We start from the raw sequence: 57671 nt of genomic DNA on the forward strand, positions 1-57671 counted from the left end.
GGCGCAGATGAAGATGCAGAAGGAGCAGGAGCTGACCCAGCTCATCACGCAGATGATGAAGCAGATGCACGAGATGGCGATGTCCGTCATCCGCAACATCGGCGGCTGATAGAGCGCCAGAGGCGAATAGAGCCCCTGGCAATCGGGTAGTCCGAGCCGGTCTCGCGGTCCTCGATAAGAGGGCTCGCGGGACCGGTTTCGTTTTTTGGGGCCTCGCGTCCGCACTTCCCCCTGGTGGCCGCTGCGCGTCTCCTCCGCGGCTGCCTGCCCCGGAAAATGCTCCGGAAAATCCCCGGGAAATTCCGAAGAGGCGATGGCGCGCACCTGGAGCTCCCTCCTCGGAGGATGAATCACCTGCTCGCGCTCCACCGATGCGCCATCGTCCACGGCCTCGGCGGAAGATGGAGCGCCAGTCAGCCAGGCATCCCGAACGGCCTCGCGGGGCCCCTCTCCAGAGAGGGCCGGGCGGGGCCGGTTTCGTTTGGAGCCTCCTTTTCCCGGGGTGCCGGGCTTGACGGCCTCCCGACCCGTGGTTTCCACTCGCGACCCTGGGGGACGGCAGGGGCTTCCTGGGCGGAAAAATCAATTCCGTAAGTCCACAGGAAACCTTTGGTGGGGTGGCTCGATAATGGAAATAACTGAAGCACAGCGGGCGGCGCTTCGGCGCCACCCCCACAACCCGAAGTTCTGACCTGGTGCGAAGAGCCTTCTGCGCGCCTGAGAAAGAAAGGACGAAACATCATGTCGACCAAGATCGGTGGTTCTCCGAACCCTGTGACCACGGCCCGGACCACGACGGCCGAACTGCAGACCCTGGGTGCCACCAAGGACGCCGGCCAGGTTCAGACCACGGCCGCCACCACGGCCGCCAACGCCGCCAACAACACGGTCGAGACCGATGTGTTCCGCACCGACCGGTCCATCATGGACATCTTCCGCTCGGTCGTCGGCAACGGTGGTCCCGCCACCCCCACCCCTCCGGCTCCCTCGGACTCCTCCCACCCCTCCGGCAGCCTGAAGACGGACTCCAAGGGCGTCATCACCACCCCCGGCGGCTACAAGATCGAGGCCACCAGCCAGTTCGAGTGGAAGATCACCGGTCCGGACGGCAAGAACACCCGCGTCTGGGGCGACCCGCACGTGGACGAGGGTGACGGTGGCAAGTGGGACTTCAAGCGCGACAGCACCTTCGTGCTCGGCGACGGCACCCGCATCAACTGCACCACCGCCCCCTACGGCAACGGCATGACGGTCTCCGCCAAGCTGGAGATCATCTCCGGCAACGACCGCGTGCAGGTCACCGACATCGACAAGGGCAAGGGCAAGACCGGCCCCGTCACCCAGGACGGCTTCGCCAACGTCAACAGCTTCGGTGGCAAGGACGTGTTCGTCATGGGCAAGGAGACCGACGACTGGTCCTTCACCGGCAAGGAGATCATCGGCAGCAACAACGGCGGCGAGTCCTTCAAGCTCGGCAACGACCTGGCCCCCGGCACCACCAAGCCCACCACCAAGCCGGGCGACACCACCAAGCCGGGTGGCTTCCTCGGCAAGCTCGGCGACCTCTTCAAGCAGATGTCCAAGCTGTTCGACACCCTGCGCAAGCTCACCGAGAAGCTCGAGAAGCACAACCCCTTCGAGCGCCCCACCACCAACGGCCCGCGCGGTGGCTGCTGGGTGGATCGCCGCCAGAGCACCCTGAAGAACAGCTTCGAGGACATCGGCCGCATGCTGGACAAGTGGTCGTCCCTGAGCGACCTCACCCGGAGCATCAACCAGAACCGCTTCCGGACGTTCTGAGCTCTGGTCTAGACTCATCGGGCGGGAGGGTCGTGCGCGGCCCTCCCGTCTTTTTTTTTCCCCACAGGTGCTCCCGTGAGCAATACCCCGCAGAAGCCCGCCGGTACCACGCGCGTCATCTCGGAAGAGCTCGGTGAAAAGCTCGTCGTCGGAGAGATCACTCCGGCCGAGTTCCTCGGCCTGTCCCAGGAGATGCTCTACCAGATCGCCACGCGCGGTCACGACCTGCTCAAGACCGGCAAGCTCCAGGACGCCCTGGACATCTTCAAGGGTCTGGTGGCGGCCTCCCCCTACGACAGCGTCTTCCACTGCAACCTGGCGTCGACCTACGCCCACCTGGAGCAGTACGCCGAGGCCAAGGAGGAGTACTCCCGGGCGCTCGAGCTCAACATCGCCAACGTGGACGCCCTGGTGGGCCGCAGCGAGCTGCTGCTGCGCGAGGGCAACGTGGATGGGGCGCTCCAGGACATCCATACCGCGCTGAAGCTGGATCCCGAGGCCAAGCGCGAGAACACCAGGCGCGCCCGCGCCACCCTGACCATGCTGCAGAAGGCGGGGAAGGCGAAGTAACCCCGCCGCACGGCAGGGGCCTACCGGCGCTTGTACACCGCTGCGAGCGCCGAGCCCCAATCCGTCTTCATCACCTTCATCTTCTGGAAGACGAGCTCGGGGGAGGCCAGCGTCTGTCCGGCCATGATGACCCTCGCGCCCGGCTTGAGCTCCTCCAGCTTGTGGGTGAGCTTGCCCATCAGCTCCGGCCCGTAGCAGGTGCCATGCGCGAACAGCACGTCGGCCTCGGAGAGGTCCTCCACCAGGAAGTCCCCATCGATGAAGTCGATGCGCTGCTCCTGGTGCTCCGGCCCCAGGCGGGGGCGGATCTCCGCGTTGTAGTGGCTGAGCACCCTGCGGGCCGCGTCCCCCAGTCCGGGGAGCAGCTCGATGCCCACCACCCGGCGGAACGGGAAGGCGAGCGCCGCCAGCAGGGTCGCCTTGCCCGTCCCCGAGCCCAGGTCGAAGAACACCTCGCCCGCCTGCGGCGCGGCCGCGAGCATCACGTCATGGAAGGCCGTGGGAATCACCTCCCCGTAGGTGGTGGCCGCCTCCTGCTTTCCCAACCGCTCCTTCTCCTGCCGGGCGATGTCGTAGCCGGAGAAGCCCGAGTACAGCTGCTCGAAGATTTCCTGCGCGCGCGCGAGTTCCATGCGCCCCATCTTACGGAAGGTCCGTCCCGGGAGGACGTTCCTGTGAGACCTGTCCTGTAATTCCGGTAGGGAGCTTCCGTCGGTTCGGAGGCTCGTAGTAGCATCCAGGTTGACTTCTTCCGTCCTGTCCCCACCCACCATGGCGAACTCCGATCCCGAAGTCTCCACGCCCGACCTGCTCCAGCACGCGATGCAGGGCTTCCAGATGTACGAGCAGGGGCGCTACGACGAGGCTCGTGTCATCTTCCAGGAGCTCTCGGCGTTGGATCCCACGGAGGGCTACTACCGCACGGCCCTGGGAGCCACCTGTCTGGCGGTGGACGAGCTCGACGAGTCGCTGGGGCACTTCAACGAGGCCATCCGCCTCAATGACTCGGACACCGCGGCGTTGATCAACCGCGGCGAGGTCCACCTGCGCCTGGGCAACATCCTGGAAGCCGTCCATGACTTCACCCGCGTGGTGGACCTGGATCCGGAGAACAAGGATCCCCTGACCGAGCGTGCGCGTGTCCTGGCCGCGGCGGCGCGCCAGAGCGCCGAAGAGGCCCAGCGGGATGACGCCGGGGGCGAGTCCCAGGAGTAGGGGGCGCACCCGGCCGGTGGCGCGGGCCGGCTCGCCTGGCCGCATGCTCGTGGCGGATGGCGAGGGGTGGAGACTTGGGAAAGTAAGCGGGTTTCGCTAGGCTCGCGGACTGAATGTCCGCCCAGAGCAACAGCAACAGCTTCCTGTCCAAGTACTCCGACATCGTCCTGGCGTGCGTGGTGGTGGCCATCATCGGGATGATGATCGTCCCGCTGCCGCCCATGCTGCTGGACGTGCTGCTCACCTTGAACATCAGCATCTCGGTGGTGCTGCTGCTCATCTCCCTGTACGTGCCCCAGGCGCTGCGGCTGTCGGTGTTCCCGACGCTGCTGCTCATCACCACGATGTACCGGCTGGCGCTCACCATCTCCACGACGCGCCTCATCCTGCTCACGGGCGATCCGGGCGAGGTGGTCGAGGCCTTCGGTCACTTCGTGGTGGCCGGCAACATGGTCGTCGGTCTGGTCATCTTCGTCATCCTCGTCATCGTCAACTTCATCGTCATCTCCAAGGGCAGCGAGCGCGTCGCCGAAGTGGCCGCGCGCTTCACCCTGGACGCCATGCCCGGCAAGCAGATGTCCATCGACGCGGACCTGCGCGCCGGCTCCATCGACCAGGAGGAGGGCAAGCGCAAGCGCCGAGACCTGGAGCGCGAGAGCCAGCTGTTCGGCGCCATGGACGGCGCCATGAAGTTCGTGAAGGGCGACGCCATCGCCAGCATCATCATCACCGTCATCAACATCGTCGGTGGCCTCGTCATCGGCGTGATGCAGAAGGGCATGGAGGTGGGCGCCGCCGCGCAGAAGTACACGCTGCTCACCATCGGTGACGGTCTGGTCGGAATGATCCCCGCCATCCTCATCTCCACCTGCGCCGGTATCATCGTGACGCGCGTGGGCGGCGACGAGGAGGGCAACCACCTGGGCAAGGACGTGGGCGCGCAGCTGACCGCCTACCCGAAGGCCATCGCCATCGCCGCGGGCATGCTCCTGGTGCTCGGCCTCATCCCCGGTCTGCCCAAGATTCCCTTCTTCCTGCTGGCCGCCGGTGCCGGCTACGGCTCCTGGAAGATGCTGAAGAAGGAGGAGGCGGTGGCGGCGGGCGAGGCGGCGGGCCTCACCGGCGAGACCCCCGAGGGCGAGGTGCCCGCGGCCACCGAGCCGCAGCCCAAGGAGGCCATCAACCCGGACTCCGAGCTCTTCATCCCCGTCGTCACGCCCATCGTCCTGGAGGTCTCCGACGCCCTGGTGCCCTACGTGGACTCGCGCCAGGACAACGGCAAGTTCCTCTTCGAGCTCATCCCCTTCATGCGCGACGGCCTCTTCGTGGAGATGGGCGTGCGCTTCCCGGGCGTGCGCGCCCGCGGCAACTCGAACCTGCCTCCCGGCGCCTACCAGATTCAAATCAACGAAGTCCCCGTGGTGACGGGCCAGGCCACCCTGGGCCACGTGCTCGTCAACGACACGGTGGAGCGCCTGAAGCTGATGAACATCCAGGGCTTCGAGGCCGTCAACCCCGCCACCCGTCAGGCCGCCGCGTGGGTCCCCGAGCAGCACAAGGACACGCTCGAGGCCGCCGGTCTCACCACCTGGGATGTGCCCGGCTACATCATCCTCCACCTGGCCGCCGTGCTGCGCCGCCAGGCGCGCGAGTTCATCGGCGTCCAGGAGACGCAGTCGATGCTCGACCAGCTGGAGAAGGCCTTCCCCGCCATCGTCAAGGAAGTGGTGCCCAAGGTCGTCACCGTGCTCAAGCTCACGGACATCCTCGGGCGCCTCGTGGAGGAGGAGATCTCCATCCGCGACCTGCGCGGCATCCTCCAGTCCCTGGCCGAGTACGGCCAGGTCGAGGCCGACAACGTCATGCTCACCGAGCACGTGCGCTCCAGCCTGCGGCGCTACGTGTCCCACAAGTTCGCCCGCGGCACGGGCACGCTCGTGGTCTACCTGTTGGATCCGCAGATTGAAGAGGCCATCCGCGGCTCCATCAAGCGCACCTCCGCCGGTACCCACCTGGCCCTCGAGCCGGACATCGCCCAGGAGATCGTCCAGGCCGTGAAGTCCGAGTGCGGCCACCTGCCGCCCAGCGCGCAGCGCCCCGTCATCCTCACCGCCATGGACATCCGGCGCTACGTCCGCAAGCTGCTCGAGTACGAGTTCAACCCGCCCTTCTCCGTCGTCAGCTTCCAGGAGCTGTCCCCCGAGCTGAACATCCAGCCGGTGGCCCGTATCTCCATCCGGTAAGGGGGGAACCCGGGTACTCCCGATACCCTCACCCCGACCCTCTCCCGGTGGGAGAGGGAGTTGGCTCAGACGCCCACGAACAGGGCGATCAGCACGCCCACCGCCATCAGGAAGATCACTCCCAGCGCCACCAGCGGGATGTAGCGCTTCACGTCCAGCCCGGATACCTCGTCCTCCGGCTCCTTGCGGCGTACGGGTGGCGGAGGCGCGGGCCTCACCGGCTCCTCCACGGCAGGCTCAGGCTCCGCGACCGGTTCCGGCTCGGGCTGGGCCGCGGCTTCCTGCCCGGCCGCCGGCTCCTCTGCGGCGGCCTCCTGCTCGGGCTCCGGTGACTCGTCCGCGGGCTTCTCCGTGGACGCCGCGGAACGCTTCCCCGACGGCGTGCGCTCGCGCGTGGCCGGCAGCGGGTGCGTCTTCGCGCTGGGCTCGCCGTCCGGCGTGGCCACCACCGGCGCCGCCAATGCCTCGGCCTGCTCCTCCGGCGCCTCGGACGGGCAGACGTAGACGAAGCGGACTCCTCCCACCTCCAGCTCGTCCCCGTCCTTGAGCGTCTTGCGGTTGATGCGCTTGCGGTTGACCTTGATGCCGTTGCGGCTGCCCAGGTCCTCCACGTGCGTGCCGGACCAGTCGCGCCGCACCTTCACGTGCCGGCGGGAGATCAGATCGTCCCGGAAGATGACGTCCGCCGAGTCGTCCCGGCCGATGGTGAACTCCTGCGCGTCGTTGACCTCCAGCCGCTCGCCCTCGCGCGGGCCGTTCATCACCCGCAGGTAGCGCTCCTCGCCACCCGACAGGCCCCGCATCACGTCCTTCACCATGTTGCGGGCCACGAAGGACGTCTTCTGCGACTCCACGTCGTGTGGCAGATCCGCCACCTTGTCGAAGCGCACGTCGAACTGCGCGATGACGATCACGTCACCGTTGCGCAACAGCCGCTTCTCGCCCTTGGGCAGCGGCTTGCCGTTCACCTGGGTGCCGTACGCACTGCCCAGATCCTCCAGGAAGAAGAGGTTGCCCTCCTGGGTGATGCGCGCATGGCTGCGCGACACGGCCTGCTGCGCCAGCACCACCTGGCAGCCCTTGTCGCGGCCCAGGGTGATGACGGCATCGTCCAGGACGAGCTCGGTGGGTTTGGCACCGGCTTCACTGCTCTGCTTGACCGTTAGCCTGACGCTCATCGCGATGGCGGGGGGCGGGGTTCCGGGCGCACGCTAGTACGACTTCGCGCTGAGGAACTTTTCGCACGTCTCCGACTCCGTGGGGAAATCCTCCACCGAGCCGTACTTGAGGAAGTTCTTGCACGCAACCTCCGCGTGCTGGCGCTTCTGGCCGGTCGAGTAGATCTCGAACAGTCCGTAGTGGCAGGGGGCGTACTTGCCATCGCGCTTGAGGCACTCCTTGTAGGTGCGCTCCTCGTCGGCCAGCAGCCCCTCGTCCTTGTACTTGCGCGCCAGCACGAAGAGGGACTCCGCGCTGTTCTCCGCCTTCTGCGTGTCGCGGAACTGCTTGAGGCCCGAGTCGACCAGGGCCGCCTTCTTCCGGGCGATGGTCAGGTTGTTGAGGCACACCGCGTGATCCGGCTTGATCGCCACACAGCTGGCGAAGGACTCCACGGCCTCCGCGTAGCGGGACAGCTCCATCTGCACCGCGCCCAGGTTGTTCCACCAGTCGGGGTTCAGGTTGGGCGCCAGTTGCACGGACTTCATCATCTCCGCCGCGGCCTCATCCAGGCTGCCCTGGCGGTAGCGGATGATGCCCAGGTCATGGTGGGCCTGCGCGTTGTTGGGATCCACCACCAGCAGCGTGAGGAACTCCTTCTCCGCCCGGTCCAGCTTGTTCAGGTTGATGAAGGTGAGCCCCAGGTTGTAGCGGGCCTCCACGTAGTCCGGGTTGACCTTCAGCGCGCGCTGGAAGCTGTCGTGGGCCTTTCCGTAGGCCTGCTCGTCCAGGTACAGCTTGCCCAGGTTCATGTACGAGGCGGCGTGATCCTGGTTGAAGCGGATGGCCTTGATGAAGTGCTCGCGCGCCAGCTTCTTGTTCCCCGAGTACATGGCGATGAGGCCCTTGTTGGCCCACAGGTCCGCGTACTGGGGAGCGAACTCCAGGCCCAGGTCGCAATACACCTCGGCCTGCTTGAGGTCTCCCCTGGCGATCTCCTGCGTGCACAGCTCGTTGTTCACGAGGGCCCGGTCGGACGGAGGCGGGGTGGTGACGCAGGCGGAGGCCAGCAGCAGGGGGATGGCGAGGGCGGAGCGGAGGGAACGCATGACGGGGTGGGAGTGTAGGAGAGGCCCCCCTCCCGGATCAACGCCCCCCGGCCCGGAGTTTCCGTGCGGTTTCAGTGGTTTAGCCGCCACCCGGGGACGCTAGAGTCCGGGCCCATGCGCTCGTTCCTGCTCGCCCTCGGCCTCTCGGTGGCCCTCTTCGCGGCCGCCCCCGCCCACGCCCAGTTCGCCAACCGCAGCCTCGGCCTGTCGCTGGGCTACATGAACTTCAACAACACGGCCAGCCTCAACAGCACCGCGTTCATCGGCTTCGACGCCACCCTCTACATCGAGAGCGGCTTCGAGGCCGTCTCGCTGACGAAGATCTCCTTCCCGGAGGATCCCATCACCGGCAAGCGGGTGGTGGGCCTGGCCCCGTCGCTCGGCATCCGCTACCTCTTCTTCGAGGAGTCCATCCGGCCCTACGTGGGCGCGGACCTGAGCTACCTGCACGTCTTCAAGGAGCAGGGCGAGTCGAACTTCTTCGGCGTCGGCCCCAACGTGGGTATCGAGTTCTTCGTGTCGGACTCCATCAGCCTGGGCGCCCGGGGGCAGTTCAACGCCTACCTGTCGCTGTCGGAGCGGGTGCAGACGTCGCTCATCCTGTCGGCGAGCGCGTCCGTCTACTTCTAGTCCCAGGCCACCGCACGCACCGTGCCCCTCGGCCGTGCGCCGGGGGAGGGCAGCAGGGCCGTGGCCACCAGCAGCGTCCACTTCTCGTCCGAGAGGTGGGCCGGCTTCTCCAGGGCCAGCAGCTCCTGCAGCTTCGTGGCGAGCGCGGAGAAGAGGCGCAGGCGGGCCTCCATCCGCAGCTCCTCGCGCCGCAGGGCCGCGGAGAGCACCAGCTCCCGCGCCTCGGCGCTCAGCCGCTTCACCCGGGAGACGAAGAGGGGATCCGCCAGCAGCCCCTCGTCCACGGAGGCCTCGAGGGCCGAGGGCGCCTTGAGGCGGCGCTCGCGCACCACGATGGTGCCGGCGAGCATGTCCCCCAGCCGCTGCTGCGAGCCGGACAGCAGCGCCGTCACCCCGCCCACCAGGTAGAAGAAGGGCAGCCTGTCCACCGGCCGCGCCAGGTTGCGCAGCGCGGCATGGTAGAAGCCGATGCGCACGCCGCTCTGCTGGATGACGCGCAGGCCCATCACCCGCTTGCCCACCGTCTGCCCGCTCCAGGCCGTCTCCAGGGCGATGCCGTAGCCCCAGTCCACCAGGAAGTAGAGGACGAACCCCAACGCGCTGGCGAAGCCGGGGAAGGCCAGCATCGTCACGCTCAGCCCGAGGAGGAGGGTCATGGTGAGGCCCGCGACGAGCAGCGCGTCCATCAGCCACGCGAGGAAGCGCGCGTAGAGGCCCGCGAGCGTGAAGCGGAATTCCACGTACTCGGGCGTGAGCACGGTGTGGGTGCCGTCGAGGAGGGTGTCGGGCGTGTCCGTCACGCGCCCCAGTCTAGGCGCGCGGAGCCCTCGTGGGCACGTGCCGCTGAATAATTCCGGCGGCTCGACGTCCTGAGTGCCATCCAAGACAATCCCGCAGCACGAGGTGGGCTCGAGGGCCCACCCGCATCCCCTGGGAGGGGGGTTTCCCCATGCGCTTTGGTTCCCGCAGTCTCGCCGCCGCTCTGGTGCTGTTCGCCTCTGGCTCCGCTTCCGCCGTGGAGCTCAACTATCAGTGGAAGAAGGGGGACGTGCACCGCTTCCAGTACGAGGATGACTCGACCATCGAGATGAAGATGCCCGGCGGCATGGGCGCGATGCCCGGCATGGGCATGCAGATGCCCGGCATGGAGATGGGCAAGGGCGGCATGAACGTGCGCATGAAGGTCCAGTCCGTCTTCAGCCAGAAGGTGCTCTCCGTCCGTCCGGACGGCACCGCCGAGGTGGAGCTCACCCTGGAGAAGATGGAGCTGGTCGGCGCCGACAAGCGCGTCACCACCATCGACAACATTCCCCCCGCCGCCAAGAAGGTGAAGGCGGAGGTGGATCGCAAGGGCCACGCGAAGTTCTTCAAGATGGTGACGGTCTACATCCAGGAAGGCCGCACCGTGGTGGGCGTGCACGACCTGAAGGCCGGGCCCAAGGGCGCCAGCGCCTCGATGACCGCGGGTGACACGCGCGTGGACGTGGTGGCCGCGGTGGATCCGAAGAGCGGCACCGTCTCCCTGGCCATGACGGAGAAGAAGGCGCCGCCTCCCGCGCTCAAGGCCGTGAAGATCAAGGAGGAGGATCCCTCCGTGGACGTCCTGCCGAAGCAGATCTTCGACATGATGGTGCTCCCCGAGGGCGACATGGCGCCGGGCGGCCGCTACGAGGTGACCACCCCCATGGGCGCCATGGCGACGACGCTCGGGGAGATCGAGAACAACATGGCCCAGCTGCGCACCACCGTGGCCCAGAAGACCGAGGTCCCCGCCGAGGCGGCCGGGGAGAGCGAGCTCGGCGGCGCCGACGTGGAGTCCGGTGACGAGGACCAGGGCGGCGCCCAGGCCATGGGTGGCATGAACATGGGCGGCGGCATGAACATGGGCGGCGGCAAGCCGGGCCAGGGCGGCGGCGCGGGCGGGGCCATGGGCATGAACGTGGACGTGGACGTGACCAGCGGCTTCGACGTGGCGGCCGGCCGGCTCGTCCGCATCGAGGGCACCCAGGTCATGGACCAGTCCATGGGCGGCATGGGCGGCATGAAGGTCCGCTCGCGCTTCTCCCTGCAGCGGCTGTAATCGGGCCTCGCGTCAGCGGGTCCGGCGCCACTCCGAGGCGTGGTGCCGCGCGAAGAGCCGGCCCACGCCGTGCTCGTCCACGAGCTCCCAGACTCCCATCCCGCCCTTGCGCTCGAGTCCCTTGAACATCACCCGGCCGGCGAAGCGGAACACCTCCGCCAGCTCGCCAGTCGGGTGGAAGCCCACCGTCAGCTTCAGGGGCTCGGGCGGGAAGAAGTAGCGCTGGTGGAGCTCCGGGTGCAGCGTCCGCGGCTCCACCTCGAGCTGGCGGAAGAAGCGCTGATCCCCCAGCGTCTCCTGGTAGGCCAGCAGCGTCTCCTCGGAGACCGCGACGCCCGCGTTGTAGATGTCTCCCGGCGCGTCCTCTCCCTGCTTCGCGGCGTCCTCCAGCGCGTCCCGGAGCGATTGCTCCAGCGCCCGTCTCGCTGCCTCCATGTCGCCGGCCTTCAGCGCCGCGCGGGCCTCGGCCTCGGCGGAGTAGGGCACGTGCACGGACAACGGCGCGCCCACGAACACCAGCCACGGGTGGGCCAGCGCGGGATTGCCCCGCCGCTGCCGCTCCTGCGCGAGCAGCGCGTCCGCCTTCGCCCTCGCCGCCCCCGAGCGCGCCGTGCCCCGGGCGCTCTCGTTGATGCGATCCGCGATGGCCACCTTGGAGAGGCCGAACACGTCGTCCTCCAGGGTGATGACCAGCGGCGCCGGGCCGTACGAGACGAATACGCCCGCCTCCAGGCCCTCGCCCCGGCCTCGTGCCAGCGCCCCCTCCTTCTCCCGCTGGATGATGGCGCGCACGCCCGGACGGGCCGCTTGCAGCTTGCGCTCGTACTCCTCCTCGATGGCCTTCAGCCCCGCCTCCACCTGCTCGCGGGAGATGGCCTGGGCCAGGCGCTTCTCGTAGGACACCAGCTGGCGGCGGATTCCCACCGCGAGCGTCACCAACCGGTCCACCGTCCCGCTCAGCGAGAGCGCGTCTCCGAGCAGGTTGTTGACCGAGACGCCGCCCCGGTCGGACAGCTGGGACATGCCCCCGTAGAGCGCCTTCGCGTCCGCGAGGATGGGCAGGTAGAACTCCCGCCGCAGGAAGTCCGCCATCGCCGCGCCGCCGAGCAGCTGCGTGCGCCGGGTGAAGTCCTTCACGTCCACGAACAGGTGCGCCACCGGGGCGCTCACCGCCGAGCGCAGCAGGGGCCCCTGTCTCGTGGACAGCAGGTAGAGCCGCCCGGCCTGGTACTCCGCCTCCAGCCCGCCCTCCACCTCCTCGCCGGTGCGTGCCTCCATCATGCGCCGCAGCGGGAACAGGGAGCGCTCCAGCCAGAGGTCGCAGACGAACGCCGTGGCGGCCCTCGCGTAGCAGGCGTGGGCCCTGGCGCGCGCGAGCCCCGCGGCCGCCGCGGGCTCCTTGGGCGAGTACTCCTTGAGCCGGGCCGCCAGGTCGTTCAGCGCCTCGGCCGGCGGGCCCTTCAGCGTCTCCGCGTAGGTGCGCAGCTCCTTCGTCAGGTGCTTGCGCTCCTTGTCCTCGGCGAGCAGGGCCGTCAGCTCGGCCGGGCGTGTGGCGAGCGCCCGCAGGTACTCCGTCAGGGCCCCCTGGAAGCCGCCGCCCTCGCCGAGGCGCACCGCGCGCACCAGGGACTCGCGCAAGGCGCTCACGCCCACCGCCAGCTCGGCCCTGCGCGCCATCACGTCGTCCTTCGAGATGACCTGCTCGAGCGTGGCGCGCACCGTGTCCACCGGCAGGCCGCCGGGGTACTGGGCCACGAGCTTCTCGGCATCGGGGACTCCGGCCAGCAGCTCGCAGCCGTAGAGCGTGGAGCCACCCGTCAGCAGCAGCCGTGTGCCTCCCAGCACCGCCATGGGTCCCAGCGCGGATTCGATGCGCGCGGCGAGCTCCGGGGTGGGCTGGCCCTCACGCACCGCCCGCTCCACGCCCAGCCGCAGGGCGAGAAACAGGCCCGTGCCCGTGGCCGTCACCAGCTGGCGCTGCACCGAGGCGGGCAGCTCCAGGGTGCGCAGCGCGCCCTCCACGCCCGGCAGCAGCGAGGACAGCATCAGTGCCACCAGGGCAGGGGTCTCCTCGCGCCCGCGCGACTCCTTCATCTCCGTGAAGGCCCGCCGCATCAGCTCGATGACCAGCGCCACCAGCGAGCGTCCTCCACCTCCCGGCCCCAGCCAGGCCGCCATCACGCCACCGGGGAGCAGCGGGTGCGCGAGCGTGGCCAGGTCCGCGGTGGCTCGCGTGTCCGGGCCGCCCGTGCCCGGTGACAGCGTCGGCGGCAGCGGGGGCAGGGTGGCGTACTCCTCCACCAGCAGGAAGCGATCGAACTCCCCGGCGGAGACCAGCTCCCGGTGCCTCGACAGCAACATCACCGCGAGCTGGCGCGCGCCCTGCGAGAAGAGCGCGGCGGCCTCGGGGGTGATGTGGAAGGGCACCCGGAGCTCCGCCAGCGAGACTCCCAGCGAGAAGCGCACCCGGCCCGGGTCCAGGCGCAGCAGCTCGGACACACGTCCGTGGAACTGGCTCGCCAGCTCGAGACGGCGTTGCGCGATGGGAGAGACCACGGCCCCCTGTGCCGGCAGACTCATGGCCCCGAGTATTACACGTGCACGCTGCCTTCATCGACACCGTGCTCTCCGGCCACACTCGAGCTGCTCGGGCCGGGCCAGCCCGCTCGCCACGTCCGCCCGGCACGTGCTCGCGGTGTGACACACATCACTTCCCGCAGGTGGAGCGCATCACAGCAACGAAACAACCCCAGTGGCAACCTGGCTTCCACCCGGGCCTCAAAGGGACGCTTGGGTGAACGAGTGCTTGCGTTGGCACATCCGCCGCTGATGGGCACACGAAGGTGGAGCGTCGCCCTGGTGCGGTGCTGACCGCCCGGCTGTCCAGAGGCGCATGCGCGCTACGAGGAGGTCCGTACCATGAGCAACCCGTCGTCAAGGAGTGTTCCCCGCTTCCACGGAGAGGTGATGAGCCTCTTGCTGCTGATGTGTGTGGGGCTGGGCTGCGGCCTTCATCCCGGGGGGGAGGAGGCGCCGGAGCGTCTCATGGCCAGGAGCACGGGGGGAGAGGCGCGGCGAGGAGCGCTGCTCGAGGGATGGATGGCCCCCCTCCTGGGCGCCAGGGATTGGAGCTCCACCGGCACACTGGCCACAGCCCGCTACTGGCACACGGTGACGCGATTGCCCTCCGGCAAGGTGCTGGTCACCGGAGGCCTGGGCGTGAACGGCGCTCCCTCCGAGGAGGAGGTATACGACCCGGAGGAACGGGCGTGGAGCCTCACGGGCGCTCTGGGGACGGCCCGCTATCACCACACGGCGACGCTGTTGCCCTCGGGCAAGGTGCTGGTCACCGGCGGCCTGGGCGCCAGCGGCTCCCTCGATAGCGCGGAGGTGTACGACCCGGCTACGGGCCTGTGGAGTACCACGGGCTCCCTGGCCCAGGACCGCTCCCATCACACGGCGACGCTGTTGCCCTCGGGCAAGGTGCTGGTCACCGGCGGCCATGGCACGGACGGATACCTCGACAGCACGGAGGTGTACGACCCGGCCACTGGAACGTGGAGCCCGGCGGACGTTCTGGCCACCGCCCGCCGGTATCACACGGCGACGCTGTTGCCCTCGGGCAAGGTGCTGGTCACTGGAGGCACGGGCCCCGGCGGCGCCCTCGACAGCGCGGAGGTGTACGAGCCGGCCACGGGGACGTGGAGCTCCACGGGCTCCTTGACGACGCGCCGCGGCGGCAATCACACGGCGACGCTCTTGCTTTCAGGCAGGGTGCTGGTCACTGGCGGCACGGGTACCAGCGGCGTCCTTGGCAGCGCGGAGGTGTACGACCCGGCCACGGAGACGTGGAGCCCCACGAACCCGCTGGCCCAGGGCCGTTCCAGTCACACGGCGACGTTGTTGCTGTCGGGCAAGGTGCTGGTCACCGGAGGCATTGGCGCCGGCGCCCTCCACGGCGCGGAGGTGTATGACCCGGCCACGGGGACGTGGACCCCGGCGGACTCCCTGGCCCAGGCGCGTTATCACCACGCGGCGACGCTGTTGTTGTCGGGCAAGGTGCTGGTCACCGGAGGCTATGACAGCAGCGGCTATCTCGACAGCACGGAGGAATACGAACCGGCCACCGGGTTGTGGAGCAGCACGGACGCCCTGGCCATGGCGCGTCATGGGCACACGGCGACACGGTTGGCCTCGGGCAAGGTGCTGGTCACTGGAGGCACCGGTACCAGCGGCTCCCTCGACAGGGCGGAGGAGTATGACCCGGCCTCGGGGACGTGGCGCACCACGGGCGCACTGACGACGACTCGCGCCACACACACGGCGACGTTGTTGGCCTCGGGCAAGGTGCTGGTCACCGGAGGCTCTGGCACGGGCGGCTTCCTCGGCAGCACGGAGGAATATGACCCGGAGGCACGGACGTGGAGTACCAGGGGCGCGCTGATGACGACCCGCAGGTACCATACGGCGACGGTGTTGGCCTCGGGCCAGGTGCTGGTCACCGGAGGCTCCGGCACGGGCGGCTACCGCAACAGCGCGGAGGTGTATGACCCGGCCACGGGGGCGTGGAGCCCCACGGGCGCTCTCGCCACGGAGCGGGACAAGCACACGGCGACGCTGTTGCCCTCGGGCAAGGTGCTGGTCACCGGAGGCTTCAACGCGATCAGTGGCGAGCTCGACAGCGTGGAGGGGTATGACCCGGCCACGGGGACGTGGAGCGCCACGGGCCCGCTGACCCAGAAACGCTCCAGCCACACGGCGACGCTGTTGCCCTCGGGCCAGGTGCTGGTCACCGGAGGCCAGGCCTCGGGTGTCTCCCTCACCAGCGCGGAGGTGTACGACCCGGCCACGGAGACGTGGAGCGCCACGGGTGCTCTCGCCACCGCGCGCTCCCACCACACGGCGACGCTGTTGCCCTCGGGCAAGGTCCTGGTCGCCGGAGGCAATGGCCCGGGCGGCCGCGTCACCAGCGCGGAGGTGTACGACCCGGCCACGGGGACGTGGAGCCCGGCGGGCTCTCTGGCCACGGGCCGCGGCGAGCACATGGCGACGCTGTTGCTCTCGGGCCAGGTTCTCCTCACCGGAGGCAATGGCCCGGGCGGCCCCCTCGCCAGCGCGGAGGTGTACACATCGCCAGGGGCCTCCGGTTTGGATGCGGATCTCGCCGTGGCTCGAACGGAGGCCATGGCGGTGCTGTTGCCCAACGGCAAGGTGCTGGTGGTTGGAGGCGCGAGCTCCAGTGGTGGCCCCCTGTCCCACGTGGAGCTCTATGACCCGGCCACCAGCAGGTGGACGGCCACGGATGAAATGAGCACGCCCCGCTCCTCCGCCACGGCGACGCTGTTGCCCTCGGGCGAGGTGCTGGTGGTTGGAGGCAGTGGCCTGGGCGGCAATGGCCTGGGGGCCGAGCGCACGGGCACGGCCTTGCGGAGCGCCGAGTTGTTCAATCCGGAGAAGAACCAATGGCGCGCCACCGGCTCACTCAACAAGGCCCGTCATTCCCACTCCGCCATCCTGTTGCCCATGGGCCGGGTGCTGGTCACTGGAGGCGTGGATGGGACGGGCCGCCCCCTCGCCAGCGCCGAGGTGTACGACCCGAGCGCCAAGGAATGGCAGCCGACGAGCCCCATGCACACGCCCCGCAAGGGCCCCCTGACCATGCAATTGCCTGGGGGGAAGGTGTTGGTGGCCGGAGGCCTGGATATGAATGACATCCCCCTCGCCAGCGCCGAGATATATGACCCGGTGGGGGGCAAATGGACGGAGACGGAACCGATGAGCACGGCTCGCGCCTCCTCCATCGTGGCGATGTTGCCCTCGGGGCACGCGTTGGTGGCCGGAGGCATCAATGATGCGAAGCGGGCCCTTTCCAGCGCCGAGGTGTACGACCCCAACCATCACGAATGGAAGATCGTGGGCTCTCTCCAGTCGGCCCGCAAGCTCCACACGGCACACCTGCTGCCCACGGGCAGGGTGTTGGTGCTGGGTGGAGCCAACGATAGCAGCGCCCTGGACGAGGTGGAGGTGTATGACCCCGCGGCCCAGGAATGGAAGATCACGTCCAGGCTGAGCAAGCCTCAAGCGGGCTCCATGTCCGTGTTGTTGCCCACGGGGCAGGTGCTGGTGATCGCGGGCAAGGACTTGGGAGGGGCGCCCTCGACCAGCACGGAGGTGTATGCCGACACGGGGGACTCCGGCTCGTCACGCCCCATTGTCGAGATACCGTCAACCCCTCTGCGGCCCAAGGCGAGCTTCGACATGTCCGCCAGGGACGCCGGGACGAAGAGTTGTGTCCCCGTGGTTGTCCGCCTCTGGCTTTCACCCTGGGGCGCGCTGAGGGATCTGCCTGTGACCTCTTCCTCGGAGGTGACCCCTTCCTCGGAGAAGTGTGTACGGCAGGTCACCCTGCCTGAGGAAACCCCGGATGGCCATCATCTGCTCTTCGTGCTGTCGAATGGCATGACCGGGGGAGGGATCCTGCATGTGGATGGGACATCGCCGGGATCGCCCGCGATGTCTGTCGTTCTCGATGAAGCCCTGGCCTCCTTTGAAGGCACCGCGGAGCCTGGCAGCGAGGTCCAGGTGTTTCTGGACGGCAGTCCGGCCGGTACACCCGTTGAGGCGAACGCCCAGGGAAATTGGAGCTTCACCCTGACGACCGAACTGAAGGGCGGGACGTACAGAGCCTGTGCCTTCGCGAAGGATGTCGCGGGAAACCTCAGCCCGCCCTCCACGAAGCATGTCTTTACCGTTCCCGACGACCCGCACCCGCCCGCGCCGCCCACGGTGAATCCGCTGAGGTTCACCAGGAAGAACAGACCCACCCTGAGCGGCACAGCCGAGCCCGCGAGTACGGTGAGCGTCTTTGTGGATGGGCTGCGGGTGAAAGATACAGCCAGGGTGGACATGCACGGGAAATGGAGCTTCGCCCTGAAGACGGAGTTGGGGGAAGGCATGCACACCCTCTCAGCTACCGCCACGGACGCGGCGGGGAACACCAGCCCCGCCTCCGAGCCGATCACCTTCACCGTGGATACGCAGGCGCCTGCCGCGCCCGAGGTGTTGGAGCTGCTGAATGGACCCGAGGTGGGCTCCCGCGGTCTCGCCATTCGCGGCAAGGCGGACAAATTCACCAAGGTGACTGTGTATCTGAACCAGGTGAATGTGGCCTCGGTCACGGCGGACATGGAGGGGCGATGGAGTCTCTCCCTCACGGAGTTGAAGGACGGGCGCTACATCCTCTTGGCGAGAGCCACGGACGAGGCGGGCAATGTCAGCGAGGCCTCCGGGGGACACGCGTTCACCATGGAAAGCGTCCCCGGCCTGGAGGACTTCCTCGTCGTGGGGGGCGGTGGTTTCGGCTGCGCGGCGGGCCCGGGGGCGCCTTCACGGGCACTGCCGGGCCTGGCGCTCCTGGCGTGGCTCCTCTTCCGCCGTACGCGTCCCCACCCCCGCGGCGGTCCGTGGACGGCCCTGGGCAGCAGAAGCCTTCTTCTCCTGGCATGCGTGTGGCTGGGCTGCCTCCCACCGGGGAGCCCGACAGCCGAGGAGCTCCACGGAGGTCCGCGTGCACGTGCGGTCTCGGGAATGGGGGGAGAGCAGCGGGCGGGCCCTGCCGTGGAGGAACTGGCCTGGAGAAACGGAGCTCGCATGAACTTCAACCGCTACAACCACACGGCCACGCTATTGCCCTCCGGCAGGGTGCTCGTCGTGGGCGGAAGCAATGACGAGGCCAGGGCCCTCATCAGCGCGGAGCTGTATGACCTGAGTACGGGAACGTGGCAATCCACTGGAAACATGCACGGCGTTCGCTACAACCACACGGCCACGCTGCTGCCCTCCGGCAAGGTGCTGGTCGCGGGAGGCCTTGATGCCAACGACACCGTGCTCAACACCTCCGAGCTATACGACCCGGCGACGGGAACCTGGGAGAGTTCCAATGGAACCATGAAGAAACCTCGCTATTTCCACACGGCCACGCTGCTGCCCTCCGGCGAGGTGCTGGTCATTGGGGGCACCACGGACGGCGTTTCCGGCCACGCCAGTGCGGAGGTCTACGATCCGGCGAGTGGTGAATGGCGCGAAAACAACCCGATGAGCCAGACGCGTTTCAAGCATACGGCGACGCTATTGCACACGGGGAGGGTGTTGGTCATCGGGGGGACCTCCGATGAAATGGAAGCACAGGAGTACGACCCGGTTCTCAACCGGTGGACGTCGGTGGGCTTGCCGGATACCAATCGTTCCGGGCACACGGCGACGCTGTTGCACTCGGGCAAGGTGCTGGTCGTTGGGGGCTCCAAGTCCAGGACTGGCGGCAGTGGCCTCGACACCGTGGAAATGTACGATCCGGATGAGCACACCTGGAACAGCGTGGCTCATCTGAGTGAGGCCCGCCTCGGGCATACAGCGACGCTGTTGCCCTCGGGCAAGGTGCTGGTCGTCGGAGGCCAGGTCGGATCGAACAGCGGCCTCCCCAGCGTGGAGGAGTTCGACCCGGAGCATTCCTCCTGGAGCCGCGGCGGCACGCTCCAGTCCGGCCGGTTCCAGCACACGGCGACGCTGCTGCCCTCGGGAAAGGTGCTGATCGCTGGGGGTTTCGAAAATGAAGCGCTCGGGAGCACGGAAGTGTACGCCCCGATGTCGGGGAGCTGGCGGGACGTGGCTCCACTGGGCACCGCTCGCTCCGGCCATACGGTGACGCCACTGCCCTCCGGCCAACTGCTGGTCACCGGGGGCTCCCTGGACGGCAACAGCTCCTCGGCGAGCGCCGAACTGTATGACCTGGTGCACGACACGTGGACTCCCACCAGTCCCCTGGGCACCGCCCGCTTCGGGCACACCGCGACGTTGCTCCCTTCCGGACGGGTGCTGGTCGCCGGGGGCGCCTCGGGCCCGGACAGCCCTCTGGACAGTGCTGAGTTGTATGACCCGGAGAGCGGCTCGTGGACGTGCGTCAGTTCCCTGGGCACCGCTCGCCTCGGGCACACCGCGACGCTGCTCGCTTCCGGTCAGGTGCTGATCGCCGGAGGCCTGACGGGTGAACATCGAGCCCTGGACAGTGCCGAGGTCTATGACCCGGTGAGCGGCTCGTGGACGTCCACCAATAATTCCCTGGGCACCGCCCGCTCCGGGCACACCGCGACGCTGCTCACTTCCGGGCAGGTGCTGATCGCCGGAGGCACCCTGGATGACGGTGACGCCCTGGATGGCGCCGAGCTGTATGACCCGGAGGCACGCTCGTGGTCCCCCACGCAGCCCTTGGGCACCGCCCGCTCTGAACACACCGCGACGTTGCTGCCCTCGGGCAAGGTGCTGGTCGCTGGAGGCAGGAATGGGAGCGCCCCTCTCTACCTCGTGGAGATCTATGACCCGGACGCGCAAGCGTGGTCGGCGCCCACCGGGCTCGAACTGGCCACGGCCCGTTACGCCCACACGGCGACGCTGCTGCCCTCCGGCCAGCTCCTGATCGCCGGGGGCACGAATGGAGACCAGGCCCTCGATAGCGCGGAGGTGTATGACCCGGCCCTGGTCGCCTGGAGCCCCACCCCGCCCCTGGGGGCGGCCCGCGCCCACCATACAGCGACGCTGCTGCCCTCCGGCCAGGTGCTGGTCGCCGGAGGCCAGACGGAGGGCCATCGCCGCCTGGACAGCGTCCAGGTCTACGAGGCCACGCCGGAGCCCGAGGACATGAACGAACGCCCCACCCTCGACGCGATCCCTCGTGCCAGGAGGCCGGGGAGCGAGCTCGCGCTCAAAGGTAGGTACCTGCACAGCCGCTCCGAGGCCAGCGGCGGCACGGCCCACAGCTCCGGCTCCACCCTCCCGCTGATCAGCCTGATGGCGGTGGAGGGAGGGGCGCTGACACGCGTCGACCAATGGGTGTCATCCTCGGACACCGCGCACACCGTCATGCTGCCCCGCGTGGGGACGGGCTACTACTTCCTGTCCGTCATGACCCATGGCGCGTCCGGAGGGCAGTTCGTGCTCGTGGACGGGACGCCCCCCGCCGCCCCGCAGGTGAACACACCCTTCCAGGATCAAAACATCTACACCACCTCGAGACCCGCGATCACCGGCACCGCGGAGCCAGGCAGCCGGGTGACTGTCCAGCTGGATGTCGAGATCGATCCAGCGCAGGAGGGGGAGCCAGCGGAGGTGGATGCCACGGGAGCGTGGAGGTACACGCCCCGTGAGCCGCTCGAGCTCGGGAGCCACACCGCCTCTGTCACGGCCACCGATGAGGCTGGCAATCGCAGCGAGCCCGCCTCTGTCGAATTCCACCTCGCTGCCCCCGTGAGTCATTACGGCTGGAGCAACTGTTCCTCCGCTCCCTCGCTTCCCGCCAACGGACTCTGGCTCGTGATGACGTTGTGTTTCATACGCCGGAGCAAGCGGACCCAGGTGTAGGGGACGCTTCCCACACCCCTGGATGTGCAGTGCGTTGTGATCCGTCCCACCCTGTCGAGGTGAGCCGGATCACAGCACGGCCGTGGCTCGGCTGTCAGTCTGGTGCGCGCTACGGCGATAGAGCTTTGAAATCCTGGCAGCTATTTCAATCGAAACGAGCGTATGCCCGTGAACGGGCTCGCGCAGAGGTGGACATGATGCGACTGGCCTCCCTTCTTTCCGCGGGTATCCTCGCCCTCCTATGGCCACGGAGCGGTTTCGGACAGACAGTCACCGATTCCTTCAACGACGCGAGCCGCATCGACGCCGCCACCTCGTCAGGCCATGCGCTCGTCGGTGGAACGCTGCGCTCCTTTAGCGGTGTAGACCTGGGGACAGGGGCCGACGGCCCATGTGTGGTCAGCGACGAGATCGTCGAACCCTTGAAGAACGTCGATCCCCCGAGGACCGTCGAGCTCTCGAAGGGCTCATGCGTGGGCCGGGCGGCAGCGGACGCCGTGGCGTTCCCGGTGACGACATACGTAGGCGCCGGTCAGGCGAAGGTCACGCTCGCGTCAGCCCCCACCGGGCTCGCGGTCGGCGATGAGGTCCTCATCATCAACTTGTGGGGCAACGCGGCAACCGTGGGGCAGTACGAGACGCGTCGCATCCGGAAGATCTCCAGCGACACCCTCACGCTCGACGCCAACCTCACCAACACCTACAACGGCTGGATAAGCGCGGTGATGGTGCAGCGCGTGCCGAACTACACGTCGGTGTCAGTATCCGACGGGTGGACGCTCACCGCCAAGGGCTTCGATAGGAGCCGGGGCGGTGTGCTCTTCCTGCGCGTGCGCGACACGGTGAGCGTGGAGGGCGTCATCGACATGAGTGCGCGCGGCTACCGGGGGGGGCGGCGTGTCAATCCGGATTGGGGCGGTGGCTATCGCGGGGAAGGGCCGGACACGGCATCTGGCACTATACGGGCCTACACTCAGTCGAGTGGAGCGGGCGGAGGCGGGGACGCCGAAGCCTGCCACTCTGGCGAGGGCGGTGGTGGTGGTGGTTACGGAACCGAAGGAGGAGACGGTAGCGGGGTAGGGAATCAGTGTGGCGGTGGATGGTACTTCGGCAAGCATAGGGCACAGGGTGGCGCGACCTTCGGCAGTGCGGGCCTATCGGAACTCGTTCTGGGGCCAGCTGGGGGCAGTGGGGGCGTCGATAACGACGGGGGTAATAAGGGCGGAATAGGGGGAGCGGGCGGTGGCATCATTGTCATCGCAGCGCAATCCGTGAGCGTTACCGGAGGTATTCGCAGCCATGGGGAGAATGGCACCAATAGCACCGGGGCTTTTTTTCCGGGTGTCGGCGGCGGTGGGGGCGGCGGCGCGGGCGGATCCATCCTCCTCCAGGCGCACACCCTCTCCCTGGGCTCGAACCTCGTCACGGCGAGTGGGGGCGGTGGGGGGCGCTCGCCCGAGTTCTCGAACCATGGCGGCGCCGGGGGCGCCGGCCGCATCGCGGTGCGATCCCTCTCGGTTCCATCCGGGAGCACCAGCCCCATCGCGGACCTCACGCCGCTCCTCCACTCGCCAGCCACGGTGACTTCCACCAACCTGCTGGCGGGCATCCCCTTCATCGGGTCCATTGATACCTTCTCCTACAGCCTGAGAGAGCTTCCCGCGGGCTCCAGCGCGTCCATCCAGTTCAGCCAGGACGGCCAGAACTGGTACGACCACCGCAAGCAGCTGAACCAGTCATCGGCGTTGACGGTGGGAATGAACCAGAGCCTCTCGCTCGAGGAGCTGGGGTGGCATGGCTCGAATTTCTACTACCGGGTGACGCTGGAACCGGCCTCGACCGAGTCCCCGGTGTTGGATGAGATCTCGGTGGTGTACTGCGCGGACGCCAGGGACACGGACGGGGATGGCTTCGGCGATGCGTGCGACGCCGATGCCGACAACGACGGCGTGGCGAACAAGCTCGACAACTGCAGGGATTTTCCCAACGCGGACCAGGCGGACGCCGACGGCGACAAGGCCGGTGACGTGTGCGACCCGGACAAGGATGGCGACAACAAGGAGGACACGTCCGACAACTGCAGATGGACTTCCAACGAGGACCAGTTGGACACCGACGACGATGGGGCCGGTGACGCATGCGACGTGGACGATGACAACGATGCCAAGGAGGACACAGCCGACAACTGCATCCGGGTGGCCAACAAGGATCAGAAAGACACGGACAAGGATGGCCTCGGTGACGTGTGCGACAGCGATGCCGACGGAGATGGACTCTCCCTGGATACGGAGCGGACGTTGGGCACCGCTCCACTCCTCGCGGACTCGGATGGTGACGGGATTCGGGATGACCTGGAGGTGGGCAATCCCCCCGCTGCCCAAGACACCGATGGTGATGGCTTCATCGATGCGCTCGATGAGGATGCCGATGGAGATGGCGTAGCCGACCTGGAGGAGAACGCGGGGGCGCGGCCCGGCGACCTGGTCAACTCCGATAAGGATGGCCTGCCCGATTACCTCGATACGGACAGTGACAACGACGAGGTGCTCGACGGGAGCGACAACTGCCACCGGGTGAAGAACACGGACCAGGCGGACACCGACAAGGACGGCACGGGCGACCTCTGTGATGCGGACATGGATGGCGACGGGCTCACCAACACCTCCGAGGAGCGGTTCAACCTCGACCCGAGGAGGGCGGACTCGGAGGGTGACGGCATCCCGGATGGTGAGGAGTTCGGCGAGGGCTCCGAGCCGCGCGACACCGACGGGGACACGCGGCTCGACGCCCTGGATGAGGACTCCGATGCCGATGGCATCCCCGACGCAGAGGAACTCGGCGTTCCCGGCAAGCCCGTTGATACCGACCAGGATGGCCGGCCGGACTACATCGACGAGGACTCGGATGGCGACGCGCGCGAGGACGGCCAGGACAACTGCCGCCTGGTGGGCAACGCCGAGCAGCGGGATACGGACGGCGACGGCAAGGGAGATGCGTGTGATGGCGATCTCGATGGCGACAACGTGGCCGACGAGCGCGACAACTGCCCCTCGCTGGCGAACCCCGACCAGCTCGACACGAACGGAGATGGCCAGGGCGATGCTTGCGGCCCGGATGACGACGGGGATGGCGTGGCCGATGAGTCGGACAACTGCCCGCTCGCCCTCAACGCCAATCAGCGCGATGCCGACAAGGATGGGCTCGGCAAGGCGTGCGACCCGGATGAGCGCGATGGGTGCGGCTGCTCGGTGGGCAACGGAAGCGCGGCGGGCCTCGCGCCCATGTTGGGGCTGCTGCTGCTCGCACTGAGGTCTCGCCGCTCACGCTTCAGGGCGAGCTGACGGAGAGGGGCGACGAGCCAGTTCCTGCCCCGGGGTCCCGCGGAGGGCTGCTTCGCGGCTCCTCGGGGCATGATGTCCTCGCGGAGGGCCGCCAGCAGGGGCTCGCGGGCGGTGCGCAGGATGAAGTCGCAGCGAGAAGCGCAGCCGGCCCGGGTCCAGGCGCAGCAGCTCGGACACACGCCCGTGGAACTGGCTCGCCAGCTCGAGACGGCGTTGCGCGATGGGAGAGACCCCGGCCCCCTGTGCCGACAGACTCATGGGCCCGACTATTTCACTTTTTCAGCCCGCGTTGGATCCATCTCTACTCGTCATACAGGGCATTCAGGAACGCGGAGAAACTGTCGGCGATGGGGGTGATGCTCAGTTCCACCGAGACGTGGGCGATCCTGGGTGGGTACGGGGTCTCTCTGTAATCGAAGCACACGAACTCCCCTCCAGGCGTCTTGGCGAACGGAAAGATTCCAGGAGGGATAAGAGGCTTCAAAACCTCATGGACGCGCATCACGGAGTACGGCTTCTTCTCCGGGTCGACCGTGAGGGTCAGGAGTACACTGAGCCTATCGTTCCCTTCGGCCAGCTTGAAGGTGCCAGGCTCGGGAGTCATGCCCTGGTGATGCGAGACGATGCGCTTGTATTCTTCGGGGAGCGTTACACCCCATTGCCGCTCAAGCAGCTCGAACTCATGTGGATTGACGGGACGAGGCTCTTCCCAGAGATAAGGCTCCCAGCGAACCGTCATGGGCGATTGCCTCCTCCCCAGATCGCCATGCCACCGGTATGGGGAATCGACAGTTGATGAGCCCCTTCATCCACGAGTTGCATTCTCCCAACGTCCTGATGGTGATGCCAGGAGTGTCCAACCGGTGGATCCTTGGAGGTGATTGGTTTCTCGACGTCCTTGGGGCTCAGCTTGAGTGTCTGTGCCAGCTGGGGATCTTCGTGGATTGCCTGGTGGAGCTTGCGGTTTGCTTCCGCCAGAAAGGAACCCCCTTCATGGTTCAGGCGTGCTTGCATCGACGCAACGTCCGATCTTCAGCCCGCCTTGAACTGGGCCGCCCCGTCGTAGGTCGCGTTGGAGTTCGCGCCGGGCAGCGTGTCCTCCAGCGTCTGACCGTCCGAGGCCGTCACCCGCACCTTGATGGCGCCACTGCCCATGCCGGCGGGCTCGACGAAGTAGTTGTAGGACTCGCGCTTGACGTTCACCCAGGCACCGTTCTTCCAGTACTCGAGCTTCGTTACGGGCAGGCGGTGGTTGAGCACCTGGATGGCGGTCCACCACTGCGAGCTTCCGTCCTTGAGGTGGTAGCGGACAGGGCCCTGCACGTCGCACGTCACCATGCGCCAACGCACGTTCACGCGGCCCGCGATGGGATCGGCGAGCTTCTCGAAGGCCGAGCGGCTCAGGTCCAGGTGGCCCTTGGTCGGGCAATCGGGGCAGGAGTCCACGATGCGCACGCGCAGGTTGCCCTTGGGGCCCTCGATCTCCACGCACGAGCCGCACACCGCGCTGTTCTCGTACTGGCCGATGTTCATCGCCGCCACGTCCAGGTTCCCCGGGCTGGGATCGAAGCTGCAATTGCCCGCGCCCGTCGCGTCGTAGAAGGTGATGAGGCCGTCCTGGAACTCGCCGAGCGCGCGCAGGGCTCCGCCCGGGTCCGTGGGGCCACAGGCCGTGAGCAGCGGTAGCAGGATCGTCGCGAGCCAGCGTGCGGGGGCGAGCTTCTCGATGCGCATGACAGGGTCTCCTCTCAGCGGGAAGGGGGCAGGGAGTGTAGCGCGTCCAGACGCTCGTGCCCGGCTGCTCGCTCCAGGAGCGTCCCCCCGGAGAGGGGCCGGGCGGGGGGTTGAGGTGGTTCGGGGCTCGCTCCGTGCCTCCAGAGGGTGATAAGCCGGGGACTTCCTCCCCGACGTCTCTCGGAAAGCCCGAGCCCCTCAGACACGCGATGGCAGCGAATCCTGTCCCCGTAGTGGAGACTCGCAGCGCGGAGCGCGGCACGGAGGCCCCCATGCCTCCCGCCCAGGAGATGGGCACTCCGGTGAACCCGAGAGGCCTCCCGCTCTCCATCCGCCTGTTCCTTCTCACCCTGCTCTGTGCGCTGCCACCTCTGGTGGGGCTGAGTTGGAGGGCGAGGTCCACCAACGAAAAGACCCTCAAGGAGTCCGTCCTTCACCTGCACCGTTCCATCGTCTGGGACGTGCAGCGGACCGTTCGGGGCGAGCTGACCCGTGTCGAGCAGGACCTCGAGGACATTTCCAAGATCCTTTTTGGGCCTGGGCTGGGCGATGACACCACGCGCTATGCACTCGCCGGCTCCCGGGTGGCGGCGCTGCGCGACATCGACTTCGTCACGCTCTACGCCCCGAGCGGCCAGAGCGTCACCACCGTGAAGGCCGAGGAAGTGCCGGAGCCGCGAGTGCCTTCCCGGCTGGATCCCGCGCTCCTCGAGGCCCTTCGTGTCTCCAACGGTCGACTTGTCGTCCAGGGCGTGTATGCGAACGCGCAGGGGGAGCCAGTGCTCGAGGCCTTCTTCCCTATTGTCCGTGACGACGGCTCCGTGCGTGCCGTGCTTGGCACCCAGGTGAAGCTCCATGAGCTGTGCACGTTGATGGGTAATTTCGGCGAGCAGTTCCTTGGCTCGCGCGAGAATGTCTTCGTCGTGGACCGCGAGCGGCGGCTCGTGCTTCATGCGGACCCCGCCCGGGTGGCCGCTCGCGAGGACTTGTCCCGGCACGGTCTCTTCTCGGCGCTCAGCGGCGACTCCTCCTTTGGCACCGACATGGCCGCCATCTCGGATTTCCAGATGGACGGCGTGGAGATGCTCGGCTCGCTGGAGGTGCTCTCCGAGCGGGGCTGGGCTGTGGCCGTGCAGCAGCCCCAGTCCGTCGTGTATGCGTCGCTGTTGTCGATGCGCAGGTCCATTCTCGAAGCGTTCGCCATCGCCGCGCTGGTGGCCCTGGTGGCTGGCCTGCTCGGGGCCCGTCAGCTCACCCGGCCCATCCGTGATCTCGTGGCCGCGACGCGGGCCCTCTCCGAGCGCACCTTCCGCGGCGTGGGCGAGCGCGTTACCCGGCGCCGGGACGAGCTGGGCACCCTGGGCCGCGCCTTCGACAGCATGGCCCTCACGCTGGATGCCAAGGAGCGCGAGGTCGTCGCCCAGACGCAGGTGCGCGCGGCCCTCAGCCGCTACCTGTCTCCCGACGTGGTGGACCTGGTCGTGTCCAACCCGGACCAGCTGCGGCTCGGCGGCGAGCGCCGCGAGGTCACCATCCTCTTCGCCGACGTGGTGGGCTTCACCAAACTGTCCGAGGCCCAGCCGCCGGAGACCATCGTCGCGCTGCTCAATGAGCTGTTCACCTTCGCCACCGAAATCATCCAGCGGCGCGGGGGCATCATCGACAAGTTCATCGGCGACTGTGTCATGGCGGTGTGGGGCTCGCCCCAGTCGCACCCGGATGACGCCCTGCGCGCGGTGCAGGCGGCCGAGGATCTGCGGCGCTGGCTCGACGTGGGCAACCGCCGCTGGCGCGCGCGCTGGGGCATCGAGATCCAGCTGGCCATCGGCATCCACACCGGCCCCGCGGTAGCGGGCAACGTCGGCAGCGAGAAGCGCATGGAGTACACCGTCATCGGCGACACCGTGAACGTGGCCGCGCGCATCGAGTCCATGGCCCAGCCCGGGCAGATCCTCGTCAGCGAGTCCACGCGCGAGCGCATCGGTGACAGTGGCGTGGAGCTGGTGCCCGCCGGGGAGCGCCAGCTGCACGGCCGCACCGCGGCCACCCGCATCTTCGAGGTGCCGCTCTGATGCTCGAGCCGGGCACCCTCATCGCCGAGCGCTTCCGCGTCCTGCGATCGCTCGGCAAGGGCGGCATGGGCACGGTCTACGAGGCGGAGCAGCTCGGCCTGGGCCGCCACGTGGCCCTCAAGGTGATGCACCCGCACATCGCCAGCGCTCCCGGTTTCTCCGAGCGTTTCCAGCGCGAGGCCCAGGTGCTCGCCCGGTTGCGCCACCCGGGCTCCGTGGAGGTGTACGACTACGGGCTCGACTCGGGCTTCCTCTTCCTCGCCATGGAAATGGTGTCCGGCGAGACGGTGGACTCCCTCCTCATGCGCGAGGGCGCGCTGCCGGTACCGCGAGCGGTGGACATCGCCGTGCAGGTGCTCGAGGTGCTGGAGGCCGCGCACGCGCAGGGCATCATCCACCGCGATCTCAAGCCCGCGAACCTCTTCCTGGAGTCCACCCCGGGGGGCGAGCGCGTGAAGGTGCTCGACTTCGGCCTGGCCGCGCTCGGCGGCGAGCTGCACGCGCGTCTCACGCAGGAGGGTATGTCCGTGGGCACGCCGGGCTTCATGTCCCCGGAGCAGATGCGCGGGCAGCCGACGGACGGGCGCAGTGACCTGTACTCCCTGGGGTGCGTGCTCTACGAGCTGCTCACCGGCTTTCCTCCCTTCCCGGTGATGCCCTCGGCGGAGATCGTCGTCGCGCACCTCTACAAGCCGGTGCCCCCGTTCCACGAGGTGCGGCCGGACCTCTCCGTGCCCGAGCGTCTGGAGTCCCTGGTTCGCAGGGCCATGGAGAAGCTGCCCGCCGCGCGTCCGCCCGACGCGGCCTCCATGCGCCAGGAACTGCTGGCCGTGCTCGCCGAGCCCGTGGGGCCTCCGCCGCTGCCGAAGAAGCGGGGCGAGGGGAAGAAGACGGAGCGGGGGCTCGGCGGGGCGCGGCACGAGGTGCCCGTGCCGAAGCCCGTGCCCGGTGGGGCACCCGTGGGCGTGCTGGTGCCCAGGCACCAGGAACTCGCTGGCAACACGCTGGTGATGTCGCTCGCCGCGTGTGGCTTCCAGGCGTGGGTGGCCTCGGAGACCGAGCCCTGGGAGACGTTCGGCGCGCTGCTCGTCGTCGCGGACGGGCGCGAGTCGCTCGCCTGGGCGAGGTCCCTGGCCGCGCGCCCGGGTTCTCCTCCTGTCCTGCTGTGTGGTCCCGCGGATGACTGGGACCTGGTGACGGGCGCGCTCGAGGGAGGACTGTTCGACTTCGTCCCCCTGCCGCTCGATCCGATCGATCTGACCCGGAAGGTGTCGCGTGCCCAGAAGCTCAAGCGTTAGAGGACTCGCCACGGCACTCGTGCTGGTGCTGTGCCTGCCCGCCGTCTCGTGGGCCGAGGCCCCCAAACCCGTGGATGACGACGTGTACGTGGTGCAGCCCGGGGACACGTGCGGCAGCGTGGCGCGCAAGGTGTTCGGCGATGCGACCACCGGCTCCGCGAAGCTGCACGCGCTCAACAAGATGGGGGCGCCGCCGCATCAGCTCGTGCCGGGCACGGTGCTGCGCATCAAGGGAGACCCCGACGCGCGCCTCACCTTCGTCCGGCCCGAGGTCAACTCGAAGCGCGCGGGCAAGGTGGAGTGGTTCCAGGCCAACACCGGCCAGGGGCTGTGGCGGCTGGACTCCGTCAACACGCTGCGCGAGGCCGGCGCCGAGGTCACCTTCCGCGACCTGACGCGGCTGCAGATGAACGAGAACGCGCTCGTCGTCATCTACGGCCAGGCCACCAGGGCCACGGACAAGGTGAAGAAGTCCGGCGCGGTGGAGCTGCTGCAGGGCGAGCTGAACGTGTCGCTGGCGGAGCTGCGCGGCGAGCCCGTGGGCGTGCGGATGCCGGCGGCCACGGTGGCCGCGCGCTCGAAGGACCTGCTCGTGGGCGTGGACGGCCAGCAGATGAGCCGCGTCTCCGTCTATGACGGCCAGGCCGAGGTGAGCGCGCAGGGACAGAACGTCCAGGTGCCCAAGAACCATGGCACGCGGGTGGAGAAGGGGAAGATGCCCGAGAAGCCCCGTCCGCTGCCCGAGGCGCCGGCGTGGGCGGGCGGAGCGCGCTCGGTGCGGCTGCTGCTGGACGAGAAGGGCGTGGACGAGGAGCTGGCGTGGGCGCCGGTGAAGGACGCGGCGTCGTACCGGGTGGAGCTCGCGCGCGACGAGCGCTTCAACGATCGGGTGCATGGGGAGACGGTGCAGGCGGGGCAGGAGTCGCTGAAGTCCGTGGCCCGGGCGCTGGCGGCCGGCAGGTACTTCGCGAGGGTGCGTGCCGTGGACGCGGCGGGCCTGGTGGGCAGTGCGTCCGCCGTGCGTCAGGTGGAGGTGATGCGCGTGAAGACGGAGCGGGGCACGGTGGGGCCCCAGGGCATCCGGGGCGCGCAGCGCCTGGACTTCACGGTGGAGGGTGCCGAGTCGCTGGACTTCCGTCTCGACGGCGCGCCCACGACGCACCCGGTGCGGGTGGAGGGCGTGGGCACGCATACGCTGGAGCTGTTGCCTCGCGGCGTTCCCGATGCCCGTCCGGAGAAGCTGACGCTCACGGTGGTGCCGCCGCGCGTGGACGTGGACGTGGAGCCCGTGGCCGGCGCGTTCCGGGTGAAGGTCCTGGTGCTCGACGAGCAGGGCAAGCCGCTGGAGGGCCCCTTCGCCGCGCTGAAGCTGCGCGGACTGCATGGCACCCAGGTGGAGGAGCCGCTCCAGCGTCAGGCGGATGGCTCGCTGTTGACGCGCGCGGTGCCGGGGATGCGTGACGGGGAGCGCATGGCCTCGGTGGAGGCCCTCTGGGGCGACACGCCCGTGCAGCAGGTCAACGCGCTGGCTCCCGGGGAGCAGGCTCCGGTGCCCATGGCCGCCGAGCCCTCGACTCCCGTACAGGACGCCGAGGCGGAGGTGGCGCTCATGCCGCTGCTGGGTGCTCCCTCGGGAGGCCTGGTGGAGGCCTCGCCCCTGCCCACGGCCTTCCTGCCGCAGGCCTGGCTCTTCGAGGTGCGGATGCAGCCCGGACTGGGCGCGGAGGGCCTGGACATGGCGCGTGGACGCAGCACACTCGCCGTGGAGGGCCGCGTGTCCGAGCGGGTGGCCGTGGGCACCGCGCTGGCGATGCGCCCCGGTGCGCTGTTGAGGGGCGGGGTGACGGGCCCGTTGCCCGACACGGAGCTGTCCGCCTCGCTGTCGGCCCGGGTGCGGCTGACGGACCATCCCGCCTTCCGGGTGCTGCTGGCATTCGATGGCTCGCTGGCGGGCTCCCGCTTCGACGAGAAGGCGCGAGGGCTGCGGCTGCGTCCGGCACTGATCGCGGGGTTGCGCCGGGACCGTTGGGCCTTCTCCACCAGCCAAGCCTATGCCCTCCGGCCGGGCCAGGCCGAGGCCACCTGGGACAGTGCCTATCAGGTCTGGTTCCTGCCCCTGCCCATGCTGTCGCTCGGGGCGGAGCTGGATGCGCTGGTGGGCGCCACGCCCCAGGTGTCCGGTCCTTTGGGCCTCGCGGCCGGCGTGGGGGCCCGGTTGAAGCTCGGCGGCTTCGAGCTGGGCACCTCGGTGCGCCGGGGTTTTGGCCCGGATGGGACGCGCGTCTGGGGCGATTGGTGCGGACAGCTGACACTGGGCTGGTCCGGCCTGGGCGCGTTGATGCCTCAGTAGTCACGCGCCGCCCGCCGATGGCTTAGAGTCTCCTCTCATGGAGATGCCCGAGTTCATCGAGGCGAGGCGGCCGCGCTGGCAGCAGTTGGAGGCCCTGCTCGACAAGGCCGAGGAGCGCAGCCTGCGCGCCTTGAAGCTGGAGGAGGCCCGCTCGCTGGGCAAGCTCTACCGCGCCGTCTCCAGCGATCTGCTGTGGGTGCGTGCCCGCGGCGGCTCGGCCGACGTGAGCGAGTACCTCAATGACCTGGTGGGCCGCGCCTACGCCCTCACCTACCCGGGCCAGCGGCCGAGGTTCTCGGACGTCTGGGGCTTCGTCGCCCGCGGCTTCCCCGCGCTGCTCCGCCAGGAGTGGCGCATGTACCTGGCCTCGGTGCTCCTCTTCCTGGCGGGCCTGGGCTTCGGCTACCTGGGCATGCTCGCGGACCCGGACGCGGCCCAATACCTCGTCCCCGAGGAGCACCTGAGCCTGGAGCCCGTCCAGCGCGCCGCCGACGAGGCCTCGGGCGACGGCATGTCCGCGCAGCAGCAGGCGGCCTTCACCACCTTCCTCTTCACGCACAACATCGAGGTGGCGTTCCTCGCCTTCGCGTTGGGCATCACGGTGGGGGTGGGCACTGCGCTGATGCTCTTCTTCAACGGCCTGATGCTGGGGGCGCTCGCGCAGGTGTACACGGCCAAGGGGATGGCCGGCTGGTTCTGGGCGTGGATCCTCCCGCACGGCATTCCGGAGATCACCGCCATCTGCATCGCGGGCGCGGCGGGCTTCGTCATCGCCCGGGGGCAGGTGGCGCCGCGAGGCCTGCCCCGGGGCATGGCCCTGCGCCAGGAGGCCGTGCGCGCGGTGAAGCTCCTCTTCGGCACGCTCGTGCTCTTCGTGCTCGCGGGCTTCATCGAGGGCACCATCTCGCAGATCCACCCGCCGAAGCTGTCGGTGCTCTTCAAGGTGTCCTTCGCCCTGACCGTGGGCCTGGGCGTCTATGCCTACCTGTGCTCGGACTGGATGCGCGGGGCACGAGCGGATGCCGCGGCTCCGGACGGAGGCGGCGCGCGTTAGAGCGGAGGACGGGGAGGATCTGGCGCATCGCCTGGCGCGTGCGCGGGTTCCTCGGCGACATCCTGCTCGCCCGGGGGATGACGGCGGAGGCCCGCGAGTGCTTCCTGCGTCAGGTGCCCGAGAACGCCCGGACCCTGGAGCTGGCCCGCCAGCGTTGGGGCGAAGTCCCGGTGTAGATTTACAGCGGACCAGTGCCTGTTTGCCGTACGCACGGTGAAGGCCCAGGGCGGATGGCGGGGTGGGGATGTGATAGGTTCTCCCCTGTCCCGCATGGATAGCGACAAGACGGCTCCATCCCCACCGAGACCTCCCCCCAGCATCGCGCCGCAGGGCCAGCTCATCGCCGGGCGGTTCGTCATCGACGACCTGGCGGGACGCGGAGGCATGGGCCTGGTCTACCGCGCCAGCGATCTCACCACGGGCCGGAACGTGGCCCTCAAACTGCTGCATGCCTCCCCGTCGCAGGAGACCACGCTGCGCTTCAACCGCGAGGCCGTGCTGCTCTCCATGCTGGACCACCCGGGCGTCGTGTCCTACGTGGCGCATGGCACCATCGAGGAAGGCCAGCACTACCTGGCCATGGAGTGGCTCGAGGGGGAGGACCTGGCGCGCCGGCTGCTGCGCGAGCCCCTGCGCCTGTCCGAGGCGCTGGCCCTGCTGCGCCGGGCCGCCGAGGCGCTGGCCGTGGCCCACCGGCAGGGCATCGTCCACCGCGATCTCAAGCCCTCCAACCTCTTCCTGCGAGGCGGCCGGCCCGACGACGTGGTGCTGCTGGACTTCGGACTGGCCCGGCAGGCCGTCCCCACGATGATGGGCGTGACGGGCACCGGTGCGGTGGTGGGCACGCCGGGCTACATGGCGCCGGAGCAGGCCTCCAGCGAGCTGGAGATTCCTCCCGCCGCCGACGTCTTCTCGCTCGGGTGCGTGCTGTACGAATGCCTCACGGGCCGGCCGCCTTTCGAGGCGCCGCACTTCGCCGCCGTGCTGGCCAAGATTCTCTTCGCCGAGCCGGCGCGCCTGCACAAGCTGCGCCCCAGCCTGCCCGTCAGCATGCAGGGGCTGGTGGACCGGATGCTGGTGAAGGATCCGAAGCGGCGGCTGGCGGATGCCGACGGGTTGCTCAAGGCGCTCGCGGAGCTGGAGTCCGTCCCCGAGCTGCTGCTGCCCCGTTCCGAGTCGGACCCGCGCCCCGCGAGTCTGGAGGGCGCCGAGCAGCAACTCGCCAGCGTCCTGCTGATGTCCCTGCAGTCGCCGGACCCCGAGGACACGGCGGCGGCTCCCGGGAGGGGACTCGAGGTGCGGGATGCGTTGCGCGAGGAGCTCTCGGCGCATGGAGTCCGGGTGGAGCTGCTGGCGGACGGCTCGCTGGTGGCCACGCTGGTGCCCGAGCGCGGCACGGCGACGGACCAGGCGGCGCTGGCGGCGCGCTGTGCGCTCACCTTCAAGGAGCGGTGGCCCGAGGCCGCGGTGGTGCTGACCACGGGCCTGGGCATGTTCAACGAGCGGCTGCCGGTGGGCGAGGCCATGGACCGGGCGGGGCGGCTGCTGCGCCAGTTGGAGCGGATGCCCTCGTCCGCGTGCGTGGTGCTGGACGATGTCACGGCGGGGCTGCTCGGGCCGGGCTTCCAGCTCTCGCGCATGGACTCGGGCGCCTTCCTGCTGCAGGGCGAGCAACTGGGGGTGGATGCCTCGCGGCCCCTGTTGGGCAAGCCCACGCCGTGTGTGGGCCGGGAGCAGGAGCTGGCCCTGCTGGAGTTCTCCCTCAACACCAGCATCGAGGAGCCCGCGTCACGGGCCATGCTGGTGACGGCGCCGGCCGGAGTGGGCAAGTCGCGGCTGCGCCACGAGTTCCTGCGCCGGCTGGAGCGGCGGGAGCAGCCGCCACTGGTGCTGCTGGGGCGGGGAGACCCGATGAGCGCGGGCGCCTCGTACGGCCTGATGGGCCAGGTGCTGAGGCAGCTGTGCGGAATCGTGGAGGGGGAGCCCCTGGAGACGCGCCGTGCGCGGCTGTTCCAGCGGGTGGCCCTGCACCTGCCGGCGGAGGAGGCCCAGGAGGTGGCGGCGCTCCTGGGCGAGCTGTGCGCCGTGCCCTTCCCCGGAGAGGAGAGCCCCCGCCTGCTCGCGGCGCGGAGCGATCCATTGGAGATGAGCACGCAGGTGAGCCGGGCCCTGGTGCACTTCCTTCAGGCGGAGTGCGCCCACCGGCCGGTGCTGCTGGTGCTGGAGGATCTGCACTGGAGTGACGCGCTCACCGTGAAGCTGGTGGAGGAGGTTCTCCGGGCGCTGGCCGAGCAACCGTTGATGGTGCTGGCGCTGGCGCGGCCGGAGGTGAAGGAGCTCTTCCCCGCGTTGTGGGGGCGCCGCGTGCAGGAGCTGCCGCTGCATGGGTTGAGCAAGAAGGCGGGGACGCGGCTGGCGCGCGAGGTGTTGGGGCCGCACGTGCCCGAGGCGGCGGTGCGCCGGGTGGTGGAGCTGTCGGACGGCAACGCCTTCTTCCTGGAGGAGCTCATCCGCCTGGTGCCCGAGGAGCGTGGAGACTGGGCGCCGGAGACGGTGCTGGCTGTGCTGCAGGTGCGTTTGATGCGGATGGAGCCCGCGGCCCGGCAGGTGTTGCTGGCGGCGAGCGTCTTCGGCCGCACCTTCTGGCGGGGCGGTGTGGAGGCCTTGCTGGAGTCCACGGTGGGCGAGACCCTGGAGCGTCACCTGCGGCAGCTCGTGGAGCAGGAACTCATCGCGCCGCAGCCCGGGGGCCGCTTCCCGGGTGGGGGCGAGTACCGTTTCCGTCACGCCCTGGTGCGGGATGCCGCCTACGGCCTGGTGTCGGACACGGTCCGGCCCACGGGTCACCGCCTGGCGGGCGAGTGGCTGGAGCGGATGGGAGGGGAGCCGGATCCATTCGAGCTCGCCACGCACTTCCATCTCGGGCAGCAGCCGGCGCGTGCGCTTCCTTTCTATCTCCAGGCCGCCAAGCGCTTCCTGGAGCGGCACGATCTGACGGGGCTGGTGCGCTGCCAGCACGGCGCGCTGGCCTGCGGTTACGGCGGCGAGGCCCCCGCGGTCTGAGGACATGTCCCTCCATCGCTCTCAGCGACTCCGATGCATCGCACTCGCGATGAGCCTTGTCGTACTGGGAGCCGAGGGGCGCGCCCATCAAGAGCAGTCAGTGCCCGGTGTCTCCAGTCTGGACTGTGCACCTGCCGCGGCGCGGCCTCCCGGCCTCCATGCATGTCCGGTCGAGACCATGAGCTGTTATCCCGGGTGCGCGCAGGTTGGAGAACTGTATGCGTGCGGGGCTCAGTTGATCGCGCTCGCGGGAGGACTGACCGCCGCGATCATCGCGGTCGCGGAAGCGGAGGACACTTCGGTCGACGACTTCTGCAAGAAGCACACGGCCCTCTGCGCGAAAGGCGGCGTGCAGAACAAGGAGAACGAGTACGTTCGTGATGCCAGGTTGCGAGCGGACCCTTGTGGGTGGCTTCAAGAGCAGTACGCCGGAGCCGATGCAAGCGAACGCGAGAAGATTCGCCTGGCGCAGAAGTTCCTCGGCTGTCGCAACAAGCAGAAGCGCAAGACGTGAGGGGAGCGAGGAAAAGATGTCCTGGTATGCCGCGCATGTCGTGCTCTATTTCGAGTACAGGGAAGGGCCGCAGGACGAGTTCCCGGTCATGGAGAACGTCTACCTCATCCACGCCGCGACCGATGAGGCAGCCTTCGCGCGAGCCGAGAATCGAGGACGCTCCGACTGCGCGGAGGACGACGAGAGCCTGACCGTCAATGGAAGGCCCGCCCGTCTCGTTTTCGGGGGCGTGCGGAAGCTCATCTCTTGTGCCACCGACGCTGAAACCCTCGAGGATGGTGTCGAGGCAACGTACTCCTTCCTGGTCGTTTCCGGCCGGCAGCAGCTCGATGCCTTGATCAAGGGGGAGCCCGTCCCCGTGCTCTACGAGGAATGAGCGCCCGCCGGATTGCCCGTCAGCATCGGCCCTACAGCACGCCGCGCGCTTTGATATCGAGGTAGCGGTTGACGGCGGCGAGGCTCAGCTCATCCGGCTGCACGTCGAGCATCTGCACGCCACCGGCGCTCACCTTGGCCTTGAGGGATTCGCGGTCCGTGAGCAGCTCGCTGGCCACGGCCTGTTGATAGGCCTGCTCGGGCCCCGAGGGCTCGGTGCGCAGCAGGGCCGCGAGCGCGGTGTCCCGCACGGACAGGCACAGGGGCACGTGCCGCCGCGCCAGCCGGTGGAGTGGCGCCACCATGGTGGAGGCCTGCTCCTCGTCGAGGAAGTCCGTGAACACGCACAGCAGGCTGCGCCGCGTGAGGCGCACGTTCAGCTCCTTGAAGAGCGCCAGGTAGTCCACGTACGTGAGGCTCGGCGTGGTGGAGTAGAGCGTGTCCAATATCTTCCGGTACTGCAGCCGGCCCGCCGCCGGAGGCAGGTACGCCTTCACTCCATCCGCGAACACGGCCAGCCCCACGCGGTCTCCGTTGCGCACCGCCACGAAGGCCAGGAAGAGCGCCGCGTTGACGGCATGGTCCAGCTTGGTGAGCCCGTCCACCTGCGCCGCCATGGAGCGGCCCGCGTCCACGCAGATGAGGATGGACTGCGAGCGCTCGGACTCCATCACCCGCGTCACCGGCCGCGTGCGCCGCGCGGTGGCCTTCCAGTCCACCTCGCGCACCGAGTCTCCCTGCGCATAGTCCCGGAGCCGCGCGAACTCGCTGCCCCGCCCGTCCCGGCGCAACTGCCGCAGGCCCAGGTTCACCAGGTCCAACGCCGCGCCGGACAGGAGCAGCCGGCTGGCGCCTCGCAGGTCCGGGAACACCGACACGTTCTGCGCCGCGGGGAAGTGCCGCTCGTGGAAGACGAGCCCCAGCGGCCCCCGCACCCGCACGTGCACATCGCCGAAGGCGAACTTGCCGCGCTTGGAGGGGGACACCCGGTACACCCAGCGCGTCTGGCTGTCCGCGGGCAGGCGCAGCGGAGCCTCCTCGGGCGTGGCGGTGAAGGACTCGGGCACGTCGTCCTTCACGCGCACGTCCACGGCCTGGCCACCGCGGTGCACCAGCAGCAGCTCCACCTTGTTGGGCGCGCCCACGGACAGACGGGAGGGCAGCTTCCGGCTCACCTCCAGGCGCACCCGGCGGGCCATCAGGAAGTCCGCTCCCGCCAGCACCAGGGCGAGCACATCCAGCACCAGCACCGCGCCGCCGAGGCCCGGGAAGAATCCCGCCGCCATCATCGGCACGGCCAGCAGGCACAGCAGCACCCACAGGCGCCCGGTGGGAATCACCGGGGGACCTCGACGGACTGCACCACCTCGCGCAGCACGTCCGAGGGCGTGGCCCCATCCAGCTCCGCGTCCGGCGACAGCAGCAGGCGGTGGCGCAGCACGGGCCCGGCGAGGAAGCGCACGTCATCCGGCGTGACGAAGCCCCGGCCGCGCAGGGCCGCCAGCGCCTTGGAGGCCAGCAGCAGGTGCACGCCCGCGCGAGGCCCCGCGCCCAGGCGGATGCGGCTGGAGGCGCGCGTGGCCGCCACCAGCTTGCGCACGTACGAGAGCACCGGCGGTTCCACCGTCACCTCGTTGAGCGCCGCCCGCGCCGCGAGCAGGCCCTCCTTCGTCACCGCCGGCCCCACGCCCGCGCGCGCCAGGTCTCCCGCGTCGAAGCCCCGGTGCACCGACTCCAGGATGGCGTCCTCCTCCTCGGGGGCCGGGTAGCCCACGTCGATCTTCAGGAGGAAGCGGTCCAGCTGCGCCTCGGGCAGCGGGTAGGTGCCCTCGGACTCCACCGGGTTCTGCGTGGCGAACACCGTGAAGAGCGGCGACAGCGGCATGTGCCGGCCCTCCAGCGACACACCGCGCTCCTGCATGGCCTCCAGCAGCGCGGACTGCGTCTTGGCGGGGGCGCGGTTGATCTCATCCGCCAGCAGCAGGTCCGTGAAGATGGGGCCGCGCACCAGCACGAAGGACTGGCTCTTCAGGTCGAAGATGCTGGTGCCCAGGATGTCGGCGGGCATCAGGTCCGGGGTGAATTGAATCCGCTTGAAGTCCGCGCTGACGCCGCGCGCGAGCGCCTTGGCCATGAGCGTCTTGGCCACGCCGGGTACGCCCTCGAGCAGCACGTGGCCACCGGCGATGAGGCCCACGAGCATGAGCTCGAGCGGCTCGTCCTGGCCGACGACGGCCTTGCGCACCTCGGAGAGCACGCCCTCGCGGATGGCATGGGCGGCGGCCACGGCGTTGCTGGCGGGAGTGGGGGCGAAGGTGGAAGTCATGACTCCTCGGGGGTCGAAGCAGCGAGCGCGCGCGAGGGCGGCCCGGAAGGATGGATGCGCTGGCGCAGCACCGCGGCGCGGGAGGCCAGTTGTTTCAAATCGCCCTCGCCGGACACCGTCTCGGCGTTGCGGACCACGGCGCGCAGGCCGTTGGCCAGGTCCTCCCGTCCGCGCGCGGCCAGTCCCTCGGCGACGGACGTGGCGGGCGCGTGGGCGGGCATTCCGGCGTGCAGGGCCAGCTCCTGGGTGAGGCCCTTGGTGATGAGGCTGGCGGCGAAGCCGTGGTGGCGGCCCTCGCGGTACAGGCGGCTCATGGCGAAGAGGGCGTCCGTGGCCCCCACGCGGGTGGACTCGGGAGGCGCACGCGGCCGGCCGAAGCGCTTGAGGGCCACCGCCCACAGACACAGCCCCAGCAGCAGCTGCGCCACCGCGAAGTGCAGGCCGTAGCGGCGGGCGAAGTCCACCACCGAGCGCTCGTTGGTGAAGCCGTGGTGGTGCTCGTCGAACTCGTAGGGCCCGGGGCCCAGGGCGCGCAGGGCACTCAGCCAGAACTGCGCGTTGTCCGCGCGCGCGAGCGCCTGGTTCATCGCCAGCTCCGGCGCGCCCACCACCAGCACCTTGCCCGCGCCGTAGGGCACCACCGCCGCCACCGTCATGTTCAGGGGCTCGTCGCGCAGCAGGGGCACCGCGCCCTTCTCGGGCAGTTGCAGGTAGGCCTGCACCTTCGCCTCCACGCGCTCCACGCCCAGCGTGTACGGGCTGGAGAGCGGCGGGACGAGCGTGCGCATGGGCAGCGAGGTATCCGCCTTGGTGAGCTTCACCCCGAGCGCGTCCAGCAGCGGGTTCTCCTTCGAACCCCACGGCACGTAGACGAGGGTGCTGCCGGTCTTCACGTGCTCGAGGAGCTTCTCCGTCTCCTTGTCGCTCAGCTCGGGGACGTGCAGCCGGTTGAAGCCGTGGCGGGGGACCTCCTCGTCCTCCAGTCCGTCCTTCTTGTCGGCGGCGAGCGCCGTCTGATCCGGATCCTCCTCGCGGGCGCCGTCCACTTCCACGGCGAGCAGCACCGGGGTGCCCGTGCCCTTCTGGATGATTCGAAGGTCCGCGGTGCGCCGGACGGCGGGCAGGCCACTCTCCTGGACGAGCAGGAAGAGCCCGCGAGCCCCATCGGGCTGGGCGCGCCAGGTGGAGAGCGTGTCGGCGAAGCCACCCCGGGCCGCGCCGCGCACCAACCACGTGCCGAGCACGGCGGTGATGAGCAGCCCTCCCACCACGAGCAGCGGGAAACGGTCACGCACCGGCGGCCTCCGGGGTGGCGGGGGTGGGGTTCAGCATGGGCGCACACAGCGCGCGGAAGTCGCGGTAGCCGTCCGCGCCCACGGGCAGGTTGCCATACCAGGCGAAGTCGAAGCGCCGCGTCAGCTCGCGGAAGGAGGGGACCCACTCGCGGCGGCTGCGGAACTGGCGCAGGTAGTCCCAGTTGCTCAGCGTGGTGTCGTAGTGGATGACGCCCTCGCGGTGCAGGCGCGAGAGCAGGGCGAGGTACAGGCTGCGCACGGCCTCGCGGTACTCGCCCCGGGCGGCCAGCTCGTCGGCGAGGTGGGCCCAGCCCTCGGGAGGGCGGGAGAGGGCGTTCATCGGATCCGCCGCCAGGGTGGACGCGTCCTGCGTGCTCACCTCGAGCCGCGTGTCCTCGCCCTCCTGGGCCTTGCCGAGCGCGCGCAGCAGCACCAGCGTGAGCACCACCAGCACTCCGGCGATGAGGACCACCACCAGCACGTTGGCCACCGCCTGTCCCCCGGCGGCCGAGAAGCTGGGGCCCGGGGTCTGCGTCTCCGAGCGGCGGAAGAGCCTCTCCAGCCACTCCGCGAGCCACTTCATGAACCGCTGCCAGGGGCCCGGGGGGGGAGGCACCTCCTCGTCGGTGTTCTGCTCCTGGGGGGCCTCGGGCTCGGGCACCTGGAACTCGGGCCGCGCGAGGATGTCCCGGGCACGTGCCTGGGCCGCCCGTGCATCCGCCTGCTTCTCCAGCTCGGCGGTCTGCGTCGCCAGGGTGACGCCCTGCTCGAGCCGCTCCAGGGCGTTGCAGTCCTCGTTCTCCAGGACGTCCTTCTCCACGTCGCGCACCAGGCGCTGGAACTTGATGGCCTCGGCCGGGCTCAGCGTGTCGAGCGTCCGCCGCCAGCCCTCCGTCTCGGGGGCATCCAGGTCGCAGTACCCGGCCATCTCCTGGAAGCGCTGCTCCGTCTCCGCGCGGGAGGGCGGCTTCACGGGCACCTGCGCCCGGGCCGGGCTGGAGAGCAGGCAGGTGACGAGGACGGCGAGCAGGGCGGGCGCCGCCTTCCGGGTGGGCAGCCGCTGCACCGAGGCGAGCAGATCCAGCCCCTCCAGGCGCACGCGTCCATCCACCAGCAGCAGCGTGGAGGTGGCGGCGCGCAGGGGCTCGAAGAGGGTGAAGGTGGCGCAGGCGAGGAAGACGACCCAGGCGGTGTTGTCCAGGGAGGCGAAGCGCTCGGCGAAGGTGAGGTCGATGCCGAGCAGCTTGCGGCCGACGTAGAGCAGGGCGTTGGCGGCGATGTGGAGGTTGAGGAAGGCCAGGAGCTGCACCAGCAGGAGGATGCGCACGCCGGTGGCGCTGCCTCGCGCGGGGCCGAGCATCTTCGAGCACACCCCATACAGGTTCAGGGGGCTGCCACGGCCCTGGAGGGTGGCGGCGTAGCCGACGAGGTGCGCGGACAGGAAGAAGAAGGCGAAGCCCAGCGAGACGCCGAGCGTGAGCAGGTTGAAGGCGAAGAGGTACGCCACGGCGCACAGGAGGCTGGGCGTGCGGGCCAGCGCGGCGCGCAGCGAGGCCCACGCCGTGGGCTCTCCCTGCCCCTGGCCGAGCACCAGCTCCTGCACGTGGTGGCAGGCGGCGCCCTGGAAGATGCCCCGGACGAGCCAGGCGAGGGTGAACCAGAGCGCGGGCAGGCTCAGGGAGCGGTTGTTGGTGATGGCATCCGTCAGGTGCATCAGGGCCGCGGTGACGAGCGCCCCGCCGGGAAGGGTGAGGGCCCACACGCCGGAGCTGTGCACGCAGACGCGCAGGCCCGCGTCCAGGATGGCCACCGCCCCTCGGGGGCGCAATTCGAGCGCGGAGACGGCCATGTCAGAGCCCCGAAGCCATGCGGGAGAGGAGCAGGACGCCGCCATAGACGACGGCGGCGCCGATGAGGGCCAGCAGCACGTTGCCCACGGTCCATTCACGGCGTTCCGAGGGCCCGTCCAGCGCCTTGAGGCGCTTCTCGAGGCAGCTGGCGCACCGGTTGATGCCCTCGAACTGGGTGGTGCACTCGCGGCAGACGACGTGGCGGCACTCCACGCAGATACCGAGCCCGGTGCGTTCCGGATGGTAGTGGCAGCGGCCCGAGCCCTGGATCATGGGAGCAGCCTACGCAATCCCGGGGCGCCCGTACCAGCGGCTCGGAGGGCTACTTCACCGGGAAGTAGCCCACGGTGGTGGCGATCTCCTGGCCCTCGGGGGAAAGCACGTAGTCGAGGAAGGCGCGGGTGGTGCCGGTGGCCTGCCGGGGCAGGTAGAAGTAGAGGCGGCGCGAGAGCGGGTAGGTGCCGTTCTGGATGTTCTGGGGGCTGGGCGCGATGGCCTCGCCCGCCGCGTCCTTCTTCACCTTCAACTCCTTGACGCCCTTGGCATAGGCGGCGCCGCCGTAGCCGATGCCGTTGCGCTCGAGGCCCACCGCGTTCACCACCGCCGCGGTGCCGGGCAGGGTCAGGGCCCGGGGGGTGAAGTCCTCGCCGCCGAGCACCTCGTCCTTCACGAAGACGTAGGTACCCGAGGAGTTCTCCCGTGAATAGACGACGATGGGGGCGTCCTTGCCGCCCACGTCCTTCCAGCGGGTGAGGTCGCCCAGGTAGATGGCCTTGAGCTGCTCGAGGGAGAGCGACTCCACGGGGTTGCTCTCGTGGACATAGAAGGTGATGCCGTCCAGGGCCACGGGGAGCTCCACGGGGCCGGAGGGGTTACGCTGGTGGGCCTGTTGCCGCTCGGTGTCCTTGATGGGGCGGCTGGACATGGCGATGTCGGTGGTGCCGTTGATGAGCGCGGCGATGCCGGTGCCCGAGCCGCCGCCCGTCACCTGGATCTTCGCCTCGGGGTGCGTCTTCATGAAGTGCTCGGCCCAGCGCTGGCCGAGGAGGACCATGGTGTCCGAGCCCTTCACCGTCACGGAGCCCTGGAGTCCCGGCGGGGGAGGGGCCTGGGTGCCCGCGTCCGCTCCGTTGGAACCGGAGGGGCGCCTGCATCCGGACAGCAGTCCGAGGAGCGCGAGGACGAGGAGCGAGCGGGGCTGCGGTCTCATTGAGCGAGGATACACAGGGCCCGCGCGGCAGGTGGGTGACATCTCCGTTGGTTTTCCAGTGAGAATCCGGTGGGGGGTCCGCTAGAACCGCCGCTCCCGAGACGGAGGAGAACAGAATGGACTTCATCGGACAGCTCTCGCAGCAGCTTGGCGTGGACTCCAACCAGGCGCAGGGCCTCGCGGGCTCGCTGCTCGAGCTGGTGCAGGGGACCGTGAAGGAGAAGATGGGGGCGGAGGCGGCGGACCAGATGGGCCAGGCCATTCCCGAGATGCAGGGGTGGCAGCAGCAGGCGGAGGCGCGGACGCAGCAGGGCTCGCAGGGAGAGTCCGGTGGTGGACTGATGGGCGCGCTGGGCGGGCTGGGTGGGCTGCTCGGGGGCCAGGGTCAGTCGTCCGGAGGCGGTGGTGGCGGGCTGATGGGCGCGCTCGGTGGCGCGATGGGTCAGGCGAGCGAGGTGGCGGGAGTCGTGGCGCTGCTGCAGCGCTTCAACCTCGATGCGGGCAAGGCCTCGCTGGTGGCGCCGCTGCTGCTCGACTTCCTCAAGTCCCGGCTCGATCCGAAGCTGGTGGGGGGCATCCTCGCGGTGATGCCGATGCTCGCCAACCTGGGGAGTGGGGGCGGCAACACGCCTGGGGGTGGCGGAGGCCAGGGCGGTGGAGGCCTGGGCGGGCTGCTGGGTGGCCTCATCCGCTGAGCCCGAAGCATGAGCCAGACAGTCGCAGAGCTGCCCGAGCCCGCGCGGGCCATCGTCGCGGAAGAAGAGGCGCTGCTCGCGCGCGTGCTCGCCTCGGTGGAGGCCGCGAGGCAGCGCAGTGGCAGCCGCACGCAGGAGACCCAGGGCTTGGTGGCCCAGCTGCAGGTGTTGCGCGACGAGGCGGCGACCGCACCGGTGGCCGACCTTCCGCACCTGCTCCATCAGATGAACCAGGCGCGGGCGCTGCTCGAGCGCCAGGAGACGGCGCAATTGCCAGACGTCGGCGCTCCCTACTTCGCGCACCTGCGCGTGGAGGGGCCCGCCGGCATCCGGGACTACCTGCTGGGCCGCACGAGCTTCGCGGATGCGTCCGCCGACGTGCGCATCATCGACTGGCGCTTCGCCCCGGTGGCGCGGGTCTTCTATCGCTACGGGGAAGGGGACTCCTACGAGGAGTGGTTCGGCGAGCGGCTGTCCGAGGGCACCGTCGAGGTGCGCCGGCTGGTGGTCATCGAGCGCGGGCGGTTGATTCGCGTCCAGTCGGGCACGCTCGTGCTCGTGCGCACGCCCGAGGGCCCCTGGCGGATGCTGGGGGCCGGGCCGGCTTCCCAGCTCGCGGGGGGAACGGGGACGGCGGTGCGCCCGGGCCAGCTCGGAGTGGGGGAGGGGGCCTCACGGCGCGAGGGAGCGCTCGACGTCACCGCGCTGCTGGACGCCGAGCAGTTCGAGGCCGTGAGCGTGGCCGCGGACCAGCCGCTGCTCGTCCTGGGAAGCGCGGGCAGCGGCAAGACGACAGTGGCCCTGCACCGGCTCGCGAAGATCGCCTTCGACGACCACGCGCGCTACCCCGAGTCCCGGATGAAGGTCATCGTCCCCGAGGAAGGCCTGGCGCGCCTGTCCCGGCGCCTGCTCGCGCCGCTCGGGCTGGGGAAGGTGTCCGTCGAGACGCTCGACTCCTGGGCGGCCACGGCCGCGCGCGTCTCCTTTGGTGCCAAGGCCATCAAGCTGTGGGAGGATCCGCCGCCGCTCGTCTCGAAGCTCAAGCGCCATCCTGCCCTGCGCCTCGCGCTCGCGGCCCGCCTGGGGGTGCTCAAGTCGTCGGCCACCAGCCTGCCGCGCCTGCGCAAGAAGCTCGCCGAGGTCTTCACCGACCGGCGCTTCCTGGAGGGCGTCGTCTCCTATTCGAAGGGGGACCTGCCGCTCACGGCCGTGGACGAGACGGTGCGCCACACGATGCTGCAGATCGCCACGCCGCTCGAGCGCGAGCTCGAGGGGGTGGACCCCGAGCGCCTCCAGACGCTCGACGGCAAGTCCCTGGAGAGCGGCACGCCCGACGAGCTGGCGGGCACGTTGGACCTGGAGGACCTGCCGTTGCTGCTCTTCCTCCGGGCCCAGGGGGGAAACCTGGGCGCGGTGGGGCGGCTGGTGCACGTGGTGCTGGACGAGACCGAGGACTTCTCCCTCTTCGAGCTGTTCGTGGTGGGCAAGCTGCTGGGCGAGGCGCGCAGCTGCACGCTCGCGGGCGACGAGATGCAGCAGACCTCGACGAGCTTCGCGGGGTGGCAGGCGGTGCTCTCGGAGCTGGGCATCCGCGACGCGGCCACCTGCCGGCTCCAGGTGTCCTACCGTTGTCCAAGGCCTGTCACGGAGTTGGCGCGTACAGTGTTGGGCACGCAGGCCACCACCGCGGCCCCCCAGGCCGGCCGCGAGGGCGCCCCCGTGGGGTTCCACCACTTCCCCGACGAGGCCCAGGCCCACCTCTTCATCGGCGAGGCGCTGAGGGACCTGTTGGAGCGCGAGCCCCATGCCTCCGTGGCCGTCATCGCCAGCGGCCCGGAGCAGGCGCGGACCTTCCACCGGGTCGTCGCGGACCAGTCCTGGGCCCGCCTCGTATTGGAGGGGGACTTCTCCTTCGAGCCCGGGGTGGATGTGACGGACGTGGACAACGTCAAGGGGCTCGAGTTCGATTACGTCGTCATCCCCGACGCCACGGCCCGCCTCTACCCCGCCCATGACGAGGCGCGTCGCAGGCTCCACATCGCCATCACCCGGACTTCCCATCAACTCTGGGTTGTCTCGTCTGGGGTCCGCTCGCCCTTGCTCGCTGAAAAAATCGTTTTGAACGAATTTCAACAATTGTGACAAACTGCGGGGAATGATGGAGCGCCGTCCCCAGCTGCTCTCACGGCTGTCCAGATGTCGGCCAGAGCATCTGGTTCCCGGGATGTTCCTCGAGGCGGCACTGACATCGGTGGCGGCTCGCGCATCCCCCGAGGTGCTCGAGCGGGCCCGGCGGCAGATCTCCGAGGGCGAGCGGCTGGTGGAGAACTACCGCTACCCGGTGGCGTGGATGTTGGGGATCCTCGACGTCATCGGTCAGGACGCGGAGGCGCGGGGCGGCTCCTATGGCGAGGCCCTCTACCTCACCGGACGGGACGCGGGGCTCGCCTATGTGCGGAGCACGGTGGGGCGGATGCGGGCCATGGTGGGCTCGGCGTCCGGACTGCACCGCTCCCTGGAGGGCATCCCGAGCGCGGCCTCCGTGGCGGTGACCTTCGGCGAGCACTCCTACCGCCGGCTGAGCCCCAACTCCGGGGAGCTCATCTTCAAGCAGGACCTGATTGGCGTGGGCTGGAACGTGGGCATGGTGGTGGCCAGCACCTCCACCGCGCTGGCGTTGGGCGCGGATGGGTTGAAGTTCGAGGCCACCGCGACCGACGAGGACGCCAGCAGCTTCGTCCTCCGGCTCAGCTGGTAGGGTTTTCCCAGACCTTTCCCAAAAGACAGGGATTGGACCCGCGCGGGACGCGGCGCGTGCACGTGTGTCCGGCACCGGAAGCCGACAGTTTGGGAAGCCCGGGGAGAGCTTCAATTCCAAACGAGGCGCTTGCCGGCTCGCGCGCAAGGAATTGAAATCACTCTGCCACGCGGAGGGCGCGCAGGGCCATTCCGGAGTTGCGTCCGAGTCGCGTTGCTACGGATTTCGCCGCGAAAGTCAATGGCTTCCATTAGGGAACTTGACGAGGCGCGGCCGTGTATGTTTCCTCTCACGGTGCAAGGGATTGGGAGCCAAGGGGAAATCCATGCATTCGCTCACGGAACAACTGATGGGTCATTCGCGCGCGGGCTCGGTCACGGGTCCGTACTCGGGTTACTCGCTCCATGGTCCGGGGGGCATCCAGGTGGTGCTGCCCGAGCAGGGCGTGGTGCTGGGCCGGGCCACGCAGCTGAGCCCCACGGCGGTGTGGGCGGAGCCGGCGAACGCGGTGGAGACGCTGGCCCATGAGCGGACGGTGCGCGTGTGTCTGGACGTGGGCGGCACGGCCATCGGTCCGCTGACGGGCGAGCCCCGGTGGAGCGGAGCGGGGGCGCGGGGCTCCGCGGTGGGCATCCAGCTGGTGGGCATCTCCGCGGAGCAGGGCCGGCAGATCCTGAGCGTGCTGGAGGAGGCGGTGCTCAATGGCAACGCCCAGCCCGAGGCCTCGCCGCTGCCCGTGCAGGAGGAGATCGCCGGGCTCGAGCGCATCGAGTCCGTGCTCACGGCCATCTCCGCGATGAACAACAAGGGCGTGCTGCGCCGGCCGGGCCGGACGGTGCGGGTGATGCTGGAGCGGCTGGACGCGGAGCGCGGCCTGTTGCACTGGCGGTGCACCGAGCCGGGGGCGGGCTGGGGCGAGGCGCCCTATGAGCTCGAGGTGGTGGGCTACAACTCGGCCTACCGGATGCGCCTGGAGGGCACCACCGCGCAGGGGGACACGCTGGTGTCGCGGCTGCCCGAGCGGCTGTGGCGGGTGCGTCACCGCGCCCATCGCCGCGTGCGCGCTCCCGAGGGGCTGAAGGCCCGTTTCGATCATCCGCTGTGGAAGGAGCTGGGCCGGCGCGAGCGCGAGGTGGTGGATCTCTCCTTCACGGGACTGGGGCTGCACGTGGGCCCCGAGGACCTGGTCTTCCCCGGGCTCTTCCTGCGGCTGGAGCTGCGGATGGCCGATGGGGAGTGCCTCTCCCTCCATGGCGAGGTGCGGCACGTGTCGGCCGCCCGGAGCGATGGGCGGCGGATGGCGGGTCTGGAGGTCCGTCCGCGGACGGAGCAGGACATGGTGCTGTGGTCGCACTTCGTCTCGCAGTCGCTGTGCCCCTCCACGCGCACCAGCGAGGAGTACCTCGAGCCGCTGTGGGAGCTGTTCGAGGACTCGGGCTACTTCAACCTGGCGGGCAAGTCCGCCGGGCACTTCGACGAGCTGCGCCGGAGCTTCGTGGACCTGGGCAAGCGCTCGGCGCAGCTTCCGCACCTCTTCTGCCAGACGGTGTGGCCGTCGGAGCGGGGCGTGGAGGCGTCGCTGTCCTCGCTCAAGGCCTACCGTCACTCCTGGATGGTGCACCAGCTGGGGCGGCGGCCCGGCAAGCCGTCCAACGCGCCCGAGGTGCCGGGGCAGATCCTCCGGGACATCTACCTGCGCACGCTGGAGCACTCCCAGGGGGATCCGGAGTTCCGCTGGGCCATCAGCTACGCCGAGTCCACGGTGCCCTGGGTCTACCGGACGCACGTGCGGTTCGCCCAGCGCACGCAGGGCGGCGGGCAGAGCCTGGTGATGCCGCTGCGGATGATGGACGTGGAGTGCGCCGAGATGAGCGGCCAGCCCGTGGGGGACCTGGACATCGGGCCCGCGTCCATCGGGGAGAAGTACCTGCTGGCGGGGGAGATCGCCCGCACGCGTCCGGCCTGCTACGTGGAGGCGCTGGACTTCACCCGGGATCGCCTGGAGCTGTGGGGCACCTCGCGTGCCTGGCAGGGCGTGGGGTTGGAGCGCGAGCGGCGCATCTTCGTGGCGCGCCGTCAGGGGGTGCCCCTGGCCGCGCTGGTGGTGGAGCTGGGTCACCCCGGGACGAACCTCTTCCGGCTGCTCGACTCCGCGCGCCTCTTCCCGCTGGTCCCCGAGGGGAAGCGGAGCGCCTACGTGGCGCTGCTGGACGAGGCGCGCCGCTGGTTCGCGCTCCACGGGCGCAGCTCCTTCGTCTTCCTGTGCGAGGACGATGGGGCCTACGCGCAGGCGGCCCGCCTGCATGACGATCCCTCGACGCAGCCCGTCCTGTGGATCATCCCCGCCTCGCGGGTCCCCGAGTTCCTCGAGCACGTCAGCGAGCAGTCCGTTGGCCGTGCCCGCTCCACCCCTCATCTCGAGTCCTAGTTCCGTCCCGGTTCCGAAGGAGTCTCCTCATGGATTTGCTGAAGATGCAGTACGAGCCCCACGCCGTCCCCGCCCGCACCCTTCTGGACACGGACCCGGCCCTGTGCCGCCTGTTGGATCCGTCCATCCCGCCGGCCGTGCTGGAGCGCTTCCTCATCGAGTGGATGGCGCGCGCGGTGTACATGACCGAGCCGGTGGACGGGTGGATCCGCCGCACGGGCCAGCGCTGCATCGAGCTGGGCATGGAGAAGCTCGGCAATCAGCTCATCACCCACGCCAAGAGCGAGACGGGCCATCACCTGATGACGCTCGAGGACGCCCGCGTGCTGGTGGAGCACTGGAACGCGCGGTACTCGCCCCGGCTGTCCATGGAGGAGCTGGTCGCGCAGGCGCCCACCGGCTCCATGCGCGAGTACCGCCAGCTCCATGACGAGACCATCGAGGGGCCGTACCCGGTGGGGCAGATCGCCATCGAGCGCGAGGTGGGCTTCCTGGCGGTGTACTTCGGTCCGCGCCTGGTGAAGCAGGTGGAGACGGTGCTGGGCAAGGAGATCGCCGACAAGCTCACCTTCCTCAACGAGCACGTGGCCGTGGACGTGGGCCATACCCTGCTCAACGAGAAGATGCTGGAGGAGGCCATCACCCGCTCGCCCGAGCAGGGCCGCATCTACGCGGAGACCGGCGCCAAGGCGATGACGGCGTACATCCACTTCCTGGGGGAGTGCCTGCGCATCGCCGAGGCCCAGGTGGCCTCGCGCGCCACGGCGTAAGGGAATTCCACTCCCTCGACGGGACGGGCTTCCTGGCGCGCCGATGACCCCGGTTGGCGCCTATCCTCAAGCCCTGTAGAGCGGTTCCAGACTCGAGGGAGAGAAACACCATGACATCTTGGAATGGGAGCAGGAGCGTGGCCGCGTGGGTGGCCGCGCTGCTGTGGGTCACCATCTCCGTGGGTTGTACGACGCAGGCGCCGGAGGCGGGGAGCGCGGAGGTTCGCGTCACGCTGCCCCAGGCGCTCTCGGCGGCGGACGTGAAGCGCGTGCGCGTCGAGGTGCGGGGCCCGGGCATTTCGTCACCCCTCCCGGCCGAGCTCGTCCAGGTGGGGAGCACGTGGCAGGGCACCGTGGCCAACATCCCCGCGGGACCCGAGCGCGTCATCGACGCCTCCGCGTCCGATGCGTCGGGGGTGGTGCTCTTCCAGGGAAGCTCGTCCGCCCTCTCCGTCAGCCCGGGGGCCACGGTGAGTGCGTACCTGCTGCTGCAGCAGGTGGGGACGCCGCCGCCCTTCTACAACGAGGCGCCGCGGATCTCCTCCCTCGTGCTGTCCTCCAACACGGTGAATCCGGGCGGCTCCATCTCCCTGTCGGCCACGGCGTTCGACCCCAACGGGGATGTGCTGAGCTTCTCCTGGACGGGGGCCGCTGGCGCCTTCAGCGCTCCCACGTCCGAGTCGACCACCTGGACGGCGCCCACCACCGAGGGCACGCAGCGTCTGCGCCTGGCGGTGACGGATGCCCGGGGGACGAGCACCTCGGTCAGCTTCGACGTGTACGTGATGAGCGACGGGGCCTCGGGGACCGTCGACGTGACGGTGGGCTTCAACACCTGGCCCGAGGTGCGTGCCATGCAGGGCACGCCGGCCGTCCTGAACTCAGGCACGCCGACGCTGTTGTCCGCCACGGTCGTGGACGCGGACGGGGACGCCCTGTCGTACTCCTGGTTCACCGACTGCCTGGGGACGTTCGACAACGCGGCGGCCGCCTCGCCCTCGTTTTCCCTGCGGGTGATGCCCGTCACGGGGCGTTGCACCTTCCAGGTGACGGTCTCGGATCCGAACGGCGGCGTGCACTCGGGCACCCTCGCCCTCCAGGCGGGGACCACCCCCCGTGCCAACGTGCTGCCCCGGATCGACAGCACCTGGCAGAGCCTCTCTTCCGCCGCGGGTGGCGAGCTCGTGAGCCTGGGCATCAATGCCCATGACCCCGATGGCTCGTCCGTGAGCTTCTCCTGGTCCGCGTCCGCCGGGGAGATCCGGACCACGGCCTGGACCAGCACCTCCAGCCAGGTGAACTGGGTGGCGCCGGCGTGCTTCGACACACCGGCGTCCATCAGCGTCACGTTCTCGGACGTGGATGGGGCCTCGCGGTCCTACGTGTTCACCGTGGTCCCGGTGCCGGGCGCGTCGTGCGCGGCGGCGGTGACCGGCATCCGCAACATCTACAACGTTCCGGGTGACGGTCCGCTCATCTCGACCCCGGCCGACCTGCGCACCACCACCATCGGCGCCTATGTGCCCACCGTGGATGGCTCGGGCTTCGTGTACGTGCCCGGCGTTGGACGGACCGACGGCACCTTCACCATTCCCGGCGTGGAGCGGACGCCCTACTACCTCCGGTTCGGCTCCACCTCTATCTGGACGTCCAGCCGGTTCGTGGACCTGAGCGCCGGCAGCCTCGGCCGCCCCGACGTGGAGCAGGAGCCCGCGGGCACCTGGCTCTCCTTCCAGCTCGACGGGCTCACGCCCTGGCAGTCCACGGATGATCTGCAGTTGCACGCGACGGGCCCGGGCATCGGCTACGTCTCGACCTCCTGTGCCACCGGCTTCCCCATTCCGGCGGACGGCATGACGACCCTCACGGGCTCCATGGACTACGGCAACGGCATGCGGGGCTGCGCGACGGTGCCCGCCCGGTTCGAGCCCTTCCGGGGAGACTTCTTCCAGGTCACCCAGCACGTGAGCCGCGTGGACTCCTCCACGCTGCCCACGGGCCTCCTCCTCACCGAGCTGCGCAAGGGCTTCCAGGCCCATGACCTGTCGGGCTCGACGGATGGCGGGACGGGCGATGGCGGAACGATGGATGCCGGGACGGCCAGCCCGGGGACGTTGATGGTGAAGGGCACGCTGCTGCCCCTGCCCACCACGACGCAGACCTTCGACTTCCGCGCGTCGGAGTTCGAGACCCTGGCACTCGCCGCCCATCCCGGGGCCACGCTGGTGCAGGAGGGCGTGAACCTGGGGACCCTGCCGTCCTACCGCGAGCTCGGGCAGTACGATGGCTACCCGGATCTCGCCAACGCCACCAACGAGAATCCCGGGCAGGGCAACTTCCCCGTGGCATTCGAGTACGGCAATCCCTACCCGGGCTACTGGCCGAAGATCGTCATGGCCCAGGCGAGCGTCTCCGCGCCCTTCTCGGCCACCCTGGCGGATGGTGGAACGTCGCGGACGGTCTGGTACTCGACGGCGGTCTTCGCCCAGTCGCCGGTGTGGACGGGCTCGACGCAGCCCCTCATTCCCATGGTGGGCCCGCCTCGCGACCTGCGCGTCAACGGTGCTCCGGCCTCGGGTGGCGGCCCCACCGTCCCGTCCGTGGGCACGAGCCCGACGCTGACCTGGACCGCGCCCACCCTCGGTTTCGCGACGCGCTACCAGGCGCGGCTGTATGAGATCTACGCGACGTCCACGGGAGGCACGGCCCGGACGCTCCTGGGCTACTACACCACGTCGGACACCCAGCTCCGTCTGCCGAACCTGGTGGTGGGCAAGACGTACTTCGTCATCCTGTACGCCTACTCCATCCCGGGAACCAGTCTGGACAAGCCGTTCCAGTACGGGCCGGAGTACCACTACGCGTCGGTGTTCTCGGCGAAGTTCTCGCCCTGAGCCATTCTGAGCCGTTGTGTCCCGCCGGGGTGCTCCGTGCACTCCGGCGGGCTCCCGGGAGGGGCCGTGCTCAGGCCGCCTGATGATGTCGGTGAAGCCGACCCCGGTGGCGCGCCGGCCGATGTGGTGGGTCATCCAGTCCGAGGCCTGGGAGCGCGCCGCGGTCTGTGTGGTGGCGTCGCGTCTCCGGGAGCTGCTCGATCCGGGATAGGCTGCACGTCTCGACGGGAGTCCCACATGTGTTCCATGTCCATCCGTATCCGCCGGGCCTTGCTCCTGGCCCTTGCCCTCTGTGTGCCTGGCCTCGGCGGCTGCCGGGTCGAGTGCGACTTCGAGCCCCATTGCGAGGGCAACGTCGTCATGGATTGCCATGTGGGAATCGATCAACTCGTGGGCGCGGGTGAACCCGTGGTGTATCCCTGCCTGGAGCCCGCTCCCCTGTGCGTGGAGAGCCGCACGGGCAAGCGGGATTCGGCGGGCGGCGGCCCCCAATAACGCCTGCGTGCAGTTGGACGAGGACTCCGTGCAGTGCGTGTTCGCCCCGGCCCGCTCGTGCGATGCCTCCTTCGTGGACCGCTGCGAGGGCTCCCTGCGCGTCTACTGTGACGAGAACCTCGGTTGGGTGCAGGCCGTGGACTGCGCGAAGCTGGGCCGCTCGGGCTGTCACGTGGACGCCGCGCTTGGCAAAGCTGTCTGTGATTAGCAACGGATTTCCTATTCCCCACTGTCTTTCGCCCGGCGTCTGTCCGCCTGCTCACCGCGCGGGCATCGACGCGGCGTGTTGATTGGAAGACAAGGTTGGGGGATGCTTCGTGTGCCTTTGACAAGGAGTCAAAGCCTCACACCCGCGTGCAATTCCTCTCGTTGATCAGGGCTGGCCCCTGATCTGGCGCAACGGGAGAGCCGCGTCTCGAAAACACCTCTGGTCCGTCGTCCACCGGCCACCACGTGTGGCCCGGTTCCACCCCTGTCTGTCTCGAGCTCACTGGAGAGCCCCTACATGAAGAAGACCCTCCTGATGGTTGAAGCCCTGATCGCCCTCGCGGGTGTTGGCTGCGGAAACGCCGATGACCTGAACCTCGGCGAACCCTCCGAGACACTGGGAGTCACTTCGGACGCGCTGACCACGCCCAACTGCGTGCCCCTCTCCACGGCCTCGGTGATTGCCTCCGGCAATGACGGCAACGTGCCGGGCAATACGAAGGACGACCGGCTCGACACGCGCTGGAGCAACCTCGGCAAGGGCTCGTGGATCGACTACGACCTGGGCTCCGACAAGGCCGTCTCGGGCGTGTCCGTCGCGTGGCACCAGGGCAACATGCGCGCCAGCAACTTCCGCGTGTCCGTGTCCTCGGATGGGATGAACTACACGTCCGTCTACACCGGCAAGAGCAGCGGCACGACGACGGCGGCGGAGACCTACTCCTTCGCTCAGCGCACCACGCGCCGCGTGCGCATCTACGTCGACGGCAACACGCTGAACGACTGGGCCAGCATCGCCGAGGCCCGCGTATGTGGAACGTCCACGTCCGGCACCGGCTCCGGCGTGGTGTGGCGCGGTGACTTCGAGACGGGTGATCGCTCCCAGTGGAGCAGCACGCAGATGGTCAGCTCGGACCGGCTGCAGGTGTTGCCCTCGCCGGTGCGGCAGGGCAGCTACGCCATCAAGGTCACCGTCCGCCAGGGTGACAACCCCATCAGCGCCAGCGGCAACCGCAACGAGCTGGTGAAGATGACGAACGAGAAGGAGGGCGACGAGTACTTCTACCGCTGGAGCACGATGTTCGCCTCGGACTACCCCAGCGCGAACACCTGGCAGCTCTTCACCCAGTGGCACCACAGCGGTAACAACGGCTCGCCGCCGGTGGAGTTCTACGTCAACGGGGAGACCATCTCCCTGCGCGTCAACGGCAGCACCGTGGTGTGGAGCACGCCGCTGGTGCGCGGGCAGTGGCAGGACTTCATCTTCCACGTGAAGTGGTCGTCCAACCCGAGCGTGGGCTTCGTCGAGCTGTACCGCAATGGCCAGCTCGTCCTGCCCAAGCGCTCCGCGGCCACCCTGTACTCGGGGCAGACCAACTACCTGAAGGTGGGCCTCTACCGGAACAGCACCATCGTCCCGGTGGGCGTGGTGTACCACGACGGGTGGATCCAGGGCCGGAGCCTGCAGGACGTGCAGTAGGCGCCGGCCCCGGGTGGGGCTCGCCCTCTACGGCAGCCCCGCCACCCAGCGCACGATGTCCGAGGTGGTCACCAACCCCGCCAGCACGCCCCGGGTGCTCACCACCGGCACCCGGTGCACGCCCGCGTTGACCATGATCTGCGCGGCCTCGGTGAGCGACGCCTTCTCCGGCACGATGAGCACGTGCCGCGTCATCACGTCCTCCACGGTGGTGACATCCACCAGGTGCTGACCGGAGGGCAGCGTCACGTGGGACTCGTCCTCCCCGAGCCGCTGGCGCACCAGGTCCGTCTTGGACACCATGCCCAGCAGCCGTCCCTGCTCGTCCACCACGGGCATCCCGCTGATGGCGTGCTCCAGCATCAGCTCGGCCGCCGTCTGCAGGCTGGTGTCCGGGTTGACGGCGATCACCTCCCGGCTCATGACATCGCCCACCGTGCACAGGGCCGGCGCCGGGAGCGGCTCCTCCAGCTCGCTCGGAGAGGGCATCGGGCGGTTGTTCATGGGGAAGGCTCGCATGGTCGTGCTCCTGTCGGGGGCCCGAGCCGCGGCGGCCACTGCGTCCACGCGGCGGGAGGCCTTGTGTGAGCCTCCTCCAGTGCAAGGGGGACGCCATGCCTTCTTCACAGGGAAGACCGGCGCGTGTGTGCGCAGCCCCTGCGTTCGCGCCCGGAGGCGCACGCAACCCCTGCGCGGCCTCTCTCTCCGGGCGTGAACCGCCGCCGGGCCTACATGCCCTCGAGGGCAGGGTCGTGGGGCAGGGGAGCGGGAGCGTCAGCTTCCACCCATCCCAGCGTCCCTCGAGGGCGAGCACTCCCTCCGGGATCGTCTCATGGCAGGACGGCGGGCTTTGACCCCGTAGATGCAGGTTCGACCCCTGCTCCCGGAAACGCTGGCAGCGGGTACCGCGCTCAGCTGCCGAGCATCTTCTTCAGCGAGCCATCCTCCAGGGCCTTGCGCGTGTCGTCGAAGCCACCGATGAGCGTGCCGCGCACGTAGACCTGGGGGAAGGTGGGCCAGCCACTCCACATCTTGATGGCGAGCCGCTGCTTCCACATGCCGAAGTAGTTCCCGTACTCCAGGTACGTGAACGGGATCTGCGCCTGCTCGAGCGCCTGGCGCACGCGCTTGACGAAGGGGTTCTGCGCCATGCCCACCACCACCACGGGATCTTTCTCCACGGCGGCGCGGACCTGGTCCACGACGTCGCGGTGGAAGCCGTTCATGGCCTCGGCCACGGCGGGGGTGCGCTTGTCTTCAGGAAGGACGGAACGGGGATGGGTCATAGGGGCCAGCACCTTAACATGCTGCGTCAGAGCGGGTTGTCAGGCTTCGACGAGCGCCGCGTCTTTCCTGGGAGAGGGTGGTGGCCAGGCCGGAGACGGCGAAGCCGGGCGCGACGAACCCCAAGCATGCGATGGATGCCGGTTCCTCCTGCGCGCTCGCCGGGCCTGGCCTGGTCACCGCTCCCCTTCCAGAGCCTATCGGGGAGCACGGGGTATCCACACCTACCGTCCGGGTGGTGTACAACCGGGGGGCGATGGAGCTCGCCCCGGCCAGGACCCACCTGTCGTCGCCCCTCTCGATCAACGCGACCTCGCTCGCGTCCGATGAGGCACGCGCCTTTCTTCAGGAGCGGCTGGAGCTCCTCTACCGGGCCCTGTTCTTCCTCACCGCCGCCTTCTATGGGGTCACCACCGGGGCGGCCATCCTCTTCGTCGGCGTGCCCTGGGCCCACGCCCTGGTGGACCCCAGCTACGCCTTCCACCTGGTCGGCTCCCTCCTCTCGCTCATCCTCTGGATGATCTGCCGCAGGGGGCCCCTCTCCCTGCGCACCCTGTCCTGGGTGGACAGCGCCGGTCTGCTGGGCGTGCTCTTCCTGCTCAAGCTGGACGCCTACTTCGACGCGGATCCCCTGTCACTGCTGCTCGGCACCAACGGCGCCCTCATCTCCCACGCCGTCATCGTCCCGAGCACCGTGCGCCGGGCGTTCTTGATTTCGTTGATCGGCGCCCTGCCGGATGGGGCCGTCGTGGCGGTGATGTCCCAGGTGCGCCAGCACTCCGGCTCGGACGTGCCCACGCTGGATGCCGTGCTCTGGAGCGGCGTGGCCGTCTTCATGGCCACCCTCGTCTCCCAGGTCATCTACGGCTTGCGCAAGCAGGTGCAGGCGGCGCGCAAGCTGGGCCAGTACACGCTCATCATGCGCCTGGGTGCCGGGGCCATGGGCGAGGTCTACCTGGCCAG

Annotated in this window: 41 protein-coding genes, 1 tRNA gene and 1 pseudogene (1 of these 43 running past the window's edge); 27 read left to right on the forward strand and 16 right to left on the reverse strand. The window is 69.2% G+C overall.

Translation table 11 applies throughout. The features are described from left to right. Positions 1–741 precede the first annotated feature (741 nt). Positions 742–1800: a DUF1521 domain-containing protein gene (locus VFZ09_RS19315; protein ID WP_329729079.1), complete on the forward strand. Its 1059-nt coding sequence runs from the start codon at positions 742–744 to the stop codon at positions 1798–1800. A gap of 75 nt (positions 1801–1875) precedes the next feature. Further along, positions 1876–2370 carry a tetratricopeptide repeat protein gene (locus VFZ09_RS19320; RefSeq protein ID WP_329729080.1) on the forward strand — a complete coding sequence of 165 codons (495 nt, stop codon included), beginning with the start codon at positions 1876–1878 and terminating at the stop codon, positions 2368–2370. 20 nt (positions 2371–2390) lie between these two features. Here the strand turns inward: VFZ09_RS19320 and VFZ09_RS19325 are convergent, their stop codons facing one another. Then, positions 2391–3002, reverse strand: a complete 612-nt coding sequence (locus VFZ09_RS19325; RefSeq protein WP_329729081.1) for an SAM-dependent methyltransferase — start codon at positions 3000–3002, stop codon at positions 2391–2393. Positions 3003–3141: 139 nt separating this feature from the next. On the opposite strand from VFZ09_RS19325, the gene VFZ09_RS19330 reads away from it, so the two are divergent. Further along, entirely contained in the window at positions 3142–3585 is a 444-nt protein-coding gene (locus VFZ09_RS19330) for a tetratricopeptide repeat protein (protein ID WP_329729082.1), read from the forward strand. 113 nt (positions 3586–3698) lie between these two features. Then, the gene (gene sctV / locus VFZ09_RS19335; protein ID WP_329729083.1) at positions 3699–5828 is read left to right on the forward strand and encodes a type III secretion system export apparatus subunit SctV; all 2130 of its coding nucleotides are present in this window, start codon (positions 3699–3701) and stop codon (positions 5826–5828) included. A 65-nt stretch (positions 5829–5893) separates the two neighbouring features. Here sctV and VFZ09_RS19340 read toward each other — a convergent pair whose 3' ends face one another. Continuing rightward, on the reverse strand, positions 5894–7006 hold the full coding sequence (locus tag VFZ09_RS19340; RefSeq protein ID WP_329729084.1) for an FHA domain-containing protein: 1113 nt from the start codon (positions 7004–7006) through the stop codon (positions 5894–5896). Positions 7007–7039: 33 nt separating this feature from the next. Beyond that, complete coding sequence (locus tag VFZ09_RS19345; protein ID WP_329729085.1) at positions 7040–8095, reverse strand: tetratricopeptide repeat protein; 1056 nt, start codon at positions 8093–8095, stop codon at positions 7040–7042. A 114-nt stretch (positions 8096–8209) separates the two neighbouring features. Here VFZ09_RS19345 and VFZ09_RS19350 point away from each other — a divergent pair, with 114 nt between their 5' ends. Next, positions 8210–8725: an outer membrane beta-barrel protein gene (locus VFZ09_RS19350; RefSeq protein WP_329729086.1), complete on the forward strand. Its 516-nt coding sequence runs from the start codon at positions 8210–8212 to the stop codon at positions 8723–8725. Here the strand turns inward: VFZ09_RS19350 and VFZ09_RS19355 are convergent. Then, positions 8722–9525, reverse strand: coding sequence for an RDD family protein (locus VFZ09_RS19355; RefSeq protein ID WP_329729087.1), 804 nt, complete (start codon positions 9523–9525; stop codon positions 8722–8724). The two genes, VFZ09_RS19350 and VFZ09_RS19355, sit on opposite strands and share 4 nt — an antisense overlap. A 149-nt stretch (positions 9526–9674) precedes the next feature. Here VFZ09_RS19355 and VFZ09_RS19360 point away from each other — a divergent pair, with 149 nt between their 5' ends. Then, a complete protein-coding gene (locus VFZ09_RS19360; RefSeq protein ID WP_329729088.1) occupies positions 9675–10805 on the forward strand; it encodes a hypothetical protein in 1131 nt (376 codons plus the stop codon). A gap of 12 nt (positions 10806–10817) precedes the next feature. On the opposite strand, the gene VFZ09_RS19365 is transcribed toward VFZ09_RS19360, so the two are convergent. Beyond that, positions 10818–13385: a hypothetical protein gene (locus VFZ09_RS19365; RefSeq protein ID WP_329729089.1), complete on the reverse strand. Its 2568-nt coding sequence runs from the start codon at positions 13383–13385 to the stop codon at positions 10818–10820. Between the two features lie 465 nt (positions 13386–13850). Here VFZ09_RS19365 and VFZ09_RS19370 point away from each other — a divergent pair, with 465 nt between their 5' ends. Both VFZ09_RS19370 and VFZ09_RS19375 read left to right on the forward strand, forming a co-directional pair. After that, positions 13851–21215: a kelch repeat-containing protein gene (locus VFZ09_RS19370; RefSeq protein WP_329729090.1), complete on the forward strand. Its 7365-nt coding sequence runs from the start codon at positions 13851–13853 to the stop codon at positions 21213–21215. A gap of 422 nt (positions 21216–21637) precedes the next feature. After that, positions 21638–24556, forward strand: coding sequence for a thrombospondin type 3 repeat-containing protein (locus tag VFZ09_RS19375; RefSeq protein WP_329729091.1), 2919 nt, complete (start codon positions 21638–21640; stop codon positions 24554–24556). Positions 24557–24857: 301 nt separating this feature from the next. Here the strand turns inward: VFZ09_RS19375 and VFZ09_RS19380 are convergent, their stop codons facing one another. From VFZ09_RS19380 to VFZ09_RS19390, 3 genes are read right to left on the reverse strand one after another with little or no spacing between them, the layout of a single operon-like run. Next, on the reverse strand, positions 24858–25295 hold the full coding sequence (locus tag VFZ09_RS19380; protein WP_329729092.1) for an SMI1/KNR4 family protein: 438 nt from the start codon (positions 25293–25295) through the stop codon (positions 24858–24860). Continuing rightward, on the reverse strand, positions 25292–25570 hold the full coding sequence (locus tag VFZ09_RS19385) for an HNH endonuclease (RefSeq protein WP_329729093.1): 279 nt from the start codon (positions 25568–25570) through the stop codon (positions 25292–25294). The genes VFZ09_RS19380 and VFZ09_RS19385 overlap by 4 nt, the downstream gene beginning before the upstream one ends. Before the next feature lie 18 nt (positions 25571–25588). Next, positions 25589–26290 carry an expansin EXLX1 family cellulose-binding protein gene (locus VFZ09_RS19390; RefSeq protein WP_329729094.1) on the reverse strand — a complete coding sequence of 234 codons (702 nt, stop codon included), beginning with the start codon at positions 26288–26290 and terminating at the stop codon, positions 25589–25591. A 272-nt stretch (positions 26291–26562) separates the two neighbouring features. Between VFZ09_RS19390 and VFZ09_RS19395 the strand changes: the two genes are divergently transcribed. The 8 genes from VFZ09_RS19395 (at position 26563) to VFZ09_RS19430 (ending at position 37017) form a co-directional block, all read left to right on the forward strand. Further along, a complete protein-coding gene (locus VFZ09_RS19395) occupies positions 26563–28362 on the forward strand; it encodes an adenylate/guanylate cyclase domain-containing protein (protein WP_329729095.1) in 1800 nt (599 codons plus the stop codon). Further along, positions 28362–29660 (forward strand): serine/threonine-protein kinase, encoded by a 1299-nt coding sequence (locus tag VFZ09_RS19400; RefSeq protein WP_329729096.1) that lies wholly within the window; start codon positions 28362–28364, stop codon positions 29658–29660. Before VFZ09_RS19395 ends, VFZ09_RS19400 begins: the two co-directional genes overlap by 1 nt. Continuing rightward, the gene (locus VFZ09_RS19405) at positions 29638–32010 is read left to right on the forward strand and encodes a FecR domain-containing protein (RefSeq protein WP_329729097.1); all 2373 of its coding nucleotides are present in this window, start codon (positions 29638–29640) and stop codon (positions 32008–32010) included. The genes VFZ09_RS19400 and VFZ09_RS19405 overlap by 23 nt, the downstream gene beginning before the upstream one ends. Before the next feature lie 37 nt (positions 32011–32047). Continuing rightward, on the forward strand, positions 32048–33064 hold the full coding sequence (locus VFZ09_RS19410; RefSeq protein ID WP_329729098.1) for a stage II sporulation protein M: 1017 nt from the start codon (positions 32048–32050) through the stop codon (positions 33062–33064). A 38-nt stretch (positions 33065–33102) separates the two neighbouring features. Next, complete coding sequence (locus VFZ09_RS19415) at positions 33103–33240, forward strand: hypothetical protein (RefSeq protein WP_329729099.1); 138 nt, start codon at positions 33103–33105, stop codon at positions 33238–33240. Positions 33241–33334: 94 nt separating this feature from the next. Further along, complete coding sequence (locus tag VFZ09_RS19420; RefSeq protein ID WP_329729100.1) at positions 33335–36127, forward strand: serine/threonine-protein kinase PknK; 2793 nt, start codon at positions 33335–33337, stop codon at positions 36125–36127. 178 nt (positions 36128–36305) lie between these two features. Beyond that, complete coding sequence (locus VFZ09_RS19425) at positions 36306–36641, forward strand: hypothetical protein (RefSeq protein WP_329729101.1); 336 nt, start codon at positions 36306–36308, stop codon at positions 36639–36641. 16 nt (positions 36642–36657) lie between these two features. Then, positions 36658–37017 carry a DUF4288 domain-containing protein gene (locus VFZ09_RS19430; RefSeq protein WP_329729102.1) on the forward strand — a complete coding sequence of 120 codons (360 nt, stop codon included), beginning with the start codon at positions 36658–36660 and terminating at the stop codon, positions 37015–37017. A 31-nt stretch (positions 37018–37048) separates the two neighbouring features. Here VFZ09_RS19430 and VFZ09_RS19435 read toward each other — a convergent pair whose 3' ends face one another. Genes VFZ09_RS19435 through VFZ09_RS19460 form a run of 6 tightly spaced genes read right to left on the reverse strand, consistent with a single transcriptional unit; the run spans position 37049 to position 43697 of the window. Beyond that, positions 37049–38356: a DUF58 domain-containing protein gene (locus tag VFZ09_RS19435; RefSeq protein WP_329729103.1), complete on the reverse strand. Its 1308-nt coding sequence runs from the start codon at positions 38354–38356 to the stop codon at positions 37049–37051. Continuing rightward, entirely contained in the window at positions 38353–39342 is a 990-nt protein-coding gene (locus tag VFZ09_RS19440; RefSeq protein ID WP_329729104.1) for a MoxR family ATPase, read from the reverse strand. Before VFZ09_RS19440 ends, VFZ09_RS19435 begins: the two co-directional genes overlap by 4 nt. Further along, positions 39339–40637 carry a DUF4350 domain-containing protein gene (locus VFZ09_RS19445; RefSeq protein ID WP_329729105.1) on the reverse strand — a complete coding sequence of 433 codons (1299 nt, stop codon included), beginning with the start codon at positions 40635–40637 and terminating at the stop codon, positions 39339–39341. Before VFZ09_RS19445 ends, VFZ09_RS19440 begins: the two co-directional genes overlap by 4 nt. After that, positions 40630–42486, reverse strand: a complete 1857-nt coding sequence (locus tag VFZ09_RS19450; RefSeq protein ID WP_329729106.1) for a DUF4129 domain-containing protein — start codon at positions 42484–42486, stop codon at positions 40630–40632. Before VFZ09_RS19450 ends, VFZ09_RS19445 begins: the two co-directional genes overlap by 8 nt. 1 nt (position 42487) lies before the next feature. After that, complete coding sequence (locus VFZ09_RS19455; RefSeq protein ID WP_329729107.1) at positions 42488–42760, reverse strand: hypothetical protein; 273 nt, start codon at positions 42758–42760, stop codon at positions 42488–42490. A gap of 49 nt (positions 42761–42809) precedes the next feature. Further along, a complete protein-coding gene (locus VFZ09_RS19460) occupies positions 42810–43697 on the reverse strand; it encodes a phosphate ABC transporter substrate-binding protein (RefSeq protein ID WP_329729108.1) in 888 nt (295 codons plus the stop codon). 89 nt (positions 43698–43786) lie between these two features. Here VFZ09_RS19460 and VFZ09_RS19465 point away from each other — a divergent pair. From VFZ09_RS19465 to VFZ09_RS19505, 9 genes and pseudogenes are all read left to right on the forward strand, one after another. Then, positions 43787–44392: pseudogene (locus VFZ09_RS19465) on the forward strand (DUF2780 domain-containing protein); the annotation flags it as partial. A gap of 9 nt (positions 44393–44401) precedes the next feature. After that, positions 44402–46534 carry an ATP-binding domain-containing protein gene (locus VFZ09_RS19470; protein WP_329729109.1) on the forward strand — a complete coding sequence of 711 codons (2133 nt, stop codon included), beginning with the start codon at positions 44402–44404 and terminating at the stop codon, positions 46532–46534. Positions 46535–46550: 16 nt separating this feature from the next. Beyond that, complete coding sequence (locus tag VFZ09_RS19475) at positions 46551–47150, forward strand: TIGR02265 family protein (RefSeq protein ID WP_329729171.1); 600 nt, start codon at positions 46551–46553, stop codon at positions 47148–47150. 325 nt (positions 47151–47475) lie between these two features. Further along, positions 47476–49578, forward strand: coding sequence for a hypothetical protein (locus VFZ09_RS19480; protein ID WP_329729110.1), 2103 nt, complete (start codon positions 47476–47478; stop codon positions 49576–49578). A gap of 29 nt (positions 49579–49607) precedes the next feature. Beyond that, positions 49608–50348 carry a hypothetical protein gene (locus VFZ09_RS19485; RefSeq protein ID WP_329729111.1) on the forward strand — a complete coding sequence of 247 codons (741 nt, stop codon included), beginning with the start codon at positions 49608–49610 and terminating at the stop codon, positions 50346–50348. A gap of 110 nt (positions 50349–50458) precedes the next feature. Continuing rightward, positions 50459–53242, forward strand: coding sequence for a hypothetical protein (locus VFZ09_RS19490; protein WP_329729112.1), 2784 nt, complete (start codon positions 50459–50461; stop codon positions 53240–53242). A 246-nt stretch (positions 53243–53488) separates the two neighbouring features. After that, positions 53489–53737, forward strand: coding sequence for a hypothetical protein (locus tag VFZ09_RS19495; RefSeq protein WP_329729113.1), 249 nt, complete (start codon positions 53489–53491; stop codon positions 53735–53737). 28 nt (positions 53738–53765) lie between these two features. Continuing rightward, a complete protein-coding gene (locus tag VFZ09_RS19500; RefSeq protein ID WP_329729114.1) occupies positions 53766–53945 on the forward strand; it encodes a hypothetical protein in 180 nt (59 codons plus the stop codon). A 297-nt stretch (positions 53946–54242) separates the two neighbouring features. Beyond that, on the forward strand, positions 54243–55424 hold the full coding sequence (locus VFZ09_RS19505; protein WP_329729115.1) for a heparin lyase I family protein: 1182 nt from the start codon (positions 54243–54245) through the stop codon (positions 55422–55424). A 27-nt stretch (positions 55425–55451) separates the two neighbouring features. Here VFZ09_RS19505 and VFZ09_RS19510 read toward each other — a convergent pair whose 3' ends face one another. Further along, positions 55452–55943, reverse strand: coding sequence for a CBS domain-containing protein (locus tag VFZ09_RS19510; RefSeq protein ID WP_329729116.1), 492 nt, complete (start codon positions 55941–55943; stop codon positions 55452–55454). Between the two features lie 299 nt (positions 55944–56242). Here VFZ09_RS19510 and VFZ09_RS19515 point away from each other — a divergent pair. Further along, positions 56243–56313, forward strand: a tRNA-Gln gene (locus VFZ09_RS19515). Positions 56314–56335: 22 nt separating this feature from the next. On the opposite strand, the gene VFZ09_RS19520 is transcribed toward VFZ09_RS19515, so the two are convergent. Next, on the reverse strand, positions 56336–56710 hold the full coding sequence (locus VFZ09_RS19520; protein ID WP_329729117.1) for a glutaredoxin domain-containing protein: 375 nt from the start codon (positions 56708–56710) through the stop codon (positions 56336–56338). 80 nt (positions 56711–56790) lie between these two features. Here VFZ09_RS19520 and VFZ09_RS19525 point away from each other — a divergent pair, with 80 nt between their 5' ends. Beyond that, a protein-coding gene (locus VFZ09_RS19525) for a serine/threonine-protein kinase (protein WP_329729118.1) crosses the window boundary here: on the forward strand, positions 56791–57671 show its beginning. 895 nt of this gene lie beyond the right edge of the window; the window shows 881 of its 1776 coding nt (coding positions 1–881); its start codon is at positions 56791–56793; the stop codon falls past the right edge of the window.

Source organism: Archangium sp. (assembly GCF_036277355.1).
Taxonomy (GTDB): domain Bacteria; phylum Myxococcota; class Myxococcia; order Myxococcales; family Myxococcaceae; genus Archangium.

What these genes read in the sequence shown, in the direction of transcription:
- VFZ09_RS19315 (WP_329729079.1), top strand. Translation starts at nt 742, where the DNA reads ATGTCGACCAAGATCGGTGGTTCTCCGAACCCTGTGACCACGGCCCGG.
- VFZ09_RS19325 (WP_329729081.1), bottom strand. Translation starts at nt 3,002, where the DNA reads ATGGAACTCGCGCGCGCGCAGGAAATCTTCGAGCAGCTGTACTCGGGC.
- VFZ09_RS19330 (WP_329729082.1), top strand. Translation starts at nt 3,142, where the DNA reads ATGGCGAACTCCGATCCCGAAGTCTCCACGCCCGACCTGCTCCAGCAC.
- sctV (WP_329729083.1), top strand. Translation starts at nt 3,699, where the DNA reads ATGTCCGCCCAGAGCAACAGCAACAGCTTCCTGTCCAAGTACTCCGAC.
- VFZ09_RS19340 (WP_329729084.1), bottom strand. Translation starts at nt 7,006, where the DNA reads ATGAGCGTCAGGCTAACGGTCAAGCAGAGCAGTGAAGCCGGTGCCAAA.
- VFZ09_RS19345 (WP_329729085.1), bottom strand. Translation starts at nt 8,095, where the DNA reads ATGCGTTCCCTCCGCTCCGCCCTCGCCATCCCCCTGCTGCTGGCCTCC.
- VFZ09_RS19350 (WP_329729086.1), top strand. Translation starts at nt 8,210, where the DNA reads ATGCGCTCGTTCCTGCTCGCCCTCGGCCTCTCGGTGGCCCTCTTCGCG.
- VFZ09_RS19360 (WP_329729088.1), top strand. Translation starts at nt 9,675, where the DNA reads ATGCGCTTTGGTTCCCGCAGTCTCGCCGCCGCTCTGGTGCTGTTCGCC.
- VFZ09_RS19365 (WP_329729089.1), bottom strand. Translation starts at nt 13,385, where the DNA reads ATGAGTCTGCCGGCACAGGGGGCCGTGGTCTCTCCCATCGCGCAACGC.
- VFZ09_RS19370 (WP_329729090.1), top strand. Translation starts at nt 13,851, where the DNA reads ATGGCCAGGAGCACGGGGGGAGAGGCGCGGCGAGGAGCGCTGCTCGAG.
- VFZ09_RS19380 (WP_329729092.1), bottom strand. Translation starts at nt 25,295, where the DNA reads ATGACGGTTCGCTGGGAGCCTTATCTCTGGGAAGAGCCTCGTCCCGTC.
- VFZ09_RS19385 (WP_329729093.1), bottom strand. Translation starts at nt 25,570, where the DNA reads ATGCAAGCACGCCTGAACCATGAAGGGGGTTCCTTTCTGGCGGAAGCA.
- VFZ09_RS19390 (WP_329729094.1), bottom strand. Translation starts at nt 26,290, where the DNA reads ATGCGCATCGAGAAGCTCGCCCCCGCACGCTGGCTCGCGACGATCCTG.
- VFZ09_RS19395 (WP_329729095.1), top strand. Translation starts at nt 26,563, where the DNA reads ATGCCTCCCGCCCAGGAGATGGGCACTCCGGTGAACCCGAGAGGCCTC.
- VFZ09_RS19400 (WP_329729096.1), top strand. Translation starts at nt 28,362, where the DNA reads ATGCTCGAGCCGGGCACCCTCATCGCCGAGCGCTTCCGCGTCCTGCGA.
- VFZ09_RS19410 (WP_329729098.1), top strand. Translation starts at nt 32,048, where the DNA reads ATGGAGATGCCCGAGTTCATCGAGGCGAGGCGGCCGCGCTGGCAGCAG.
- VFZ09_RS19420 (WP_329729100.1), top strand. Translation starts at nt 33,335, where the DNA reads ATGGATAGCGACAAGACGGCTCCATCCCCACCGAGACCTCCCCCCAGC.
- VFZ09_RS19425 (WP_329729101.1), top strand. Translation starts at nt 36,306, where the DNA reads ATGAGCTGTTATCCCGGGTGCGCGCAGGTTGGAGAACTGTATGCGTGC.
- VFZ09_RS19430 (WP_329729102.1), top strand. Translation starts at nt 36,658, where the DNA reads ATGTCCTGGTATGCCGCGCATGTCGTGCTCTATTTCGAGTACAGGGAA.
- VFZ09_RS19440 (WP_329729104.1), bottom strand. Translation starts at nt 39,342, where the DNA reads ATGACTTCCACCTTCGCCCCCACTCCCGCCAGCAACGCCGTGGCCGCC.
- VFZ09_RS19450 (WP_329729106.1), bottom strand. Translation starts at nt 42,486, where the DNA reads ATGGCCGTCTCCGCGCTCGAATTGCGCCCCCGAGGGGCGGTGGCCATC.
- VFZ09_RS19455 (WP_329729107.1), bottom strand. Translation starts at nt 42,760, where the DNA reads ATGATCCAGGGCTCGGGCCGCTGCCACTACCATCCGGAACGCACCGGG.
- VFZ09_RS19460 (WP_329729108.1), bottom strand. Translation starts at nt 43,697, where the DNA reads ATGAGACCGCAGCCCCGCTCGCTCCTCGTCCTCGCGCTCCTCGGACTG.
- VFZ09_RS19470 (WP_329729109.1), top strand. Translation starts at nt 44,402, where the DNA reads ATGAGCCAGACAGTCGCAGAGCTGCCCGAGCCCGCGCGGGCCATCGTC.
- VFZ09_RS19475 (WP_329729171.1), top strand. Translation starts at nt 46,551, where the DNA reads ATGGAGCGCCGTCCCCAGCTGCTCTCACGGCTGTCCAGATGTCGGCCA.
- VFZ09_RS19480 (WP_329729110.1), top strand. Translation starts at nt 47,476, where the DNA reads ATGCATTCGCTCACGGAACAACTGATGGGTCATTCGCGCGCGGGCTCG.
- VFZ09_RS19485 (WP_329729111.1), top strand. Translation starts at nt 49,608, where the DNA reads ATGGATTTGCTGAAGATGCAGTACGAGCCCCACGCCGTCCCCGCCCGC.
- VFZ09_RS19490 (WP_329729112.1), top strand. Translation starts at nt 50,459, where the DNA reads ATGACATCTTGGAATGGGAGCAGGAGCGTGGCCGCGTGGGTGGCCGCG.
- VFZ09_RS19495 (WP_329729113.1), top strand. Translation starts at nt 53,489, where the DNA reads ATGTCCATCCGTATCCGCCGGGCCTTGCTCCTGGCCCTTGCCCTCTGT.
- VFZ09_RS19505 (WP_329729115.1), top strand. Translation starts at nt 54,243, where the DNA reads ATGAAGAAGACCCTCCTGATGGTTGAAGCCCTGATCGCCCTCGCGGGT.
- VFZ09_RS19510 (WP_329729116.1), bottom strand. Translation starts at nt 55,943, where the DNA reads ATGCGAGCCTTCCCCATGAACAACCGCCCGATGCCCTCTCCGAGCGAG.
- VFZ09_RS19520 (WP_329729117.1), bottom strand. Translation starts at nt 56,710, where the DNA reads ATGACCCATCCCCGTTCCGTCCTTCCTGAAGACAAGCGCACCCCCGCC.